The sequence below is a fragment of the Streptomyces sp. NPDC094143 genome (genome assembly GCF_040303825.1).
GTDB lineage: Bacteria > Actinomycetota > Actinomycetes > Streptomycetales > Streptomycetaceae > Streptomyces.
This window is the reverse complement of the sequence record NZ_JBEOTZ010000010.1, coordinates 57,368-115,038: the sequence shown is the minus strand read 5'-3', so window position 1 is coordinate 115,038 and position 57,671 is coordinate 57,368. Positions and strand designations below refer to the sequence as shown.

Genomic DNA, 57,671 nt, shown 5'->3' with positions numbered 1-57,671 from the left:
TCGCCACCTCAGACAGTTAACCCCGTGAGATCTCCGAAGGGGGAGGTCGGATCGTGACGACCACCAGCTCCAAGGTTGCCATCAAGCCGCTCGAGGACCGCATCGTGGTCCAGCCGCTCGACGCCGAGCAGACCACCGCCTCTGGCCTGGTCATCCCGGACACCGCCAAGGAGAAGCCCCAGGAGGGCGTCGTCCTGGCCGTGGGCCCGGGCCGCTTCGAGGACGGCAACCGTCTTCCGCTCGACGTTTCCGTCGGCGACGTCGTGCTCTACAGCAAGTACGGCGGCACCGAGGTGAAGTACAACGGCGAGGAGTACCTCGTCCTCTCGGCCCGCGACGTGCTCGCGATCATCGAGAAGTAATTCACCCCAAGCACCTTGCTTTGAACTGCGCCCCTGGCCCCCGCGATCGATAAGAAGCCGGGCGTCCAGGGGCGCAGTGCCGTTACCCCAGATTCCGGAAGAGGGCTCACGCTCCCATGGCGAAGATCCTGAAGTTCGACGAGGACGCCCGTCGCGCCCTCGAGCGCGGCGTCAACAAGCTTGCCGACACGGTCAAGGTGACGATCGGCCCCAAGGGCCGCAACGTCGTCATCGACAAGAAGTTCGGCGCCCCCACCATCACCAACGACGGTGTCACGATCGCCCGCGAGGTCGAGATCGAGGACCCGTACGAGAACCTCGGTGCCCAGCTGGTCAAGGAGGTGGCGACCAAGACCAACGACATCGCGGGTGACGGTACGACCACCGCGACCGTGCTCGCCCAGGCGCTCGTGCGCGAGGGCCTGAAGAACGTCGCCGCCGGCGCCTCCCCGGCCGCCCTGAAGAAGGGCATCGACGCCGCCGTCAAGGCCGTCTCCGAGGACCTGCTCGCCTCGGCCCGCCCGATCGACGAGAAGTCCGACATCGCCGCCGTGGCCGCGCTGTCCGCCCAGGACCAGCAGGTCGGCGAGCTCATCGCCGAGGCGATGGACAAGGTCGGCAAGGACGGTGTCATCACCGTCGAGGAGTCCAACACCTTCGGCCTGGAGCTGGACTTCACCGAGGGCATGGCCTTCGACAAGGGCTACCTGTCGCCGTACTTCGTGACGGACCAGGAGCGCATGGAAGCCGTCCTGGACGACCCCTACATCCTCATCACGCAGGGCAAGATCTCCGCCATCGCGGACCTCCTGCCGCTGCTGGAGAAGGTCATTCAGGCCAACGCCTCCAAGCCGCTGCTGATCATCGCCGAGGACGTCGAGGGCGAGGCCCTGTCGACCCTGGTCGTCAACAAGATCCGCGGCACGTTCAACGCCGTCGCGGTGAAGGCCCCCGGCTTCGGCGACCGCCGCAAGGCGATGCTGCAGGACATGGCCGTCCTCACCGGCGCCACGGTCGTCTCCGAGGAGGTCGGCCTCAAGCTCGACCAGGTCGGCCTGGACGTCCTCGGCTCCGCCCGCCGCGTCACCGTCACCAAGGACGACACCACCATCGTCGACGGCGCCGGCAACAAGGAAGACGTGCAGGGCCGCGTCGCCCAGATCAAGGCCGAGATCGAGACCACGGACTCCGACTGGGACCGCGAGAAGCTCCAGGAGCGCCTCGCGAAGCTGGCCGGCGGCGTGTGCGTCATCCGCGTGGGTGCCGCCACCGAGGTCGAGCTCAAGGAGCGCAAGCACCGTCTGGAGGACGCCATCTCCGCGACCCGCGCCGCGGTCGAGGAGGGCATCGTCTCCGGTGGTGGCTCCGCCCTGGTCCACGCCGTCAAGGTCCTCGAGGGCAACCTCGACAAGACCGGCGACGAGGCCACCGGTGTCTCCGTGGTCCGCAAGGCCGCCGTCGAGCCGCTGCGCTGGATCGCCGAGAACGCCGGCCTGGAGGGCTACGTCATCGTCTCCAAGGTCGCCGAGCTCGACAAGGGCAACGGCTACAACGCCGCCACCGGCGAGTACGGCGACCTGATCAAGGCCGGCGTCATTGACCCGGTCAAGGTCACCCGCTCCGCCCTGGAGAACGCCGCCTCCATCGCCTCCCTGCTCCTCACGACCGAGACCCTGGTCGTCGAGAAGAAGGAAGAGGAGGAGCCGGCCGCCGCGGGCCACGGCCACGGCCACGCCCACTGAGGCATGACGGCTGAGGGCTGACGGCGTCGGCCCGCCCGAGCCCGAGCGAAGGCCCGGCACCCCGCAAGAGGGGGTGCCGGGCCTTCGCCGTGCCGCCCCCCGGCCCGGGAACCGCGCCGGGGCCGGAAACTGTCTACCCCCACAGCAGTCGGATCATCAGGGGGCAGGAATGGACCAGGCGCTGTACGGGGAACGGTCCCGCAACCCGTTCGCGCGAACGGTGGGGCTCTCCGAGGACGGACTCCGCAGGGGCGGCAGAAGGACCCCGCTGGACGAGCTGAACCTCGCCGCCATGGCAGAGACGTTCCTGCGGGACCGCTGGCTCGGCGGCGGGGGCACCGAACGCCCCCTCGGGGCGCTGCCGCAGGGCCCCGGCCTCGTCCCGGTCACCCGCGTGACCGGCACCACCACCCCCCTGAGGACCCGTCACGCCGCCGACTTCGCCCAGGCCCTGGGCGAACTGGCGGTACGCCGGTGCGGAGGGCCGGACCACGTGGCCGCTCTCGCCGCGCGGGCCCAGGCGGAGGGCGTGCCGCTGTGGATCGCGCGCCGCCACGCGCCCGGCCCCGCCGGGCCGGTGACCGTCGCCGTGGACCGGCGCTCGGTACGCGTGGACGTCTGGGGTCCGCACGCCCCCGCCGTACGCCTGCGGGCACCGTACGGCTACCGCCCCGACAGCGCCGACCGGTCGGGCGGCCTGGTCATGCACGTCGGCGACCTCGGCGCACGGCTCGAACTGCGCAAGAAGGCGCGCAAGTCCAAGAGCAAGGTCGAGATCGGCCTGCCCGACCGGGTCTGGACGCTGCGCCGCGAGAAGGCCGACAGCTCGTGGCTGCTGCGCGACGAGCAGCGGGTCGCGCTGCTGACCCGCCCCTCCCGGTGGCCCGGCCCGCCGCCCGGCTCGGTGCTGCTGCCGCTGGCCGAGGTGCACCACGAGAGCCCCGACCCCCTGGACGCCGTCATGGCCCACGCGGTCGCCGTGTCCTTCGGTCTCGGCGACACCACGGGCCTGGCCAGGTTCCGCGCGGTGAGGCGCCGCCGGGAGACGGAGGAGGACCTCTGGGACCGCCCCTGGTTCAGCAACCTGGGCCGCGACCGCGACGACAACGAACCGGGCGGCGGCGACGGCTGGGGCAGTGACGGCGGCGACGGCGGCGACGGGGGCGGCGGCGACGGCGGCGGCGGCGGTGGGGACGGCGGCGGAGGGGGCGGCGGAGGCGACTAGGCGCCCGGCGACGGCCTCGGCCCCAGTACGGGTCCCGGTCCGCCGCGTCACTCCGCTCGTGTCACAGCTCGGTGGGCTCCAGCGCCCCCAGCTGCTGCATCAGCCCCAGCCGGTCGTACTGCCACCACCCCTCGGCGAGCTTGCCGTCCGGCGTGCAGCGGTGGACGGTCGTCCCGGTCATGGTGACGTCCTCGCCGGTCGGCGGGATGCCGAGGAACTCGCCCGTGTGACGCCCGTGGAAGGTCCACCGGGTGCACACCCGGTCGCCCTGCGCCATCTGGTCCTCGATCGTGAAGGAGAAGTCGAACCCGCCGCGCCAGACCTCCACCTCCCGCCGCACCGCGTCGAGCCCGATGACGTCCTGCACGTCGGCGGGGTCGTGATCGTGGTAGTCCTCGGCGAACACGTCGTTGAAGGGCGGTGCGTCACCCTGCCCGGGCGCCAGCTCGAAGAACCGGCGCGCGGTGGCCGCGTAGAGCTGCTCGTCCCGCACCACGTCGAGGTCCGTGAACGTCGGCGTCCCGTCGCAGAGCGCCACCATCTCCTGGAAGATCCGGTCGGTCTCCGGAAGCCCGGAGTTGCGCATCGCGTCCTCGTACGACGGGAACTCCACGATCTCCACGATGTGCGAGGCGTCGGACCGGTCCTTCGCCACCACACTGTGCGTCGCGGTCCGCTTCCCCTTGGTCTGCTCGACCCACCGGTCCATCAGCCGGTTCATCTCGTCGAGCCGGCTGGTCCTGCATTCGATGAGCTGTACGAAGGTCATACGCGCCCCACCTCCGGCCCCCCTGGGTCCGGCTGAACAGCACCATTGTCCCCACGTGGGCCGTCCGTCGCCTCCTGGCGCTTCGGCCGTCACCGGCGACCACAGTCCGCAGGATCGCCCCCCCGCCGAACTGGTCGGCCGCGAGCGATAACTCCCGGAGCTGACGAGCTTCTGCACCGCCGGCTCCGGCCCGGCGTACGCCTGGCGCGCCTGTGAGCTGACCCCGCGCCCCGGCTGGGAGAGCGATCAGGCGGTTCTGGTGAGGTTCCTGGTGGAAACCTGAGGTTCCTGGTGGAAACCGGCCAGCCCGCCCGGGACGAAGCCCTGGCCCGTGCACTCGGCGTGGCCGACGCCCGGCACGCGGACGCACCGTCCTCCGGCCTCGTCCGCGCGTGGGTGGCGCTCGCCCCCGTGGCCGAGCCCGCCCGCGGCCGGGCCCTGGTCGCCCGGGCCCTGCGGCACGAGACCCTGCGGGAAGTCCTCCCGGCCATCGTGCGCCTGGAGCCCGATGCCGTACCGCTCAACGTCGGCGCGTTCGGGCGGCCGGTGCCCCGGGACCGGCCTACTGCGGCCCGTACTTCCGCCCCGTCCTGGACGACACCGCCCCCAGCACCCCCCGCGGCACCAGCTTCGCCGCCCCCATCAGCGCCTTGTACCGGGGGTCCGGGATGGACAGCGTCTTGCCGCGGGCCAGGTCGTGCAGGGCCGCCGCGACCAGCTTGTCCGCGTCGAGCCACATCCAGCCCGGGATGTTGTCCGTGCCCATGCCGGCCCGCTCGTGGAACTCGGTGCGGACGAAGCCGGGGCACAGCGCCATCAGGCGTACGCCGCTGCCGGCCAGGTCGCGGGCCACGCCCTGGGTGAACTGCACGACCCACGCCTTGGACGCGCCGTAGGTGCCGCGCGGTACGAACGCGGCCACCGAGGCGACGTTGACGACACCGCCGCGGCCCCGCTCGCGCATGGCCTCCGTCGCCGCCGACGTCAGCCGCAGCACCGCCTCGCAGTGCACCTTCAGCATCCTCAGCTCGTCGGCCAGGGGGACGTCGAGGTAGCGGCCCTTGTTGGCGAAGCCGGCGTTGTTGATCAGGAGGTCGACGGGGTTCCTGCGGTCGCCCAGGCGGTCGGCCACCGCCTCGATGCCCGTGTCCTCGGCGAGGTCGGCCGTCAGCACCTCCGCCTCGATGCCGTGCCGGTCGTGCAGTTCGGTCGCCTGGTCCCGCAGCCGTTTGGTGTCACGCGCGACCAGCACCAGGTTGTGCCCGTCGGCCGCCAGTCGCCGCGCGAACGCGGCCCCGATGCCTGCCGTCGATCCCGTAATCAGAGCCGTTGTCATGGCAGAAGGGTAGTGACCTGGAGTGCGTACATCCGCTTGCCCGCGGGCCCGCCCCCGGTGAAGGGTCCGTGGAGACGGGCCCGGTGAGCGGCTGTCAGCTCCCGTACTTCTCGGCGTACTCCCGCGCCGCCCGCAGCGCCTCCGGGTGCAGTGCCTCGCCCGCCGCCAGCAGCCGGGGCAGCAGCGTCCGCTCGGTCGTCACCGCCCGGAACTGCAGGGCGACCGTCACGTCGTGGCCGGGACGGTGCACGACCTCGATCGCGTCGCCGGCCCGGATCTCGCCCGGCTCGATCACCCGCAGATACGCCCCGGGCGCGCCCCGCCGCGTGAACCTCTTCACCCAGCCCTTTTCGCCCAGATGGCCCTGGAACGTGCGGCACGGAATGCGCCCGCAGGTCACTTCCAGCACCACCTCGGGGCCGATCCGCCAGCGCTCGCCGATCCGCGCGCCGCAGACGTCGAGGCCCGCCGTGGTGAGGTTCTCGCCGAACGCGCCGTCGGCCAGGGTCCGGCCCAGCTCGCGCTCCCACTCGTCGAGGTCCTCGCGCGCCATCGCGTACACCGCCTGGTCGTCGCCGCCGTGGTGCTCCAGCTTGCACACCGCGTCCCCGGCGAGCCCGCTCCCGCCTACGCCCTTGGGCCCCGGCGCGGCCACCCGCACCGGCCCCGTCACCGGCCGCTTGTCGATCCCCGTGACCCCCTCCGGGTTGTCCGTGTACGGCACAGCCTTCGCACGTCCCAGATTCACCGACAGAAGCTTCATGCCCGCACGGTAGGGGACCCGGCCCCAAAGCGTCGACGCATTATTCGGAGGAGATCCAAAGCCTCGCTTATCGTCGCTTATCCTCGAAGGGTGATCGAAGCTCGTCATCTCCGTGTCCTGCGCGCCGTCGCGGCCACCGGTTCCTTCTCCGCGGCGGGGCGGGAGCTGGGCTGCACCCAGCCCGCCGTCAGCCAGCAGATGAAGGCGCTGGAAACGTCCGTCGGCACCCCGCTGCTGATCCGCACCGGGCGGGAGATGCGCCTGACCCAGGCCGGTGAGGCCCTGGTGCGGCACGCGGCCGGGATCCTCGCCGGGCTCACCGCCGCGGAGGAGGAGGTCGCCGCCATCGCGGGGCTGCGCGCGGGCCGGGTCCGGCTCGTCTCCTTCCCCAGCGGCAGCTCCACGCTCGTCCCCACCGCCCTCGCCGCCCTGCGCCGGGCCCACCCCGGCACCCGTGTCTCCCTGGAGGAGGCCGAGCCGCCGGCCTCCGTCGGCCTGCTGCGCGAGGGCGACTGCGACGTGGCCCTCGCCTTCCGCTACGAGGGCGCCGCGGGCGCGGAAGAGTGGGACGACCTCGTCGTACGGCCGCTGCTGTCGGACCGGCTCGTGGCGCTCGTGCCGGAACGCCACCGGCTCGCGGGCGCGGAGTCCGTCGCCATCGGCGAACTCGCCGAGGAGCCGTGGATCGCGGGCTGCCCGCGCTGTCGCGGCCAGCTGGTCGAGGTGTGCGCGGCGGCCGGCTTCACCCCGCGCATCGACTTCGCCACCGACGACTACCCGGCGGTGGTCGGCCTGGTCGGCGCCGGCCTGGGCGTGGCCGTACTGCCCCAGCTGGCCGTCGAGTCCGTACGGCCCCGGGGTGCGCGCACCGTGACGCTGGAGCCGGCGGTGCGGCGGGAGATCGTCGCGCTCACGCTGCCCGACCTCGCACAGGTCCCCGCGGTCGCGGCCACGCTCGACCAGCTGGCCCGGGCCGCCCGCCGCTAGCCACGCGTAAACCGGTGGCACGCGCGCCAAAAACCAACGGCACGCATGCGCGTGCCTATGAGCAGAAACGTTCCTTCAGTTGTTCGAGGCGGTGTGCCCGCCGGATGTCGTCGTCGACACCAGCCGGTTGCGCGCCCGCCCCATCAGCTCTTCACGCTCGTCCTCGGTCAGCCCGCCCCACACGCCGTACGGCTCTCGCACCGCCAGCGCGTGGGCGGCGCACTCGGCGCGCACCGGGCAGCGCATGCAGACCTCCTTGGCCGAGTTCTCGCGAGCACTCCGAGCCGCACCGCGTTCGCCCTCCGGATGGAAGAAGAGCGAGCTGTCCACCCCCCGACAGGCAGCCAGCAGCTGCCAGTCCCACAGGTCCGCGTTCGGTCCGGGAAGGCGGGAGAAATCTGCCATTACGTGACCCCTTGTAGCCGTTCTTGGCGGATCCGGTGTCCACGACCGTACAACTACGATCTAAGGAGATGAAAATATGACTCATTGCGAATCTAGCTCCAGACACTGCCGAAGCGGAAGAAATGGGTCTGAATGGGGCATAGGTTGTGATGAAAGTTCGAGGGTGTGGAGCGCATATCTGCACCGTGTTCGTGCCCTCACGTAGAGTGCCGAAGATGGCAGCCGGCCCCGTAACTCTTTCGAGTGACCGTCGTTGAGAGTGCGAGGCGGTTGAAGGAACAAGCGCTCGGGCAGGCGTCCGAGACGGTCGACCGCACAGGTGACGATTTCGTACCAGCCTGGAGGCTCAAGGTGACGCGCATCAGCTGCGGAGGGCGGCCATGACTTCCGTCCTCGTCTGCGACGACTCCCCGCTTGCCCGAGAGGCGCTCCGCCGCGCGGTCGCGACCGTGCCCGGCGTCGAGCGCGTGACGACGGCAGCCAACGGCGAGGAAGTCCTCCGCCGCTGGGGTGCCGACCGCTCGGACCTGATTCTGATGGACGTACGCATGCCCGGACTGGGCGGCGTCGAGACGGTCCGGCGGCTGCTGTCCGCCGACCCCGGTGCGCGCATCATCATGCTCACCGTCGCCGAGGACCTGGACGGCGTGGCCCTCGCGGTCGCGGCCGGGGCCCGCGGCTACCTGCACAAGGACGCCTCCCGCGCGGAGCTCCGGGCCACGGTGACGCAGGCCCTGGCCGACCCGACCTGGCGGCTCGCCCCGCGTCGGCTGCGCTCGGCCGAGATGGGCGCCGCTCCCACGCTCACCGCGCGCGAGATCCAGGTGCTCGAAGGCATGAGCCACGGTCGCTCGAACGCGGAGATCGGCCGCGAGCTCTTCCTCTCCGAGGACACGGTCAAGACGCACGCCCGGCGCCTGTTCAAGAAGCTGGGCGCCTCGGACCGGGCCCACGCCGTGGCGCTCGGCTTCCGATGGGGTCTGGTGCGCTAGGGCCTGTCGTTTGGATCGGGCCGGCTTCGGCACGCGGCCTCCGGCGCGCGCCGGAGAGCGGGGGCACACGGATGCCCCCGCGCGAGCCGCACCCGCGCGTGCGGGAGCCGGCGGCCGACGGCAGCGCCGATGGGGGTTTCCTTCCCCGGCCCGGGCGAGGTCGAGAGCCCGGGCGGACGCGGGCGAGGATCCACGTCCCCGGGACGATCCGAACGGCAGGTCCCGGCAGCGGCCCGGCGGGCCGCAGCGATCGCAGTGAGGGCGTGGAACGCCAGGTGGGCGGGGGTGGACCGGCGGTCCGCCGGGTGCCCGCTGCTCGTTTCGCCGCGGATGCCGCATCCTTGAGGGTGTGGAGTTCCTCGGGGACGAGTCGGTCGAGCGGAAGGGGAGGGCGCAGGGGATGAGTTCCGGCGCACCTGCTCATAACGCTTCGGTGCACAACAACGGGCGCGGTGCCGCGGACCCGGCGGCCGCAGGGCACCATGGACCGATGCGCGACGACGAGGCGGTCCATGCCCAAGGGGCGATCGGCGCGCTCGTCCACCGCGCCGTCGACGGAGACGAGCAGGCCACGCACGACCTGCTCGCCCACGTCCACCCCCTGGCGCTGCGCTACTGCCGCACCCGGTTGTCCCGCCTCCCGGGCGACGCCCGGCACTTCGTGGAGGACCTCGCCCAGGAGGTCTGCGTGGCCGTGCTCCTCGCCCTGCCGCGCTACCGGGACACCGGGCGCCCCTTCGAGGCGTTCGTCTTCGCCATCGCCGCCCACAAGGTCGCCGACCTGCAGCGCGCCGCGATGCGCCACCCCGGCTCGACGGCGGTCCCCTCCGACGAGATGCCCGAGCGGCCCGACGACTCCCTGGGGCCGGAGGAGCGCGCCCTGCTCAGCAGCGACGCGGAATGGGCCAAGAAACTCCTGGCCAACCTGCCCGAGAACCAGCGGGAGCTGCTGCTGCTGCGGATCGCGGTGGGGCTGACGGCCGAGGAGACCGGCCAGATGTTGGGAATGTCACCCGGCGCCGTCCGGGTGGCGCAGCACAGGGCGTTGAGCAGGCTGCGGGCACTGGCCGAGCAGTAGGCCTGCGACAGCCCTTCGTTGAACAGGCGGTGCGCCGCTTCCGTAGGAACATACGAAGCCCGGTGCGGGCCGGAACCGTGGAATGAGACAGCGCCGCTTCCCGTTAGCATGGACATCCGCACCGATCAAGGCCATTTGGGGAAGGTGTCATGACTGCCAACGTCGACGGAGTGCCCGGTAAATTCGCGACACTCGGGCTGACCTACGACGACGTGCTGCTGCTGCCGGGTGCATCGGAAGTGCTCCCCAACGCGGTCGACACCTCGTCCCGCATCTCCCGCAACGTCCGGGTCAACATCCCGCTGCTGTCCGCCGCCATGGACAAGGTCACCGAGTCGCGCATGGCGATCGCGATGGCCCGCCAGGGCGGCGTCGGCGTCCTGCACCGCAACCTGTCCATCGAGGACCAGGTCAACCAGGTCGACCTGGTGAAGCGGTCCGAGTCCGGCATGGTCACCGACCCGATCACGGTCCACCCGGACGCCACGCTCGGCGAGGCCGACGCGCTGTGCGCCAAGTTCCGCATCAGCGGCGTCCCCGTCACCGACGGCAACGGCAAGCTGCTCGGCATCGTCACCAACCGCGACATGGCCTTCGAGAACGACCGCACCCGTCAGGTGCGCGAGGTCATGACCCCCATGCCCCTGGTGACCGGCAAGGTCGGCATCTCCGGCCCCGACGCCATGGAGCTGCTGCGCCGCCACAAGATCGAGAAGCTGCCGCTGGTCGACGACGCGGGCATCCTCAAGGGCCTGATCACGGTCAAGGACTTCGTCAAGGCCGAGCAGTACCCGAACGCGGCCAAGGACTCCGAGGGCCGGCTGATCGTCGGCGCCGCCGTGGGCGCCAGCCCCGAGGCCCTGGAGCGCGCCCAGGCGCTGGCCGCGGCCGGTGTGGACTTCCTGGTCGTCGACACCTCGCACGGCCACAACAGCAACGCCCTCAGCTGGATGTCGAAGATCAAGTCCAGCGTGAACGTCGACGTGATCGGCGGCAACGTCGCCACGCGCGACGGCGCCCAGGCGCTGATCGACGCCGGTGTCGACGGCATCAAGGTCGGTGTCGGACCCGGCTCGATCTGCACCACCCGCGTCGTCGCCGGCATCGGTGTCCCGCAGGTCACCGCCATCTACGAGGCGTCCCTCGCGGCCCGCCCGGCCGGTGTCCCGCTGATCGGCGACGGCGGTCTGCAGTACTCCGGCGACATCGGCAAGGCCCTGGCCGCCGGCGCCGACACGGTGATGCTGGGCAGCCTCCTCGCGGGCTGCGAGGAGTCGCCGGGCGAGCTGCAGTTCATCAACGGCAAGCAGTTCAAGTCGTACCGCGGCATGGGCTCGCTGGGTGCGATGCAGTCCCGCGGCCAGGGCCGGTCGTACTCGAAGGACCGCTACTTCCAGGCCGAGGTCGCCTCGGACGACAAGCTCGTGCCGGAGGGCATCGAGGGCCAGGTGCCCTACCGCGGCCCGCTGGCCAACGTGCTGCACCAGCTCGTCGGCGGTCTGCGCCAGACCATGGGCTACGTGGGCGCGGCCACCATCGAGGAGATGGAGTCCAAGGGCCGCTTCGTCCGCATCACGTCGGCGGGCCTAAAGGAGAGCCACCCGCACGACATCCAGATGACGGTCGAGGCGCCGAACTACAGCCGCAAGTAGCGGCCAGGCCTTCCGAGGGCGGCCCCGGGGCATCCGGGGCCGCCCTCGGCGTGCCCGTCGGCGATACTGGAAGACGCTGAAACGCATCAGGGAAAGGCCACCAACGTGACTGAGATCGAGATCGGGCGCGGCAAGCGCGGCCGCCGGGCGTACGCCTTCGACGACATCGCCGTCGTCCCCAGCCGCCGTACGCGGGACCCGAAGGAGGTCTCGATCGCCTGGCAGATCGACGCCTACCGCTTCGAGCTGCCCTTCCTGGCCGCTCCCATGGACTCGGTCGTCTCCCCGGCCACCGCCATCCGCATCGGCGAGCTCGGCGGCCTGGGCGTGCTGAACCTCGAAGGCCTGTGGACCCGCTACGAGGACCCGCAGCCGCTGCTCGACGAGATCACCGGTCTCGACGCGGAGACGGCGACCCGGCGCCTGCAGGAGATCTACGCGGCCCCCATCAAGGAGGAGCTGATCGGGCAGCGCATCAAGGAGGTCCGCGACTCCGGCGTCGTCACCGCCGCCGCGCTCTCCCCGCAGCGCACCGCCCAGTTCTCCAAGGCGGTCGTGGACGCGGGCGTGGACATCTTCGTCATCCGCGGCACGACGGTCTCCGCCGAGCACGTCTCCGGTTCGCACGAGCCGCTGAACCTGAAGCAGTTCATCTACGAGCTGGACGTCCCGGTGATCGTCGGCGGCTGCGCCACGTACACCGCCGCCCTGCACCTGATGCGCACCGGCGCGGCCGGTGTGCTGGTCGGCTTCGGCGGCGGCGCCGCGCACACCACGCGCAACGTGCTCGGCATCCAGGTCCCCATGGCGACGGCGGTCGCCGACGTCGCCGCGGCCCGCCGCGACTACATGGACGAGTCCGGCGGCCGGTACGTGCACGTGATCGCGGACGGCGGTGTCGGCTGGTCCGGCGACCTGCCCAAGGCGATCGCCTGCGGCGCGGACGCGGTGATGATGGGCTCCCCGCTGGCCCGCGCGACCGACGGCCCGGGCAAGGGCCATCACTGGGGCATGGAGGCGGTGAACGAGGAGCTGCCGCGCGGCAAGAAGGTCGCCCTCGGCACGGTCGGCACGCTGGAGGAGATCCTCACGGGCCCGTCCCACACGCCGGACGGTTCGATGAACCTCTTCGGCGCCCTGCGGCGGGCCATGGCCACGACCGGCTACAGCGAGCTGAAGGAGTTCCAGCGCGTCGAGGTGACGGTGGCGGACTCGCAGCACCGGCGGTAGTCCGCGCGGCGTCCCACGTCGAGAAGGGCCTGGTCACTCGGGGGAGCGGCCGGGCCCTTGCGCATGCCCGAGTGGCTTGGCCGGGGCGCTTGTTGCCGCGAGGGGGCGCACGGTTGCCTTCGGGCCGTTCGGTCGGTGAGGGATGGTTGTGAGCCGCTGATGTCCGTGATCGGCGCCCCGGTTCTTCGGATGGTGAGCGGCCGCCCCCACGAGAACTAGGGGCGGACACTCCGTGATCCATCCAGGAGCCTGCCGCAGTGGCCTCTGCGGTGGGCTCCGCCTGTTTCCGTAAGGTGACCGGGCCGGGTGCCGCGTGCCAGCAGTCCCCCGGCTGCCGCACCTCGCGCGCCCCCCTTCACAACCGGTGCGCCGCCCCCGTCGGGGCCGCTCCCCGCGTGTCCAGCAGGAGCTGGGCCTTCACCGACAGGCCCTGGAGGTCGTACGTGCGGTGCTGCTGGAGCAGGATCGTCAGGTCCGCGTCGGCCGCTGCCTCGTAGAGGGAGTCCGCGCGGGGGACGGGGCGGTCCAGGACGCTCCAGGCGGGGACGTGGGGGTCGTGGTAGCTGACCGCGGCGCCCAGTTCCATCAGGCGCTGGGCGATCTCTCGTGCCGGGGTGCCCTGGAGGTCGGCGAGGTCGGGCTTGTAGGTGACGCCGAGGAGGAGCACGCGCGCGCCCCGGGCCGACTTGCCGTGCTCGTTGAGGAGCGTGGCGGCGCGCTGGACGACGTAGCCGGGCATGCGGCTGTTGACCTGCTGGGCCAGCTCCACCATGCGCAGGCCGCGGCCGGCCCGGCCGGTCAGGTCCTGGGGGACGGAGTGGCCGCCCACGCCCGGGCCCGGGCGGAAGGCCTGGAAGCCGAACGGTTTGGTCTCCGCGCAGCGGATGACGTCCCACAGGTCGACGCCGAGGTCATGGCAGAGGACCGCCATCTCGTTGACGAGGGCGATGTTCACGTGCCGGTAGTTCGTCTCCAGCAGCTGCACGGTCTCCGCTTCTCGGGGTGCACGCGCGCGTACCACCTTGTCCGTCAGCCTGCCGTAGAACGCGGCGGCCGACTCGGTGCAGGCCGGGGTGAGGCCGCCGATGACCTTCGGGGTGGTGGCGGGCGTGACGTCGCGGTTGCCGGGGTCGGCGCGAGTGGGGGAGTACGCCAGGTGGAAGTCGCGGCCCGCGCGCAGGCCCGAGCCCTCTTCGAGCAGCGGCCGCAGGAAGTCCTCCGTCGTCCCCGGGCGCACCGGCGACTCCAGGATCACCGTGGTGTGCGGGCGCAGGTGCGCCGCCAGGGTGCGGGCGGCGGCCTCCAGCTGGCCGAGGTCGAGCGTGCCGTCCGCGCCCGGCGGGGTCGGCGGGCAGAGCACCGCGGTGCGGACCCGGCCCAGCTCGGCCGGGTCGGTGGCAGGCCGGAAGCCCCCCGAGAGCATCCGGCGCAGCTCGGCGGGGCTCAGCGAGCCGGCCTCCGGGCCGGTCCGGTAGCCCAGGGTGGGGATGCCTGCGGCGACGGCGGCCTGGGCCAGGGGCAGGCCGTACGGGCCGAGTCCGATGACGGCGAGATCTGCGGGCATGGCGTGGCCGTCCTTCCCGATAACCGAAGTGGGACAGGTGCGCAAGCCCTGTGGACAGGACGGGCGAGCGCAATGTCAGACTAGGAGTAAATATGACCGATATGCGGGATTGGTCGGCCGAGTTTCGGTGAGTGTTCCGTGACCGTTGTCCACAGGCTGAGGGCCCGTGGTGGCTGAAGTCGGGCAACCCGGTGAGAATCTGGGCAGGGGGATACGGACGGGGCTGCGCCCGACGGGTGCGGTCGGCGCGACCGATGAGCGGGAGGCAGCGGTGAGGACAGCGACACTCGGACCGGCGCAGCGCGCCGAGTCACTCGCATCGATGGCCGAGCGCGAGCTGGACGTGCTGGTCGTGGGCGCAGGCGTGGTCGGCGCGGGCACCGCCCTCGACGCCGTCACCAGAGGTCTTTCCACCGGCCTGGTCGAGGCGCGGGACTGGGCGTCCGGCACCTCCAGCCGGTCCAGCAAGCTGATCCACGGCGGCCTGCGCTACCTGGAGATGCTCGACTTCGCCCTGGTCAGGGAGGCCCTGAAGGAGCGCGGCCTGCTGCTGGAGCGGCTCGCCCCACACCTGGTGAAGCCCGTGCCGTTCCTGTACCCCCTGCAGCACAAGGGCTGGGAGCGGCTGTACGCCGGGTCGGGTGTCGCGATGTACGACGCCATGTCCATGGCCCGCGGGCACGGCCGGGGCCTGCCGACGCACCGGCACCTGACGCGCTCTCACGCCCTGCGCGTGGCGCCCTGCTTGAAGAAGGACGCGCTGGTCGGGGCGCTGCAGTACTACGACGCCCAGATGGACGACGCCCGCTACGTCGCGACACTGGTGCGCACGGCGGTGGCCTACGGGGCGAAGGCGGCCAACCGGGCGCGGGTGACGGGCTTCCTGCGCGAGGGCGAGCGGGTCGTCGGCGCCAAGGTGCAGGACGTCGAAGGCGGCGGCGAGTACGAGATCCGCGCCAAGCAGGTCGTCAACGCCACCGGCGTGTGGACGGACGACACCCAGGCCATGGTCGGTGAGCGCGGCCAGTTCCACGTCCGGGCGTCCAAGGGCATCCACCTGGTCGTGCCGCGCGACCGGATCCACTCCACGACCGGGCTCATCCTGCGCACGGAGAAGTCCGTCCTGTTCGTCATCCCCTGGGGCCGGCACTGGATCGTCGGCACCACGGACACCGACTGGGACCTCGACAAGGCCCACCCGGCCGCCTCCAGCGCGGACATCGACTACCTGCTGGAGCATGTGAACTCAGTGCTGGCGGTGCCCCTCACCAGGGACGACGTCCAGGGCGTCTACGCCGGCCTGCGGCCCCTGCTCGCGGGTGAGTCGGACGCCACGAGCAAGCTGTCGCGCGAGCACACCGTGGCCCACCCGGTGCCGGGGCTGGTCGTCGTGGCGGGCGGAAAGTACACGACGTACCGGGTCATGGCCAAGGACGCGGTGGACGCGGCGGTGCACGGCCTCGACATGCGGGTCGCCGAGTGCGTCACCGAGGAGGTGCCGCTGCTGGGCGCCGAGGGCTACCGGGCGCTGTGGAACGCGCGGGCGCGGATCGCCGCCCGCACCGGACTCCACGTGGTGCGCGTGGAGCACCTGCTGAACCGGTACGGGGCGATGACGGAGGAACTCCTCGAACTCATCGCCCATGACCCGTCGCTCGGGGAGCCGCTGCCGGCGGCCGACGACTACCTCCGCGCCGAGATCGTCTACGCGGCGTCGCACGAGGGCGCGCGGCACTTGGACGACGTGCTGACCCGGCGGACCCGCATCTCGATCGAGACCTTCGACCGGGGCACGCGCAGCGCGCGGGACGCCGCCGAGCTGATGGCGCCCGTCCTCGGCTGGGACAGGGACCAGATCGAGCGCGAGGTCCAGCACTACGAGAAGCGGGTGGAGGCCGAGCGGGAGTCGCAGCGGCAGCCGGACGACCTGACGGCGGACGCGGCGCGGTTGGGGGCGCCGGACATCGTGCCGTTGTAGGAGCGCCGCCCGGCGGGACGGCTCCCCGGGGCGTCACAGCGGCCATGTGACGCGCACCAGGTCCCGCCGGTCCCCTCCTGTTTGAGTCCGCCTCAGATCACCCGAACGAGTGTCGGGGGGCGGGATCTCCGTTCGGAGCCCGGTCGTTTCAAGAGGTGCGGGGGCAGAACTCGGCCGCGAGCAGCGCGGGTTCGAGACCGGGATCGGCTATCCCGTCCGTGTTCACGCGGAAGGTGAGGACACGCCGGCCGTCGACGGTGGCCGCGCTGCGCACGTAGCTGCCGGATATGTGCCCGTTGTGTCCCCACACCGTCGTGCCGCACGGGAGTTTCTCGGGAAACAGCCCCAGGCCGTACGCGCCGTGTGCGGCACGGGTGTCGAGCATCTCGCGCAGCCAGCGCGGGGGCAGCAGCCGGCCGCCGAGCAGGGCCGTGAAGAAGCGGTCCAGATCGGCCAGCGTGGTCACCATCTCGCCCGCGGCTCCGGCTGCCCGCGGGTCGAGATCGGTGACGTCGGTGCCGTCGGCGGCGTAGGAGCGGCCGTGCGGGGAGGGCAGCGAGGAGCGGGATCCGGGAAAGGAGGTGCCTGTCAGGCCCAGCGGGGTGATGATGCGGCGCTCGGCCTCGGTGGCGTACGAGGCGCCGGTGACCTGCTCGACGACCATGCCGAGCAGGACGTAGTTGGTGTTCGAGTAGGAGAAGCGGCCGGGTGTGGCCGGAGGGTGGGTGAGGGCTATGCGCACGGCCTGATCGGGCGTGACGGGCACGGTTCCGTCGGTGGCAGCGGTGAAGTCGTACAGGCCGCTGGTGTGGGTGAGCAGGGAGCGCAGGGTCAGCGCGCGGCCGTCGTTGCCCGCGCCCCGCACCAGACCGGGCAGATGCTGCTCCACCGTGTCGGACAGCGACAGCCTTTCTTCCGCGGCCAGTTGCAGCACGACGGTGGCGATGAACGTCTTCGTGATGCTGCCGGCGCGGAAGTGGTCCGACCGGGCGATTCCGTGCCCGGCCCCGGCGTAGCGGGTGGTGGTCCCCTCCCGGGCCAGCGACGCGGCGGCGGGTGCCCGGCCCCGCGTCACCAGCAACGGCAGCACGGCGTCCGTGGGCGGCACCGACAACGCCGAGGAGTCGGCGGGCGGCAGCCCGAGCAGGGCCACGGACACGGGCAGGGCCAGCAACGTCCGCAACGACGGCATGCGGGCACCTCCCTGGTCGGGGTGTCGGGGCGTCGGGGTGTCGGGGTGTCGGGGTGTCGGGGTGTCGGGGCGTCGGGGCGTCGGGGCGCGAGTATGCCGGGGTGTTGGAGGGTGTTGGTGCGCCGGGGTGTTGAGGTGTCGGAGTGTCGGGGACGGGGGGCTCAGGACTGCCGGTGTGCGGGTCTCGGAACCTCCGGGTGTAGGGGACGTCAGGAAACGGGGTACTCGGGTGTCGGGGCCGAAGAGGCCCCGGGCGGCGGGTGCCGGGGGCCCATCATGCAGGGAGGTGCCGGGCGTGCCGCAGGCGGGTTCCGGTGGGGCGGGCCGGTGAGGCGTCCCGCCAGGGGCCCCCTGGGCACTGGGCACTTGTCGGGTGAGAGACAATGGAGGCTCTGTCAGGGCGGGTTGTATGAGGGGACGCATGTCGGAGGCGGAGCGGGCGGGCACATCTCGTCAGGACACTCGTCAGGACACCAAGGAGCGTCTCCTCGCGGGGCGTTACCGGCTGGGCAAAGTGCTGGGCCGCGGGGGCATGGGCACGGTCTGGCGGGCCCAGGACGAGACCCTGGGGCGGACGGTCGCCGTCAAGGAACTGCGGTTCCCGGGCAACATCGACGAGGACGAGAAGCGGCGGCTGATCACCCGGACGCTGCGCGAGGCCAAGGCCATCGCGCGGATCCGCAACAACAGCGCCGTGACGGTGTACGACGTGGTCCAGGAGGACGACCGGCCCTGGATCGTCATGGAGCTCGTCGAGGGCAAGTCGCTCGCCGAGGTCATCCGGGAGGACGGTCTCCTCGAACCGAAGCGCGCCGCGGAGGTCGGACTCGCCGTCCTGGACGTGCTGCGGTCCGCGCACCGCGAGGGCATCCTGCACCGCGACGTGAAGCCGTCCAACGTGCTGATCGCCGAGGACGGCCGGGTCGTGCTCACCGACTTCGGCATCGCCCAGGTGGAGGGCGACCCGTCCATCACCTCGACCGGCATGCTCGTCGGCGCGCCCTCCTACATCTCCCCGGAGCGGGCCCGCGGGCACAAGCCGGGCCCGGCGGCCGACCTGTGGTCCCTCGGCGGGCTGCTGTACGCGGCGGTGGAGGGCGCGCCGCCGTACGACAAGGGGTCGGCCATAGCGACGCTGACGGCCGTGATGACCGAGCCGCTGGAGGAGCCCAAGAACGCGGGTCCGCTGAAGGACGTCATCCACGGTCTGCTCACCAAGGACCCCGCCCAGCGGCTCGACGACGCGGGCGCCCGGGCGATGCTGAACGCGGTCATCCACGCGCCCGCCAAGGCGGAGCCGCTGGACGCGACGAAGGTCGTGCCGCTGCCCGCGCAGCCGGACAGGTCGTCGGACAAGGGGAGTTCGGGCGGTTCCGGCGGCAAGCGGGGCGAGGAGGCCGGGGAGCGGCTGCGCGGGGCCCTGCGCTCGGTGCGCAAGGTCGCGACGGGGTCGGCTGCCGCCGCCCCGGCCGAGTCCGGGACCGCCGAGGCTTCCAGCGGGTCGGACGGCAGGGCGAAGCAAGCCGGGGCCGCGGGCGCGGCCGCCGGGGCGGCGTCGAGTCCGGGGGCGCCGGCCTCGACGCCGTCCGCCGGAGCCGGTGCGAAGGAGACGAAGACGGGTACCGCGGCGAGGAGTTCGGGGTGGCCCGTGATGTCCCCGCCGGACCTGCCGCCGAGGCCCGCGCCCCGGGCGCCGCTCACCGACGTGGTGCCGCGGCGGACGCTGATGATCATCGCGGTGGTCGTGGTGCTCGCCGTGATCGGCACCGTGCTCGCCCTCGCGCTCAGCGGGGACGACAAGGGCTCGCAGGGTGCCGGTGAGGGCGGTGGCAAGACCGTCGCCACCGCGCCGAGCAGCGGCGACACCAAGGGTGATGAGAGTGACGGCACGCGCACGGACGGTGCGAAGAGTCCCGAGCCCTCCGCCCCGGCCTCGAACAGCACACCCGGCAGCGGGTCCGGCGCCACGGCCGGGAGCGGCTCCTCCGGCGGGGACGGCACGGCGGCCGAGTCGACGCACCAGGGGAACCAGGGGTACTCGATCGGCCTGCCGAAGGGCTGGAAGTACCAGTCCACGGGGGCGGCCGGTGACCGGTTCACCGGCCCCGACGGGCAGAAGCTGCTCATCGCCTGGACCTCCACGCCCAAGGGAGACCCGGTGGCGGACTGGGAGAACCAGGAGCGCTACATGCAGCGCGCGCAGTACAAGAAGATCCGAATAGAGAAGGTGGACTACCGCGGCTGGAACACCGCCGACTGGGAGTTCACCTACACGGACGGCGGTACCCGGTACCGGACGATCGACCGCGGGTTCGTCGTCGACGACCGGCAGGGATACGCGCTGATGTACACGGCGAAGGCGGCCGGCTGGGACGGCGGGCTGCGCAAGGAGACCTGGCGGACGCTGACGAAGACCTTCGAACCCAAGTCCTGAGCATGAGCGGCCCCGGGTTTGGGGAGGCAGATCTGGTCATCCCCACATTGCGGGTTGCCTGCGGCACGTATCGTAAATGTTTGCGGACCGTGCGCAGCCGGAACGGACCGTGGGGCGAACGGATGTGACCGACCGGGCCGACGGGGGAGGCAACGTGGACGACTATGCGGGACGGGTTCTCGCCGACCGTTACCGCCTGCCGCTGCCGCCGTCCGACGAGTACGAACTCACCGAGACCCGGGCCTTCGACACCTACAGCGGACAGGAAGTCCTCGTCCGGCAGGTGCCGTTGCCCGAGGTGGTCGAGGCGGAGGTCCTCGACGCGGAGGGACTGCCCGACGGTTTCACGGCACGTGACGGGGGAGCGCGGCGGCCCGGTGCGCGCCCGGGCGTGAGGCGGCCCACGGACCCGGTGGTGCGGCGCGCGGTCGAGGCCGCGCAGGCAGCCGCGGCCATCCCCGACCATCCCCGGCTCGACCAGGTCTTCGACGTGTTCGCCGAGGGCGGTTCCCTCTGGATCGTCAGCGAGTTGGTGGCCGCGCGACCGCTGGCGGCGCTGCTCGCCGAGAAGCCGCTGACGCCGTACCGGGCGGCCGAGGTGGCCTCGGACGTGCTCATGGCGCTGCGTGTGCTGCACGCCCATGGCTGGGTGCACCGGAACATCACCGCCCGGACGGTTCTCGTCTGCGACGACGGCCGGGTCATGCTGACCGGTCTCGCGGTGGGCGCGGCGGAGGAGGCGCTGTGCGGGTACGACCCGGTGCCGCCTGAGGCCTTCGAGGAAGCCTCACCCGGCCAGGGGCCCGGAAACGGTGGCCCCGGTGCCGGACTGGCCAACGGCGTGGGCGGCCCCGCCGGCCTGGGCGGCCCTGCTGGTCCGGGTGGTGCCGGTGGGCCGGGTGGCATCGGCGGCCCGGGTGATCCGGAGGCCGCGCGGCGCGCTGCCATAGAGGCGCGGGAGGCCAGGAGACTGCCTGCGGCCGGGGTGGACACGGCGGGTGGTGGACCGGTCGTGCCTGCGCGGCGGAGTCCGGACGACAGCGACCCCCGGGCCGCGCGTGCCGGGGCCATCGCCGCCTACCGGGCGGGTGCCCGGGCCGCCGCACGGGTCCAGGAGGCCCAGCAGAACACCCGGGCGCTGCCCGGCGCCCGGCCCGCCCCGGACGGCGGGCCGGGGCTTCACGGCAACGGCGCGGCGCACTCCCCGTACGTCCCCGGGCAGGGCACGGCGCCCGACGCGTCCCCGCCGGGGCGGATAGCCGACCCCTACGGCGTGGGCGGCAAGCCCCGCACCACCGCCTGGCACGGCGCCACGCCCCGCGGCGGAACCGTCGGCGCCCCCGCGCCGCAGGGCCAGGAGCAGGCCGCCCTCCCCCCGGCCCCGGAGACCGCCGAGCCCACCCGGTGGGACGATCTGGTCGCCGGCACCCCCGCGCCCCGGCGCGGCCCGGCCACGGCCCTGGCCGCCGAGCGGGCGCGACAGGCCCGGATGGCGGTCGTCGGGCCCGTCACCGAACGCTGGGCGCCGGAGCAGGCCGGACCCGTGCACGAGAACTGGCAGCTGGCGGCGCCCATCGGCCCCTCGACCGACCTGTGGGCGCTGGGCGCGTTGCTCTTCCGCGCGGTGCAGGGCCACGCGCCCTATCCGGAGGAGTCGACGGCCGAGCTGGTGCAGATGGTGTGCGCGGAACCGCCGGCGTACGCCGAGGAGTGCGGGCCGCTCAGGCCGGTCGTGGAGTCGCTGCTGCGGCAGGACCCCACCGAGCGCCTGGACTTCGAGGAACTTCGCGGCTGGCTGCGCTCGCTGGTGCGCTCGGCGCCGGAGCCGGAGGCCGGGCTGCACGTGGTCCCGGCGCCCCCGGCCGACGCCAGCAGGCTGCCCGTCGTACGCCGCCGGGGCGAGCTCGTGCGCAGGCGGCGGGCCGGGCTGCCCGCGCACCACGGGCGGCACAAGCGGGCCAAGGAGTCCCGTTCGCCGCACCGCCTCGGCCGCACCCTGCTCGTGCTGGTGCTGCTCGCGATGGCCGCGGCGATCGCCTACGCCATGCTCTTCATGCCCAAGTCGGACACCGGCGGCGCGCAGGGCGTGGACCGCACCGGTACGGCCGGCGAGGCGAGCCGGGCTCCCGCTGCGGACGCCAGCAGCGAGCCGAGACCCGACCAGACCTCGCCCGCACCGGAGAAGAGCCCGTCGACGTCGGCCGGTTCCTCCGAGACGCAGACCACCGGCCCCGACGTCGCCGGCGGCTTCACGCTGCGCAAGGACCCGGCCGGTTTCCAGGTCGCGGTCGCCAAGGGCTGGGACCGCACCGAGCGGGGCGGCAACGGCCAGGTCGTCTACACCCAGGGCGAATTCGAGCTCATCGTCGTACCGGGCCGGGACAAGGCGTCGGAGTACGGCAGCGACCCGATGGCCTACCAGCGGGAGCGGGAGCGCGAGTTGCAGCCGTACCGCGACTCCAGCTGGGCCACCTCCACCGGCCTGAAGACGATCGAGGTGGGCGGACGCACCATGGCCGAGGGGCAGTTCACGTGGACCGGCGACGACGGGGGCGAGCTGTACGTGCGCAACCTGGCGATGCTGGTCGACGGGCGCTACCACGTGATCCAGGTGCGCGGCCCGGAGGCCGACCGGGACGAGGTGACGCGGTTCTACGAACAGGCGGCCGCCACCTACCGGGTGACGGGTTGAGCGGAGGGCGTGCCGCCGGTTCGTCCTGGCCCCACCTCTGGTCACCTCCGTCCCGGCAGGCGACAACCGTCACAGTGCGGTCACCGTGGCACCCCGCTTGTTCCCTGGGCAGGAGCGGGTCCTTACGCTGACCCTGTCAAGACCATTGCGGGGCAACGTGAATCAGATGCAGGGCCGGCTCGTCGCGGGCCGCTACCGGCTGGCCGACGCCATCGGCAGCGGCGGGATGGGCCGGGTGTGGCGTGCGCATGACGAGGTGCTGCACCGTGCGGTGGCCATCAAGGAGTTGACGGCCGCCCTCTACGTCTCCGAGAGCGAGCAGGCGATCCTGCTGGCGCGCACCCGGGCCGAGGCCAGGGCCGCCGCGCGGATCAACCACTCGGCCGTCGTCACGGTGCACGACGTGCTGGAGCACGACGGACGCCCGTGGATCGTGATGGAGCTGGTCGAGGGCCGCTCACTGGCCGACGCGGTCAAGGAGGAGGGCCGCGTCGAGCCGCGCGAGGCGGCGCGCGTCGGACTGTGGGTGCTGCGGGCCCTGCGCGCCGCGCACACCGCCGGTGTCCTGCACCGCGACATCAAGCCGGGCAACGTCCTGCTCGGCCGCGACGGACGGGTCCTGCTCACGGACTTCGGCATCGCCCAGATCGAGGGCGACACGACCATCACCCGGACCGGCGAGGTCGTCGGCTCGGTGGACTACCTGGCACCCGAGCGGGTGCGCGGCCATGACCCCGGTCCGTCCTCCGACCTGTGGGCGCTCGGCGCGACGCTGTACACGGCCGTCGAGGGACGCTCGCCGTTCCGCCGCACCACGCCGCTGACGACCATGCAGGCCGTGGTCGAGGAGGAGGCCGCCGAGGCCCGGTACGCAGGTCCGCTCGCGCCCGTCATCACCGCGCTGCTGCGCAAGGACCCCGCCACCCGGCCCGACCCGTCCGAGGCCGAACAGATGCTGGCCGAGGCGGCGGAGGGGCGGCGGCCGAGCGGGGCGCAGGCGTATGTGCCGACGCAGTACGGGGGGCCGCAGCCGTACCGGGAGGGCCTTGGCGGTCCGGGCACGGCCGGCACGGGCATGCACCGCAGCGGCACCGGCTCGAACGGCACCGGCGGGAGCGATACGGGTCAGGGCGGCTCGGGTTCGCACACCGGGACGCCGTTGCCGCCGCCGGCCGGCACTCCGGCGAGCGGAACGCCGACGTCCGGGGCCTCCGTGACGGGCACGGCGGCGACCGGCTCCGCCGCGGCCGGCCGCCCGGGCGCGCCGACGGCGACGGACCCGCACCCGTACGGACCGCATCGGCAGCCCGGCGCAGGGCAGCCGAACGGCGGGGCCCAGCCATACGGTGGGGCTCAGCCATACAGCGCGGCCCAGACGTACGGCGCGGCCCAGACGTACGGCGCGGCCCAGACGTACGGCGCCGGACAGTCGTCGGGCCCGGGTCGGCCGGCCGGTCCGGGGCGGCGGCGCCGGCTGCGCACCCTCGCTCTGGTCGTCGCGCTCGCGGCCATCGTCGGCGGGGGCACGGCCGTGGTCCTGCGGCAGTGGGACGACTCCCGGGGCACGCCGGGTACCGCGTCCGGTTCCGTGGGTCCCTCGGCGAAGGCGGGGAGTTCGGTCCCGGACGGCTGGACCCGCCGCGACGACCCGGCCGGTTTCAGCCTGTACCTGCCCCAGGGCTGGAAGCGCAAGCCCTTCGGCCCGCAGGGCGAGCTCCGGCAGATCGACTACACACCGGACGGCGGACGGCAGTTCGTCAGGATCGCCGTCGACACCTCCCCGGACTTCGCCGACCCGTACGCCCACCAGCTCGACCTGGAGCAGCAGCTGAAGGGGCTGGCCGACTACCGGCGGGTCGTGCTGGAGCGCAACGTCTACCGCGACCGCAACGGCGCCCTGTGGGAGTACACCTGGACCGCGCGGGCGAAGGACACCCCGTTCCCCGGCCCGCGCCGGGCCGTCGAGGAGACGTACGTCGCCCGTGACGGCACCGAGTACGCGCTCTACATGTCGGCTCCAGCGGCGGACTGGGCGAAGGCGCGCAAGCAGTTCACCGCGCTGCTGCAGGGGTGGCAGGAGAAGACCTCCTGAGGCGGTCCGGTCCCCTGACCCGGAGACGTCCGGTCCCTGACCGGGGGTCGTCCGGTCCCTGAGCCGGGGGACGTCTGTTTCGGCCACCCGCGTTTCGCCGCCCCGGAGCGGTTCCGTCCGGTGGGGCATCATGGCCGCATGGGGACCGAGGGGCACAACAGGCGTGTCATCGCGGGCCGTTACCGGCTCGAGGAGAGGCTCGGGCGCGGAGGCATGGGCGTGGTCTGGCGGGCGACGGACCAGTTGCTCGGCCGGAGCGTGGCCGTCAAGGAACTCCCCTACGACGAGACGCCCTCGACGGCTCAGGCGCGCCGCCGGCGGGACCGTACGCTGCGAGAGGCCCGGGCCGTGGCCCAGCTGAGCCACCCGCACATCATCGTCGTCCACGATGTCGTCGAGGACGACGAACGCCCCTACATCGTCATGGAGTTGATCGAGGGCGGGTCGCTCGCCGACCGGATCGCCGGCCAGGGCCCGGTCGACGCCGCCGAGGCCGCGCGCATCGGCATCGACCTGCTGGGCGCCCTGCGCGCCGCGCACGCGGCCGGGGTGCTGCACCGCGACCTCAAGCCCGAGAACGTGCTGCTGGAGGAGGGCACCGACCGGGTCGTGCTCACCGACTTCGGCATCGCCCAGGTCCAGGGCGCCCCCACGCTCACCGAGAACGGCTCCTTCGTGGGTTCGCCCGAGTACACCGCGCCGGAGCGGATGGCCGGGGTCAGGACCGGGCCCGAGTCCGACCTGTGGTCGCTGGGCGCGCTGCTGTGCGCGGCCCTCAGCGGTGAGTCGCCGTTCCACCGCGACTCGCTGGGCGGCATCCTGCACGCGGTCGTCGTCGGCGACATCCAGCCACCCCCGCAGGCCGGACCGCTCCTGCCCGTCGTGCGGGGCCTGCTGGAACGGGACCCGGACCGGCGCCTGGACGCGGACCGGGCGGAGCGGATGCTGCGGACGTTCCGGGCGACGGGCCGGACGCCGCTCGCGCCACCGCCCGGGTACGTGCCGGCGGCGCGCGACGCGTCGCGCGGAGGGCCCCCGGACACCGCGGCTCCACGGCCGTCGGTGCCGCCGGTGGGCGTGGCCGGCCCGTACCGGCGGGAGGAACCCTTCACGCGGCAGCCCACCCGGCGTGTGCTCGTGGCCGCGCTGCTGGTCGCCGCCGTGGCGGGCGCGGGGGTGTCCGCGGCGGCCCTGCTCCGGGACGAGAGCAACGGCGACGGCGTCACCCCGCCCACCCGTCCGGCCCCTTCGGTCACCGGAACGCCCACGGCCCGGCCCTCCACCCCGAGCGCTCCCGCCCCCGTCCCCACCCTCACCGCGAGCCGGTCGGCGACCCCCGAAGCACCCTGAAGCGGACATAACCCTCGGCCTGAAGTCACGGGTCTGTGACCGGCTCGCGTCCGTGGTGGATACGCGGGTGCCTGGCGCGATATGGATGAACTCATGAGCAACGACGGGGGAGCCCGATCCGCGGCCGACGAGCCGACGAGTTTTGCATTGCAACCGCCTCAGCCGCAGGCGCCGGTGCCGGGGAACCCGTACGCCACGCCCACCCAGGTCGTGCCGCCCCGGGTGGCCGCCCCGGCGACGACGACCGGGGACCCCGGCGCCGGGCGGCTCATCGCCGGTCGGTACCGGCTGATCGGCAAGCTCGGTCACGGCGGCATGGGCACCGTGTGGCGGGCGCAGGACGAGACGGTGGACCGGGAAGTCGCCGTCAAGGAACCCCGCGTCCCCGATCACCTTCCCGAACGCGAACGTGCCAACGTCTTCGAGCGGATGCGCCGTGAGGCCCGTGCCGCGGCCCGGCTCGATCACCCGGCCGTCGTCGACGTCCACGACGTGGCGGTGGTGGACGGGCAGCCGTGGATCGTGATGGAGCTGGTGCGGGGCCGTTCGCTCGGCGACGCCCTCCAGGAGGGCACCCTGTCCGCTCGCGAGGCGGCCCGGATCGGCCTTGAGGTGCTCGGCGCGCTGGAGGCCGCGCACGCGGCGGGCATCCTGCACCGCGACGTGAAACCGGACAACGTGCTGCTCGGCCGGTACGGCCGGGTCGTCCTCACCGACTTCGGCATCGCCCGGATCGAGGGCGAGACCAGCCTGACCGACACCGGCGGCTTCGTCGGCTCGCCCGAGTACATCGCGCCCGAGCGCGTGCTGGGCCAGCGGCCGGGCCCGGCCAGCGACCTGTGGTCGCTGGGTGTCGTGCTGTACGCGGCGACGGAGGGCGTCTCGCCGTTCCGCCGCAGCAACACGCCGGCCACCCTCCAGTCCGTCCTCAACGCCACACCCGCGCCGCCCGCCTCCGTCCAGGGCCCGCTCGCCGAGGCCATCAACGGCCTGCTGCACAAGGACCCGGCCCGCCGCCCGGACGCCGCGCGGGTGCGGGTCCTGCTGGAGTCGGCCGCACACCCGCCCGCCGCACAGCCCACGCAGACGGTGCGGGCCACGGGCGGGGGCGGCGGTGGGAGCAGACGCCTCCGCTTCGGCCGCACGGTCTGGACCGGCCTCGGCGCGGCGGTCGTGGCGGCGGCGGTGACGGCGTACCTGGTGCTCGCCGACCCGTTCGCCGGGCCGCTGCCCGACGGCTGGCAGGTCCACCAGGAGAAGGAACTCGCCGCCGCGCTGGCGGTGCCGGCCGACTACCAGCGGACCGTGCCGGACCCGGAGGCGAACCGGGGGCACCGGGTCACGTACACCGACTACAGCGGCAGCATCTGGATCAGCCTCTCCCTCGACAGGAAGGCGGAGGACACCGGCCGGGCCATCGCGGGCTCCGCGGCCGCCGAGATGTACGACGACGACACCGGGTTCAAGGAGAGCGGCAGTTACGACCTGGACATGCCGGAGGACCCCGAGACCAACCCCAAGGTGACCACGTACCGGGGCAAGAAGGCGGCCGAGAACACCGTCAGGTACGACACCGACGACAACCAGGACCCCCGCCCGCGCGAACTCCGCGTCTTCTACTTCCAGAAGCCCGGCGGCGACATGTACAAGCTCACCGTCAGCTACCCCGGCAAGGGCGACTTCACCGACCGCGGGCGTGAGGTGGCGCGCACGGCGATCGCGAATCTGGACATCAAGGGGACCTGAACCGGCCTCGGCCCGCCCCGCGTCGACACAGAACCGCTTCGCAGGGTACTGATGGGGCATGAGCAACGACGGGGGCGGGCCGGACGCCGCCCAGGGCCGGCTGGTCGGCGGGCGGTACCGGCTGGTGGGGCGCATCGGCGCCGGCGCCTCCGGCACCGTATGGCGGGCCCACGACGAGCTCGAACGGCGTGAAGTCGCCGTCAGGCAGCCACGGTTGCCCGGCGACCCGGAGGACGAGGGCCACCGGCGGGCGGCCCACCGGCTCCATCGCGAGGCCCGCGCCGCCGCCCGGGTCGACCATCCCGCCGCCGTCACCATCCTCGACGTCGTCGTGGAGGCCGAGCAGCCGGACGAACGCCCGGGCCCGCAGGGCCCCGACGAGCTCGACGCGACGGAGATGCTCGACGGACTCCCCTGGATCGTCATGGAGTTGCTGCCCGGCGAGTCCCTGCACGAGACGCTCCGGCGCGGCCCGGTCGAGCCGCGTGAAGCCGCCCGAGTCGGCCTCGCCCTCCTCGGTGCCCTGCGCGCCGCGCACGCCGTGGGCATCGTGCACCGGGACGTGAAGCCGTCCAACGTGCTGATCGCCGAGGACGGCCGCGTCGTCCTCACCGACTTCGGCATCACCCCCGCCCAGGGTGACGAGTCGCCCCCGGACCACGGCCCGGACGGCGGGGAGTTCGCCGGTGCGCCCGCGTTCGTCGCCCCCGAGCGGCTGTCGGGCCGCATCGCCGGGCCCGCGTCCGACCTGTGGTCCCTGGGGGTGCTGCTGTACACCGCCGTGGAGGGCTCGTCCCCGTTCCGGCGGGCCACCCCCGAGGACACGTCCGCCGCGATCCTCGCCGCCGAGCCGCCCGAACCGCGACGGGCCGGACCGCTCGGGCCGCTGATCGGCCGACTGCTGGTGCCGGACCCCGAACAGCGGCCGGACGCCGAGGAGGTGGCGAGGGAACTGGAGGCGGTGGCGGGACCGGCCACGGGGGAGACCTCCGCCCAAGGCGCGACCGGGCGCGCGGAACGCTTCCCCCGGTCGGAAACGCCCGCGCGGCGGAAGGCGCGAACGGCAGCGCGCCAGGAGCCCGTACCGACCGCGGCAGCGGAGGCGGCACCGCTTGCCTCCCCGGAAGCCACACCCCCCGGGGCACCCATCCCCGCACCCTCCCGACGCCACACCCTCCTCCGCCCCGGCCCGCTCGCCCTCCTCGGCGCGCTGCTCGCCGGTGGCGTGGGGGCGGCCACCCAGTTCCCCGACACCGGCAGCGCCGACACCGGCAGCGCCGAGGCCGCCGGACGCGCCGCGGACTCCACGGACGCCTGGACCCCGCACCCCGAGCCGGACATGGCGGCCGTCCTCCACCTCCCGCGCCACTTCCACCCCCGCGACCGGACCGGCGACGGCACCGACCATCTGCCCCGCACGGTGCTCTACGGCGACGACCGGGGCGGCTCGATCCAGGTCCGCCTGCTGTTCTGGGACCGGGCCCCGGCCTCCCCGATGGAGCAGGCCCGGCAGACACCCGAGGCCGGGGGCGAGACGCGCTGCGCCCCCACCACCGTCCACGGCTACGCCTCCGCCCTCGCCGACACCACGTACGACCGGGGCGAGCACCGCAGGCGGGCCCTGCGGGTGCTGGTCCGCACCGACGACGACCGCATGTACGAACTGCGCGTCGACATGCCCGCGGGCGGGCCCGAGGAGCGGGAGGGCACCTCGCTGTTCCGGGCCGCCCGGGACCGGCTCGGTATCGTAAAAGGCTGAATCATCCCCGGCGCCACCGCACAACGCCCTGATCAGGTCGTTCGTTGCCAGTGGTCACTGGCGTCGTGTGTGCAGTCGGTGAAGCCGTATTACCGACGGGTACCCAAAGGCTGCGCCGGGGCATACCCTGCGCCTCATGACGGACGCGCAGGCCGCCGAGAAGACGGCAGAGACCGGCACGGCACAGACCGGCACGGCACGAAGCGGTACGAACCCCCTCGCCCCCGCACCGGAGGGCGCCCGCACCGCCGCCGACGTGGTGACCCCCGAGCTGGTCGCCCAGCTCACCAAGGGCGTGGTCGGCTCCGGCCGGACCGCCAACCACACGCCGTTCACCGGTGAGAAGCTGGCCGACCTCCCCGAGGCCACGCCCGAGGACGTGGCCGAGGCCTTCGAACTGGCCCGGGCCGCCCAGGCCGTGTGGGAGCGCACGCCCGTACGGCAGCGCGCCGCCGTCCTGCTCCGCTTCCACGACCTGCTGCTGGAGCGCCAGGCCGAGGTGCTCGACCTGATCCAGCTGGAGACCGGCAAGGCCCGGCTGCACGCCCACGAGGAGGTCCAGGCCGTCGCGGTCGCCGCCCGCCACTACGGCCGCAAGGCCCCGGCCTACCTCCGCCCCAAGCGGCACGCCGGCGCCGTGCCGACCCTGACCAAGGTCGTCGAACTGCGCCACGCGCGCGGTGTCGTCGGCCAGATCGCCCCCTGGAACTACCCCCTCGAACTCTCCGTCGGCGACGCGCTCCCGGCGTTCGCCGCGGGCAACGCGGTCGTCATGAAGCCCGACACGGAGACCTGCCTGACCGCGCTGTGGGCCCGTGACCTGCTCATCGAGGCCGGCCTGCCCGCCGAGGTCTTCCAGGTCGTCCTCGGCGAGGGCCCGGTCGTCGGCCCCGAGGTCGTCCGCCACGCCGACTACGTCTCCTTCACCGGCTCCACGCGCACCGGCCGCGAGGTCGCCCAGGGGGCCGCCGCCCGGCTGGTCGGCGTCTCCCTGGAACTCGGCGGCAAGAACGCCATGCTGGTGCTGGAGGACGCCGACATCGAGAAGGCCGCGGCCGGTGCCGTCCGGGCCTGCTTCTCCTCCGCGGGCCAGCTGTGCATCTCCATCGAGCGGCTCTTCGTCCACGAGTCGGTCGCGGACGCCTTCCTGGAGCGCTTCGCCGCCCGGACCAGGGCGATGCGCCTCGGCACGTCCCTGGCGTACGGCGCCGACATGGGCTCCCTGGTCGGCGAGCGCCAGCTGCAGACCGTCACGCGGCACGTGGAGGAGGCCGTCGCGAAGGGCGCGAAGGTGGTGGCCGGCGGTGTGGCCCGCCCGGACATCGGCCCCTACTTCTTCGAGCCCACGATCCTCGACGGGGTCGGCACGGACATGTCCGTCTGCGCGGAGGAGACCTTCGGCCCGGTCGTCTCGGTCTACCGCTTCAGCAGCGAGGACGAGGCGATCGAGCGGGCCAACGGCACGGCGTACGGCCTCAACGCCTCGGTCTGGACGAAGAACGGCCGCCGCGGCCAGGAGGTCGCCGCCCGCCTGCGCACCGGCACGGTCAACATCAACGAGGGCTACGCGCCCGCCTACGGGAGCGTCCAGTCCCCGATGGGCGGCATGAAGGACTCGGGCCTCGGCCGCCGCCACGGCTCCGAGGGCATCCTCAAGTACACGGAGGCCCAGACGGTCGCCCACCAGCGGGTCCTCCCGATGGCCCCGTCCCTGGGCATGGACGACGAGCAGTACGCCCGGTTCATGAGCCGCAGCCTGCGCCTGATGAAGGCGCTGCGCTTCCGCTGACGCCCCCGCCCACCACCACTGACGGCCCGCACGCGACACTCGACGAGGAGAACACGTGCCTCAGGACGCATACGACTACGACGTCATCGTGGTCGGCTCCGGCTTCGGCGGCTCCGTGACCGCCCTGCGCCTCACCGAGAAGGGCTACCGCGTGGGTGTCCTGGAGGCCGGCCGCCGCTTCACCCGCGAGACCCTCCCGAAGAACTCCTGGGACCTGAAGAACTACCTCTGGGCCCCCAGGCTCGGCATGTACGGCATCCAGCGCATCCATCTGCTCGGCAACGTCATGGTCCTGGCGGGCGCGGGCGTCGGCGGCGGCTCCCTCAACTACGCCAACACCCTTTACGTCCCGCCGAAGCCGTTCTTCGAGGACCCCCAGTGGCGTGACATCACCGACTGGCAGGACGAACTCGCGCCGTACTACGACCAGGCCCGCCGCATGCTGGGCGTCCGGACCAACCCGACCATGACCCCCTCCGACGTGCACCTGAAGGCCGCGGCGGAGCGGATGGGCTGCGGCGACACCTTCCACCTCGCTCCCGTCGGCGTCTTCTTCGGCGACGGCAGGGACGCCGACGGCTCGGTGCAGGCGAAACCGGGCCAGGAGGTGCCGGACCCGTACTTCGGCGGGGCGGGCCCGTCCCGCAAGGCCTGCGCGGAGTGCGGCGAGTGCATGACCGGCTGCCGCCACGGCGCGAAGAACACCCTCAACGAGAACTACCTGCACCTCGCCGAGAAGGCGGGCGCGGTCGTCCACCCCCTCACCACGGTCGTCTCGGTCACCGACGACTCGCGCGGCGGCTACGCGGTCGCCACCCTGCCCACCGACCGCCGCAAGGCGAGGGGCCGCACGTACCGGGCCCGCCAGGTCGTCCTCGCCGCCGGCACCTACGGCACACAGACCCTCCTGCACCGGATGAAGGCCGGCGGGCAACTGCCGTACGTCTCGGACAGGCTGGGCGAGCTGACCCGCACCAACTCCGAGGCCCTGGTCGGCGCCCTGACCGACGACCGGCGCTACCGCAAGGCCCACGGCGCGCCCAGGGCCGACTTCACCCGCGGCGTGGCCATCACGTCCTCGATCCACCCCGACGCGAACACCCACATCGAGCCGGTCCGCTACGGCAAGGGCTCCAACTCGATGGGCAGCCTGTCCATCCTCCAAGTCCCTTACGCCGACCGGGACTCGGGCACCTCACGGGTCCTGGGCTTCCTCGCGAACGCGGCCCGCCATCCCGTGCTCGTGCTGCGCTCCCTGTCCAACCGCCGCTGGTCGGAGCGGACCATCATCGGCCTGGTGATGCAGTCGCTGGACAACTCCCTGACGACGTACCTGAAACCGTCGGGTGTCGGCCGCGGCCTGCTCACCGCCCGCCAGGGCCACGGCGCCCCCAACCCCAAGCAGATCAAGGCGGCCACTGAGGGCGCCTCGGCCCTCGCCGCCGAGATCAACGGCTTCGCCGGCTCCAACGTCGGTGAGCTGATGGGCACCCCGCTCACCGCGCACTTCCTGGGCGGCTGCCCCATCGGCGACTCCCGCGAGAGCGGCGTGATCGACCCGTACCACCGCCTCTACGGTCATCCAGGCATCTCCGTCGTGGACGGGGCCGCGGTCTCCGCCAACCTGGGCGTGAACCCGTCCCTGACCATCACCGCCCAGGCCGAACGGGCCATGTCCTTCTGGCCCAACAAGGGCGAGCCCGACCCGCGCCCCCAGCAGGGCACCGCCTATGTGCGGCTGCGGCCGGTCGAGCCGAAGTCCCCTGCGGTCCCGGCGGAGGCCTTCGGGGCGCTGCGGCTGCCGTTCCTCGGGATCCCGCCCGTACCGCCGAAGAAGTAGGCGGAGCGGACAGAAGTAGGGACCTGCGCCCCCCTCCGAGCGCAGGTCCCTCTTCTGCTTGTGGCGCGACGGCCCGCGGGCCGCTGTGGCTTACGCCTCGGCGCCGGCCTTGCGGCGACGGACCACGAAGATCGCGCCGGCACCGGCGACGACCGCGGCACCGCCGACGAGGCTGATCATCGGCAGGGCGGAGCTGGAGCCGGTCTCGGCGAGGCTGCCGGTGACCTCCGGCGTGTTGCCGCTGGGCTTGTCGTCGGTGACGGGCGCCTTGCCGCCTTCCTGCGGCTTGGTGCCACCGGTGTCCGTGCCGGCGGAGACGATCTGGAACTTGTACGACACGTCACCGAAGCCGGTGCACTCGGCGTCGTTGTCGCCGTAGATCGTCGCGCCGAGCGAGAAGCCGGCGCCGACCGGGGCGGACTTGCTGACGTTGAGGCGCAGCGGGATGTTGACCTCGTAGTCGGGCTTCAGCTCGTCGGTGTAACCGACGTAACCGACCGCGTAGCCACCCTCGTTGAGGTCGACCCAGATCTTGTCCTGGGGGTCCCAGGCCTGGAGCTGGACCTGCTTGCTGGAGAACAGCTCCTCGCCGTTCTTGTCGGGGGAGGCCCCGGCGAAGAAGTCGAGGTCGTTCAGCGTGGAGTCGGAGTCGTTCAGCACGTTCAGCGAGAACTTGTGCCAGCCGCTGCCCGCCGCGATCTTGCCGGGCAGGCCGGAGATGCTGACGTCGACCTTGGTGTCCTCACAGATGGAGGGCTCGGGGTCCGGGGACTCCGACTCCTCGGGCTCCGAAGCCGAGGGCGACGGGGAGGACTCGGTCGCGGACGCGCTCGGCGAGCTCGACGTCTCGGGAGCCGACTCGCTCACCGACGTGCTCGGAGACGGCGACGTCTCGGGCGTGGTCTCGGTCGCCGACGGCGAGGCGGACGTCTCGGGAGCGGACTCGCTCACCGACGCGCTCGGCGTGGGCGTGGTTTCGTCGGTCGCGTACGCGGCCGGTGCCGCGAGCAGTGCCACCGGGGCTATGACCGCCGTGGCGGCCGCTGCTGCCATGGCGCGGCGAAGCTTCATGAAGACCTCGGAAAGTCCGGCGTACCGCGGGCTGCGGTACGAACGTTGGGGGAGGCCTCCGCGTGTGGGGCGCGGGAGTGGCCCGTGGTTCGGCAGGTTTGATCCGTGAAGCCTGTGAATGGTTGTGCCGACACTCACAGAATTCTTATGTGGGCTGCGTCACACCCGCGATCTTCTTGTGAAGGCGCTTTCCACCCGATTAGATCTATGCCTCGTGTCTGAAAAGCCGTCCGACGATGAGCCGTCGGCCCCGGAGATCCCCGACGACGTCTGGGAACACTTCACCCGCGACACCGAGCGGGACATCCGTGCCTCGGCCCCGAAGGAGCCCTCCGCGCGGGCGCGCATGGTGACCGAGCGGCTGCGCAGGCAGGAGGAGCGGGGAGAGCTGCCCCCCGGCTGGCGCACCGGCCCCGATCCCCTGGCGACGAACCGGCGCGCGGCGCGGCGCCGGAAGCTGTGGGCCGTGCTCGGGGTCCCGGTCGCCGCCGCCGTGGCGCTGGTGGCCCTGAAGCCGTCGCTGCTGCCCGGCGACCCCTTCGGCTCGGACGGACCGGAGGCCGCCGAGGCCTCCCCGCTGCCCGCCGAGACGGCGGCACCGACCGCACCGCCCGGCGGTTCGAGCCCGGAAACCCCCACCCTGGACAAGCCGTTCGCCGGCTCACCGGCCCTGCGCTGGGCCGACGGCGCCGCCGGCATCGTCCTGCCCGAGGCGAAGGCCGTCGGCCCGGTCCCCGAGGACCGCGTCGCACAGGCGCTGGAGCTGACGAAGCGGCTGCTGGTGGGCGCCAACCTCGACCCGCGGACGGTGCGCGGCGCACGCCCCGGGGCGGCCCTCGCGGTGCTCGACCCCAAGCAGCCGGAACTGCTCGACGACCTGAACACCGCCCTGCGCTCACCGAGCGAGCGGAACGACCCGCTGTCGATGTTCAGCCGGTTCGACCCCGACGAGATACGGCCGGTCGGCGACGTCGTCAAGACGCGCGGGCGCATGACGTTCGAGAAGGGCTCGCACGCGGGGGTCGTGGTGCACGCCGACTACACCTTCGTCTACGCGGTCACCCGAGCCGACGGGCCCCCGGAGGTCTCCCGCACCATCGTGCGGCGGATCATCGACGTCGAGCTCCCCGACCCCACCCGCTACCGGGTCACCCCGGGCCGGCTCAGCGTCAAGAAGTACGACGAGGAGATCGGCAACTCGGCCTGCGACGCGCACGACGGCTACCTGCATCCGCGGTTCCCGTCGGGCGACGACCAGGACCGCGATCCCGCGGGCCCGGCGATCGACCCCTACGACCGCAGCCGCGGCATCGACACGGGCGGCCCCTGCGGGACGGTGACCCGCACCTGACCGGGCGCCGGACGGCCGCCCGCGCGGAGCGAAGGGCCCCGCGGGGTGGAGCCGCGGGGCCCTCCTTCTCGTCAGCACCGACGTCAGGGCAGCGCCGGTGCCTGGGAGCGGCGCCGGGGGGTTGCGCCGCTGGTCTGTACCTTTGGCAATGGGGCGATACGGATGCCCGCGAGGGGACTTCGGGGCTGTGTACGCATCGTGCTGGATGAACGCGGCGCCCGCAACCGTTTGACCCAGCCTTGTGCGTTTCCGCAGTGTCCGCCGGTCGGCCCCGGGCGTCCCCGGAGCCGACCGTTCTCTTGGGTGACCGGGCTGCTGTCCCCTGCCGTCCGGTCACTTCCCTGGAGCGAGGTCCCACGACGCACGGCACGATCCGTACGTCTCATCGCCCCAGCGAGCCACGCGTGGTTCTCTCGGGCCCGCGCCTGGCTGGCACGGACACCGGGACCAACGAGGCGGCCCGGGGGCGGTCACGCGCCGTACGGGTGAGGAGGATGCGTACGTCTGTCCCGCGACGCGGATCCCTAGGGCGGGTCAGATCCTGCCGCGGCACAGCTCCAGCAGGGTCATCGCGAGCGTCGTGCCCGGCTTGCCCAGGGCCTCCCTGTAGTGGCCGAGAACCTCCATCTCGCGCGAGAGGTTCACCCGCCGGCCGCCGGAGGCGATCCGCGCCTCCTGGATGACGGCGGAGACGGCCGCCCGTTCCTGGATCAGCCCGATGATCCGGTCGTCGAGCGCGTCGATCCGATCGCGGGCGCCGGTGATCACGTCGGCGGCCTCGGCGGTGCGGGCACCGGTCACGTCGGTGGCGGTCATGAGGGCTCCTCGTCGTCAAGGGGTGCCCCGGTCCGGCAAGGCCCCGACGACGGCAGACGCCCCGGGCCTTGTCGGCCCGGGGCGCCTGGGAAGTCGCTTGTCAGTTGCTCAAGCAGCACGACCATGGCAGCCGGCGGGCCGGGTGCCATAGGTAAAGACGAAGGTCGTGTGCGTGTGCATGGGGCCAGTATGCCCCCGGACGGAGGGGCGTCCAAGCGGGTTCGCATGGTGAGACGCGGGGCCCGGAGCCGGGGGCGTACCGCGGGCGCGACACTCCCGGCGAGCACCTCGGTAGAATCGGGTGGCACAAGACCCCCGCCCCACCGCCGGAAGGCACCCCGTGTCATCAGCGTCTCCCGCTGCCAGCGCCACCGACACCGTCCTGGTCGTCGACTTCGGCGCGCAGTACGCCCAGCTCATCGCCCGTCGCGTCCGCGAGGCGCGGGTCTACAGCGAGATCGTGCCGAGCACGATGCCGGTCCAGGAGATCCTCGCCAAGAACCCCGCGGCGATCATCCTCTCCGGCGGCCCCTCGTCGGTCTACGAGGAGGGCGCCCCCCGCCTCGACCGCGCGCTCTTCGAGGCCGGCGTCCCCGTCTTCGGCATGTGCTACGGCTTCCAGCTGATGGCGCAGACCCTCGGCGGCACCGTCGACAACACCGGCGCCCGCGAGTACGGCCGCACCGACCTGCACGTCTCCAAGGTCTCCTCCACCCTCTTCGAGGGCACCCCGGCCGAGCAGGCCGTCTGGATGTCCCACGGCGACGCCTGCTCCGCCGCCCCCGAGGGCTTCTCCGTCACGGCCTCCACGGACGTCGTCCCGGTCGCCGCCTTCGAGAACGACGAGAAGAAGCTCTACGGCGTCCAGTACCACCCCGAGGTGATGCACTCCACGCACGGACAGCAGGTGCTGGAGCACTTCCTCTACCGGGGCGCGGGCCTGACCCCGTCCTGGACCACGGGCAACGTGATCGAGGAGCAGGTCGCCGCGATCCGCGAGCAGGTCGGCGACAAGCGCGCCATCTGCGGCCTGTCCGGCGGCGTGGACTCCGCCGTCGCCGCGGCCCTCGTGCAGAAGGCCATCGGCTCCCAGCTGACCTGCGTGTACGTCGACCACGGCCTGATGCGCAAGGGCGAGACCGAGCAGGTCGAGAAGGACTTCGTCGCCGCGACCGGTGTGCAGCTGAAGGTCGTGGACGCCGAGGAGCGGTTCCTCAAGGCGCTCGCCGGGGTCTCCGACCCCGAGGAGAAGCGGAAGATCATCGGCCGCGAGTTCATCCGCGTCTTCGAGCAGGCCCAGGCCGAGATCATCGCCGACGAGGGCCCGGCCGTGGAGTTCCTGGTCCAGGGCACGCTCTACCCGGACGTCGTCGAGTCCGGCGGCGGCACCGGCACCGCCAACATCAAGTCCCACCACAACGTGGGCGGCCTGCCCGAGGACCTCGAGTTCAAGCTCATCGAGCCGCTGCGCAAGCTGTTCAAGGACGAGGTCCGCATGGTCGGCCAGGAGCTCGGCCTGCCGGAGGAGATCGTCCAGCGCCAGCCGTTCCCCGGCCCCGGCCTGGGCATCCGCATCGTCGGCGAGGTCACCAGGGAGCGCCTGGACCTGCTGCGCGAGGCCGACGCCATCGCCCGCGAGGAGCTGACGGCGGCCGGCCTCGACCGGGACATCTGGCAGTGCCCGGTGGTCCTGCTCGCGGACGTCCGCAGCGTCGGCGTCCAGGGCGACGGCCGCACCTACGGCCACCCCATCGTGCTGCGTCCCGTCTCCTCCGAGGACGCCATGACGGCCGACTGGTCGCGCCTGCCGTACGACGTCCTCGCGCGGATCTCCACCCGCATCACCAACGAGGTGCGCGACGTCAACCGCGTCGTCCTCGACGTGACCTCGAAGCCGCCGGGCACCATCGAGTGGGAGTGAACCCGGGTGACTCCGGGTGCGCGCGGGTGACTCCTAGGTGCGCTTGATCGTGCGCAGGGGTGCGCCGGGCGTCCAGACCTGGACGACGAGGTAGGTGTCGTCCTCGACGTAGGTCCGCACGACCTCCGTCAGCTCGGTGCGGAAGAGGTGGAACGGCTCCGGCGGTTCCACCTCTTCGACGTACCCGGCCTTCGTCCCGACGTCGTCGACCTCGATCGCCCGGCCGCTGATACGGACGTCGCCGCCGCCCATGCCCGTGCCCTCCCCGGGGTTCGCCTGGAGCGCGAAGCGCGGGTCGCGGCGCAGGTCCCGCGCCTTGAGCGAGTCCGGCATCATGCCGAGCCACAGCTCGCCGTTGAGGAACCGCACCTCCAGGCCGCTCGTGCGGGGCGAGCCGTCCTTGCGGAGGGTGGCGAGGATGTGGTGGGTGTAGGCGCCGAAGCGCTTCTCGACCGTGCCGGCCAGATCCGGTTCGGCGGTGGTGAATGCCGCCCAGTTCGCTGTCATACGGAGAGTGTGGCGCCGAATTCCGACATCCTCTGTCGGCTATTCGTGGGGTGGGGGAGCCCGGGGGCACACGGGTGTGTGCAGGGTGCTCACGGGGGCGCTCGATCCATCTTTACGGAACGGCGCTGTTTTCCCGGCAGCACCGGCGGTACCTTCCGCCCCGTACGAGAGCGACGCTGGAGGACCTATGCACGGGCCCACCCCGCCCATGCCCCTGCCCACCGACCGGCTGCGGTTCGCGATGCCGCCGATGCACGAGTCGGTCGAGGACGAGCGCCGGCACCGCAAGGAACGCCTCGCGGGCGCCCTGAGGATCTTCGGCCGGCTCGGCTACGAGGACGGAGTGTCCGGGCACATCACCGCCCGCGACCCGGAGTACAGCGACTGCTTCTGGGTCAACCCCTTCGGACTGCCCTTCCGGCACGTCACCGTGAGCGACCTCGTGCTCGCCAATCAGGACGGCCAGGTCGTCGAGGGCCAGTACCACGTCAACCAGGCGGCCTTCACCGTGCACGCCCAGGTCCACGCCGCCCGCCCGGACGTGGTCGCCGTCGCCCACTGCCACTCGGTGCACGGCCGGGCGCTCGCGGCCCTCGGCGAACTCCTGGAACCGATCACCCAGGAGAGCTGCGCCTTCTACGAGGACCATGCCCTCTACGACACCTACACCGGTGTCGCCGTCGACGCCGAGGAGGGCCGGCGCATCGCGGGCGTGCTCGGCTCCCGCAAGGCGCTCGTGCTGCGCAACCACGGGCTGCTGACCGTCGGCGACTCGGTCGACGCGGCGGCCTGGTGGTTCGTGTCGATGGAGCGGTCCTGCCAGGTGCAGCTGACCGCGCAGGCGGCCGGACGGCCGGTCCGGATCGACCACCGGATGGCCGTGGCCACGCGTGAGCAGCTCGGCGGCGACCTGGTGGCGTGGATCAACTACCAGCCGATGTGGCGGGACATCAGCCGCAGCGAGCCGGATCTGCTGAATTAGACCGGAGGCGTCCTCAGAAGCCGCGCAGTACCGCCGCCTTGGTCATCGCGAACTCCTCGTCCGTGAGGATGCCGTCGCGGTGCAGCCGCCCCAACTCGCGCAGCCGGCGCAGCAGTACGTCGTGGTGGTCGGAGCCGGCCGGCGGGAGCGGCCGGCTGTGCGCGGGGTGCGTGCCGGTCCCGTCGACCGCGTCGTCACCGGGGGCAGGGCGGGTGGAAGGGTGCGGCAGGCGGGCGGTGACCGCGGCCGCGACCAGCGCGGTCAGCAGGTCACGGCGGGCGTTGCCCCACAGGTCCAGGGCGTACGGGTCCTTCTCCGGCGGCAGCTTCGAGAACACCGTCTCGCGGGTCACGAAGCGCAGGAAGCCGTCCTCGTGGCCGGTGTTCGGCAACCACTCGACCCGCACCAGCTCGCCCAGGCCGATGATCCGCGGGCCGGTGGCTCGTTTGACCCGCTCGGAGGTGTCGGACCAGTCGATCCGCACCTGGGTGCCGTCGAAGGAGGCCGTGCCGTCCGAGGAGCGCACCGAGACCGGAACGGGCGGGCCGGGCAGCAGATAGGCCTTCACCGGTTCCTTCGGTATCCCGTCCAGGAGCAGGGCCCGGCGGATCTCCTCGGCGATGTACTCGGCGACCCCCGTACGGTCGGTGTCCACCGCAAGCCGGTACGGGTCGGCCGCGTCCGGCAGCCGCCCGCCGGTCGCCTGGAGCAGGGGGTCGGCGCCCTCGCGCAGCCGCAACCGGAGCCGCCCGCGCTTGCGTTCGGGCTCCAGGACGACACCCGCGACGGCCTCCAGCGGCACGGCGATCTCGCCGTACGTCTGCCGGAACAGCGGCACGGAGCGGTGCAGACCGGGCGTGATCCGGACCGTGCCGCCGTCGAAGGCCCACGTGCCGTCGCGCTGGCTGATCTCGGCCATAGGGGGATTCTCGCAGTTAGGTCAACACGGCACGCCGAACTTCACCCGTGTCGACCGGACGGGACGGACGCGGACCGGGTGGTATAGGGCACAATTCGTCGTCGTCGCACGGGAGTTGCACAGCGGTGTTTCCGGGGTTCGGAAGACCGGCGGTGGTTGGGTCGCGGGAAGGCGGGGCGTCGGGCGTGGCGGTGCGCGAGACGGGGCAGAGCGGCGGGGACGCGGGCGGGTACGGCAGCGGGCACGCGGGTGGGTATCCGGGCGCGTCCGCGGGCGCTCACCCGGGTGTGCGGGAGGGGGCGTCCGCGGGTGCTTATCCGGGGGTGCGGGAGGGGGCGTCCGCGGGCGGGTACCGGGGTGGGTATCCGGGCGGATACCCGGGTGGTCACGCCGGTGGTCACACGGGCGGCCATGCGGGCGGGGCCGGAGCAGGGGGCGGGGCCGGGGGCGCCCACGGGGGTGGGTGCGCCTGCGGGGACTGTCCGCACGGGGCCCGGGAGGGGCATCGGCGGGCCGTCGCCGCGTTCCTGCGCCGGCGCGACGAGTTCGCGGCCGGGCACGGGCTGCCGGCCGCGGTCGCCCACTCCGCCTCGGCCTCCCGCCAATGGGTCTCGGAGGAACTGGCACAGTCCGCGGAACTCGTCGCCGAGCGGGGCCGCGCCGAGGGCCAGGCCTGGCTGGCCGGCCTGTGGCGCCGCACCGCGGGCGCGGTCTGGGCGGGCGTCGTACTGCTGCTGCTCGGGCAGGCCCTCACCGCGGTCGGCGCGGGCTGGACGTCCGCCCGTACGGCCGGGCTGGCCGCGGCGCTGGTGGTCGCCGGCGCGCTGACCGCGGCGTCGTGGTTCCACCGGGCGAAGGGAGGTGCGCTGGCGCCCCTGATCGGCGAGGACAACCGGCTGTCGACGTCCCGCACCGTCGCCGCGGTGTGGGTGCTCTTCGTCGCCTACTCGGTGCTCGTGCTGGCCGGGCGGCTCGCGGCCGCCTCCCGGCACCGGGAGCGGGACGCGCTGATCTCCGGGCTGGAACTCGCCCGGGGCGCCGGTGCGGTGACCGTGCTCGCCGTGGTGTGCGGGATCGCCGTGCTCGTGCGGCGGGTGGTCGGGCTGCGGGTGCTGGGGCAGCGGCTGCAGAAGGTACGCGCCGACCGGCCCCGCGCGGCCGACCTGCTGACCGACGACGCCGGGCGGGGCACCTTCGCCGACATCCAGTACGTCGTGATCAGCGGCGTCGCCCTGCTCTTCGCGGCGGTACGGCTGGCCAGGCGGCCGGACCAGCTGCCGGATCTGCCGTGGGGGCTGGCGGTGGTGGTACTGGTGTCGGCGGCGACGTATATGGCCGGGAAGTACGCGGAGGGCGGCCGGCCGGTGATCCTCTCCGTGGTCCGGGCCCGGGAGGCGGGGGACCTGGACGCGCCGATCCGGACGGGTGACGACATCGAGATCCGGGGCGCGGGGTTCGTGCCGCCGGGTGCGCAGGGGGCGGACCGGCTGGCGCGGATGGTCGTGCGGGTGGGGGCGGTGCATGTCCATGTGCCGCTGGTGCCGGTGCCCGGGGGGTTCCGGAATCCGACGGACACGCTGCTGACCGTGCCGGTGCCGGTGGAGGTGGAGCCGGGGCGGGTGGAGGTGCAGGTCGTCACCGCTGCGGGGGTGGAGACGAATCGGTATGCGGTGGATGTGACGGAGTAGCGCGGGGTGGGGGTGCGCGTGCTTCGCGCCTGCGCGGCGGTGGTGGGTCGGGGCCGTGCCGGGGGGGTGTCCGTCCTCGGAACGGCGCGATCGAGTTCCGTGCCGACTGACTGTCCGTTGACGCGCCGGCCGCTGCGGGCGGCCCCCCGGCACGGCCCCTCGCGCCGTCCCGCGGGTGCGGGCGCGTCGTTCTTCAGCCCTGGCTGCGGGCCGGTAGAACACCCCACGCGTCAGAAAAGCCGGACGTGCAGGATTGAGCCGGGTCTGTTTGTCGTACGTATCGTCTGTTGAGGGGGTCTCGGCACCGGCGGGCGAGAGGCGGCTACGCAGCGATGACTCACAGCATGAGAACGGACACGCACACCCCCTACCCCGACGGCAGGGGCGACTGGCGGGACACCGCCGTCCGCTACGCCCTGCTCCCTCTGCGTGTCTTCCTCGGCGTCACCTTCATCTACGCCGGCCTGGACAAACTCACCGACAGCGCCTTCATGAAGGAGGCCGGGTCCGGGTCGATCGGCGACATGATGCGTGCCGTCCGGGACTCCTCCGCCGTCCCGGCCCTGGTCGACCTGTCCCTGAAGAACCCCGTCGGCTTCGGCTACGCCATCGCCTTCGCAGAACTGGCCGTCGGCATCGGCACCCTGCTCGGCCTCCTCGCCCGGCTGGCCGCACTCGGCGGCGCGCTCATCTCCCTCAGCCTGTGGCTCACCGTGAGCTGGGCCTCCGACCCGTACTACTACGGCAACGACCTCGCCTACCTGATGGCCTGGATCCCGCTCGTCCTGGCGGGCGCCCCCCTGCTGTCCGTGGACGCCGCCTTGCGGGGGCGGCGACGGCGGCGGCGGGGTGAGTACCGGTAACGCCGTCACGTCGCGGGGTCCGGGCCGGGGCCGTCGGCGGTGGTGCGGGCCGACCGGCGCCGACGGGCACGGCCCGTCACGAACGCCACCGCGCCCGCCAGGCACAGCCCGCCCGTGACGAGGGGGATCGCCACGAACCACGGGGTCTCCCAGGCCCCGTCGGCGTCACCGGCGTAGAGGATGCCGACCAGGGTGAGAACGGCGCCGGCGATCAGCTTTCCTGGCTGGACTTCATGACGCGGCACGGGTCACCTCCGCCTGTCCCATGCCGACCTGGAGGTCCAGGTCGACGGTGCCGGACTTCTTGACGCCCTGGGCGGGGGAGAGGGTCATCTCCTTGTGCTGGCCCGGTTTCACGTCCACGTCCTTCGTGTCGTCGCCCGGTAGTTGCAGGTCGCCCATCCCCACGTCGACCCTCAGCCGCACGGTCACGTCCTCGGGCACCAGCACCCTCACCCGGCCGACGCCGACGTCCGCGCGGGTGGTCACGGTCCGGCCCGGGGCCAGGTTCAGCCGGGTCAGGTCCAGCGTGCCGACGCCGGTGCCCAGGTCGTACTGCTGCCGTACGTCCGCCACCGTCGCGGGCTGCCAGGTGGTGCGGTTCCACTGGGTGCCGATGTCCTGGGGCACCGCCGCCGAGGCGGTGAGCAGGCCGGCCGTGATGATCGCCAGGAGGATGGAGCCCGCCCCGGTCCGGCCCAGGAAGGCGCTGACCGCGATGCCCAGCCCGAAGACGGCGAGGGCGCAGGCCAGGCCGGTCTGCAGGCTGGGGCCGAGCGGGTGCGTGTCCCAGGTCCGGCTCGTGCCGAGGGCGCCCGCGAGGAGGGCCAGCAGGAAGACCGAGCCGCCGATCGAGCGGGGGCCGCGCGGCTTGGGCCCGGTGTGCGGGGCGGGTATGTCCGCACGGGCGCGTGGACGGGTGCCGAGGCCGATGTTGACGGCCGCCGCCATGTCGAGGTCGCGGGTGTCGCGGGGGCCCCAGAGGTAGCCCGTGCCCCCGATGTGCGTGCCGTCCTTGACGATGGGGTCGCGCCACCAGGAGGGGTAGGTGGCCAGGACCGGCGGCGCCTGCGGTTCCGGCGGGGCGTCGGCGGCCGCCTGGGCGGCCAGCGGATCAGGGCTGGGGGCGCCGCGCTGGCGGGACCAGTACCCGGCGCCCGCGAGCAGGAGGGAGAGGACGACGGCGAAGGTCAGCACGCCGCCGTTCCTCAGCATCGTCAGGAAGACCCCGCAGCCGACCAGCGCGAACAGCACGGCCGTCAGGGCCTGACCGTCGACACGGCCGGTGAGCAGCTTGCGCACCTCGTTCTCGTCCTCGTCGTCGTAGGGGACGAGGAGCCAGGCGAAGCCGTAGAAGAGGAGGCCGATGCCGCCGGTGGCGGAGAGCACCGCGAGAGTGATGCGGAAGATGACCGGGTCCATGTCGCACTGGCGCCCGAGCCCGGCGCACACACCCGCCAGCATCTTGTGGCCGCGGTCGCGGCGGAACCTGTGGGGCGGCCCGGGCGGGACGGCTTCCGCGGCCTGGCCCGGGTCGGGTGCACCTCCCTGGTCGTCCGCGCCCGCCTGCCCGGGCCCGCGCGGGGGCACGGATGAGCCCGCGGCGGGCGCGGCACCCTGCGGCCCGGCGCCCGGGGCGGGACGCGGGCCGGAGCCGGGTCCCGGACCCGTCGCGGCGTGCTCGTGATCGGTCATGGGTCCATGGTGACGGGCGCGGCGCCGCGGCGGCAGTCGGAACGACCCTGGCCGGACCCTGATATCGGCCCTGAGGGTCGGCCCGGGAAGCGTTCGACGGGCCGGCTGCCGAGATCAGGGGAGTCTCCGGGACGGACCCTGATGCTCCGGCCCTGCGCACGTGTGACCATCAATGGCATGTCGGAAGCCGCAGCAGCGCCACTCGCCGAGCCGCGGCCGCCGCGCAAGCTCTACCGCAGCAGCGACGGACGCTGGCTGGGAGGCGTGGCGCGGGGGCTCGCCGGGCATCTCGGGCTGCCCGTGATCTGGGTCCGGCTGGTCTTCGTCGGCCTGTTCATGGCCGACGGGCTCGGTGCGCTGCTGTACGCCGCGTTCTGGTTCTTCGTCCCGCTGGGCGTCGGCGGGGTGGACGCCCAGCGGCCGCCCTCGCTGGTCACCACGGAGACCTCGGCCGACGGCCGGCGCAAGCTGGTCACGCGCCGGCCCGACAAGGGCCAGATCGTGGCCCTGCTGCTCATGGTCGTGGTGGCCATGGTGTTCGTGGGCAATGTGAACCTCGGTGGCGGGGCCCGCGCCTATCTCTGGCCGATGGTCCTCGTCGGCGCGGGCGTCGCCCTGGTCTGGCGGCAGGCGGACAACGCCCGCCGGGCCCGCTGGGCCGAGGTCGGCCGCCGCCGGCGCACGGTCACGCTGCTGCGCTCGGTCGGCGGCGTGCTGCTGGTGACGGCCGGCGTCTCCGGCATCTTCGTCCTGCAGGGTTCCGCCGCCCACCTCGGTTCCGTCCTGCAGGCGGCCCTCGCGGTCCTCGTGGGGATAACGCTGCTGGCGGGCCCGTATCTCGTCCGCATGACGCAGGACCTCTCCGAGGAGCGGCTGATGCGCATCCGTGCCCAGGAGCGTGCGGAGGTCGCCGCCCATGTGCACGACTCGGTGCTGCACACGCTCACCCTGATCCAGCGCAACGCGGAGAACGCGGGCGAGGTGCGCCGTCTCGCCCGCGCCCAGGAGCGCGACCTGCGCACCTGGCTCTACAAGCCCGAGGGCACGGGCAAGGACGAGGCCGACGAGCCCACGACCCTCGCCGACGCGGTCCGGCGCAACGCGGCCGAGGTGGAGGACAACCACGGCGTCCCCATCGAGGTCGTGGTGGTGGGGGACTGCCCGCTCGACGAGAGAGTGGCCGCACAGATGCAGGCCGCGCGCGAAGCGATGGTGAACGCCGCCAAGTACGGTGGCGAGGGAGGAGCCGTACAGGTCTACGCCGAGGTCGAGGGGAAGACGGTCTTCGTGTCCGTCCGGGACCGCGGACCCGGCTTCGACCTCGACTCGATACCCACCGACCGGATGGGTGTCAGAGAATCGATCATCGGCCGCATGGAGCGCAACGGCGGCACGGCGCGACTGCGCGCGGTGCCGGACGGCGGCACGGAGGTCGAACTGGAGATGGAGAGGGCGGAGAAGACGTCATGAGCGACCCGACCGAGGCGAACGGTACGACGGGAGCGGCACAGGCGGCCGGGCCCGCTGAGTCGGGCGGGCGTCATGTGCGCGTGGTCCTCGTCGACGACCACCGCATGTTCCGCACGGGCGTCCAGGCCGAGATCGGGCAGACCGAGCAGACCGGCGTCGAGGTCGTCGGTGAGGCGGCGGACGTCGACCAGGCGGTCACGGTCATCACCGCGACCCGGCCCGAGGTGGTCCTCCTCGACGTGCACCTGCCGGGCGGCGGCGGGGTGGAAGTGCTGCGGCGCTGCGCCCCGTTGATGGGCGATGCCGAGCAGCCGGTGCGCTTCCTGGCGCTGTCCGTGTCGGACGCGGCGGAGGACGTGATCGGCGTGATCCGCGGCGGGGCCCGCGGATACGTCACCAAGACGATCACCGGCACGGACCTCGTGGACTCCATCTTCCGCGTCCAGGAGGGCGACGCGGTGTTCTCCCCGCGGCTGGCCGGGTTCGTCCTGGACGCCTTCGCCTCGACGGACGCGCCGCCGGTCGACGAGGACCTGGATCGCCTGACCCAGCGCGAGCGCGAGGTGCTGCGGCTGATCGCCCGGGGATACGCGTACAAGGAGATCGCCAAGCAGCTGTTCATCTCCGTGAAGACGGTCGAGTCGCATGTCTCGGCGGTCCTGCGCAAGCTGCAGCTCTCCAACCGGCACGAGCTGACGCGCTGGGCGACGGCCAGGCGACTGGTGTGACGCCGGCGCGGTCGGGCCACCCGCGCGTGGCCCGACCGGCTCAGACCACCCGGGTGGCGCCCGCGTAGGGCATCTCGTCGAGCGGGGCGACCCGGACCGGGGCGGACGGGTTGGGGGCGTGGATCATCTGCCCGTTGCCCACGTAGATGCCGACGTGGCTGATGCCGGCGTAGAAGAACACCAGGTCGCCGGGGCGGAGTTCGGAGCGGGTGACGCGGCGGCCCGCGTCGATCTGGGAGTAGGTCGTGCGGGGCAGGGAGACGCCGGCGGAGCGGTACGCGGCCTGGACCAGGCCCGAGCAGTCGAAGGCGTTCGGGCCGGTCGCGCCCCAGACGTAAGGGCTGCCGAGCTTCTGGTAGGCGTAGGAGACGGCTGCGGCCGCGCGGGAGTTGGGCGCCTGGGAGGCGGCTGACCCGGGGGCCGCCAGGGTGTCCCGCGGTCCTGGGGCTCGGGAGGCGCGGGGGGACCCGTCGAGCCGGGTGCGCTCCTCGGCGGTGAGCCGGGACAGCAGTTGCCGTGCCGTGCCGAGCTTGCCGGTGATCGTCCTCTTGTGCCGCTTCAGCTCCGTCTGCCGTGACTTCAGGGAGGTCAGCTCGATGTGGGCGGCGCCGCGCAGCTGCTCGATCTCCCGGAGCTGCTTGCGGACGCCGGCGACGGCGGACTGCCGCCGGTCGCCGGCCCGTTCGACGAACTCGGCGTTCTCCAGGTAGCGGTCGGGGTCGTCCGACAGGGCGAGCTGCAGCGCGGGATCCAGGCCGCCGCCGCGGTACTGGGCCGACGCGACCGCGCCGAGGGCCTCACGGGCCGTGTTGAGCCGTCCTTCCTTGCGGGCGGCCTGGTCCTGGAGCCCTTTCAGCCGCTGCCCGGCCGCCTCGGCCTTCTCCTTCGCGCCGTTGTGCTTCTCGGTGGCGACCTCCGCCTCCTGGTACAGCTTGTCCACCTTGGCCTTGACCTGGCCGGGGGTGAGCTCCGGTTCGGCGTGTCCGGTTCCGTCGAAGCCCGTCGCCGTCGCCGCGCCCGCCAGGGCGATCGTGGCCGCCGTGCGGGCCTTGCCGCCACCTGTCGAGCGCTGTCGGGGCTTGCGGTGCGCTGCCACTCTTCGGGCCACGTCCTTTCCTCGGCCGCCGGTGGGCGCGTACGGCCGCCGGGGGAGCGGACAGCGGCCTGCGCGCGTCCGGCGACGGCCCGCACAGGGGAAGCGGACCGCCGCCGGACCTTCTCGGCGGTGGTGTCCGACTGCCGCCCCTGGCCCGGGCGGCGGTGGGGAGCCGGTCACCTGGTGGAGGACGCTAAACCTCGGCGTGCGGGGCCGGGGGCGGGTGCGCGGAAGTGTTCCGAGAGGACCGGCGGTGACCGTATGCGACCGTGATGCCTCCTCGACGCCGTCCACTCAACTCAGCGTGATGACCGATGCGCCGATTTCCCGGGCGAGTGACGGTGATCGGGTGCTATGGAGCGCATATATGCATCGGTGGCCGGTGGCCGGTGGCCGGTGGCCGGTGGCCGGTGGCCGGTGCCGGAGGCGTCGGGGCCCCTGATTAGGCTCCGGCCCCATGGACGTACTCATCCACCTCTTCGTCGGTCTCCACATCATCGGCATCGCCGCGCTCCTGGGCGGTTTCCTCACCCAGATGAAGGCGATGGGCCAGGGCACCGCCCGCTACACCCCCGCGATGCTGCACGGCGCGCTGACGATGCTGGTCACCGGGGTGATCCTGGTCGGGCTCAACCAGGCCGACGACCAGTCCGTGAACAACGTCAAGATCGGCGTGAAGCTGGCGCTGCTGATCGTGATCCTCGGTCTGGTCTACGTGAAGCGGGACGACGAGAAGGTGGACAAGGGCCTGTTCGGCCTGGTCGGGCTGCTGACCGCGGCGAACGTCTTCATCGCCGTGCTCTGGGTCTGACCCCGGCGGGCCGGGACCCGGCGCGGGCCGCGGCGGCCGTCCAGGCGGTGCACGCGAGCCACAGCGCCACCGCGAGCCACAGCAGTGCCTCCCCGACGGCGTCGAGCCAGGGGGCGTCCAGGGCTGCGGCGACGGCCGGCGCCGCGGCCGCCGTCACGGCCGCGCCGAAGACACCGGCCCAGCGGCGCACGTCGTAGCCAGGCCGGGGCCACATGAGCTCGGCGGTGAGCAGGGCGACCCAGCACACCAGGGTGAGCACCAGCAGGGCGACGGTGACCCGGCTGAGGACGGCGTGGGCGTCGTCGTTCCACAGGGAGAGGCGGCCGCTGTCGGCGCTGAGGAGCCGCGCCCCGGCCAGTGCCGAGACGGCGAGGGCGCCGCCCGCGAGCCAGTGGTCCCCGCGCCCGTCGGTCACCTCGCGCGGGGCGAAGCGGAACAGGGCGAAGCAGTACAGGATCAGCCCCAGCCAGAACAGCACCAGGGCGGCGTGGGCCGGCCAGGCCGCCGACTCGGCCGCGGCGAGCGTGGCGCCGAGCACGGCGAGCCCCTGGGTGGCCACGCAGCGCAGGAACACGGTCCCGCCGCGGCTCGGGTCCCCGTCGGCGAGCAGCAGCGTCCACAGCAGTGCCGCGAGCGCCAGCAGGGCCGCCGCGGACGTCTGCCGGCCGGCCGCCGAGAGCCCGGCGCCGAGGAGGGCGGTCGCCGCCGTGAAGGTGTGGGCGGCCGGTGCCTGCGCCCGCCACGCCGACCGCGGCAGCCGCAGCACGGCGTACGCCACGGTCCCCAGCCAGGCCGCGCAGGCCGGGACGAGGGCGATGCGGGAGAGGACCTCGTACCCCGCCGAGTCGAGACCGACCGACAGGGTGCCGGTGGTCAGCGCGTAGGTCGCCCACAAGGTGGCAAATGGGGAGGGGCCGGGCATAGCGCCGATGCTAGAGAGCGGCGCGCGGGTTGTGAGAGGGGCACGCGCGCGTGCCCCGCAAAAACGCCGAGACCCCTCAGGCCGGCCGGACCACGCTGTGGATGGCCGACTCGCCGTCGTAGTAGACCGACTCCTCGCGCACGTACGTGCCCGGCTTCGGGGCGTGGATCATCATGCCGTTGCCGATGTAGATGCCGACGTGGGTGATGTCGTCGTAGAAGAACACCAGGTCCCCGGGTTGCGCACTGGACAGGGGGACGGTGGTGCCGGCGTCGACCTGGTCGTAGGTGGTGCGCGGCAGGCTCACCCCGGCGGCCTTCCACGCGGCCTGGGTGAGGCCGGAGCAGTCGTAGGAGCCGGGGCCGACGGCGCCCCACACGTACGGCTTGCCGATCTGGGCGCGGACGAAGGCGAGCGCCTTGCCGGCCTTGGTGGCGTACGAGGAGTCGGCCGGGGCTGTGGAGGTGGAGCCGGAGGCAGTGCCCGACGGGGTGCTGTCCTGCCGCTGGGCGGCCTCTTCCCGGGCCTTCTCCCGTGCGGCCTCCTCGCTGGCCTTTTCCTGTGCGGCCTGCTCGCGGGCCAGCTCGGCGGCCCTGCGGGCGGCCTCCTGCTGCTTCTCCTTCTCGATCGCCGCGAGCCGCGCCTTCTCCTCGGCGGTCAGCTGCGACAGCAGGTCGCGGGCGGCGGCGAGCTTCCGCTGGACGGTGGCCTTGGCCGTCTTCAGGTCGCTCTGCGACTCGGTGAGCGTCCGCAGGCTGTCGGTGGCCTCCTGGCGCTTGGTCATCGTCTCGGACTGCTGTGTGACGTAGTCGTCGACCGCGCCCTTCTGGCGGCCGGTCATCCGGTCCATCAGCTGAGCCTGGTCGAAGTAGTCCTGCGGGGTGTCCGCGAACAGGAACGTGGCGGTGTCCGGGGCGGCGGCGCCGGTGCGGTACTGGGCGGCGGCGAAGGAACCCAGCCTCTCCCGCGCCTCGTTGAGCTTCTCGGTGCGCTGGGCGACGTCGTCGAGGAGGGTGTCGACGCGCTTGCGCTGCTTCGCGGTCTTCTCCTTGACCGCGTTGTACTTGTCGGTCGCCGACTCGGCCTGGCGGTACAGGTCGTCGACCTTCTTCTCGACTTCCTCCAGGCTGGGCTTGCCGTCGGCCTCGGGGGCGGCGTTGGCCGACTGGGACAGCAGGGCCACGGAGGTGAGGGCCGCCGTTGCGAGGGCGGGGGTCCGTATGCCTGCCACGCGCGTGCCCGAAGGACGCGACTTACGGTGCGACGCCAAGGGAGGCGACTCCTTCCAAAGTTCCGCCTACCGGGTTAGCTGTCGGGTTCGGGCGGGTGGTTTCGGAAGGGTTGCCCTACGGCCTTCCCAGGGAGGGAGTCGGGCCGATTCACCCCAGGTTCTCGGTGGGTCCCCGGCTCCGGCTGCCGCTGCGGCACACCGGACTCGGCGGAGGCCGCGCGGCCCGGCGACGTTCGCCGGTGGGGGTCGTGCGGCCCGGTCGCACCGTAGCCAACTCGTGTGGTCCGTGTGAAGGTTGATGGGTGATATGCCCGATACATTTTCGTGACCTTATGCCGGAGCATCGCTGAGCGTGAGGGAGTGGAGGGCTTTGGTCACGAGTCGCCCGGGAATGCGCGAGGTGTCACACGAAGTGATCACGCCAATCCATGGAGCGACGACGGGCCGGTGGCCGGTCACGGAAGGCCCAGCTCCGCGGCGATGTTCTCAGGGCGGCGGCGGGCTGTCAGTGGGGCGTCCTAGACTCGGAGAGCGATGAGCAGCCTCTTTGACGACCACTTCCTGGCGAGTCTCCAGGCCCAGCGGGGCCCCGCGGACGAGCCCCCGCCGCCACCCGAGGACGATCACGTTCCGGAGTCGATCCCGGACGATCTGTTCGGCGGGAGGTTCGACGCGCCGCCGGAGCGGGACACCCACTACCGCGACGGCGCCCCGCGCCCGGTGATCGACTCCGCCGCGCTGCTGGACGGGCTGAACGACAACCAGCGTGCCGCGGTCGTCCACTCCGGCTCCCCGCTGCTCATCGTGGCCGGCGCCGGCTCCGGCAAGACCCGCGTGCTCACGCACCGCATCGCCCACCTGCTCGCCGAGCGGGACGTCCACCCGGGCCAGATCCTCGCGATCACGTTCACCAACAAGGCCGCGGGCGAGATGAAGGAGCGCGTCGAGCAGCTCGTCGGCCCCCGCGCGAACGCGATGTGGGTCATGACGTTCCACAGCGCCTGCGTGCGCATCCTCAGGCGCGAGAGCAAGCGCCTCGGCTTCACGTCCTCCTTCTCGATCTACGACGCCGCCGACTCCAAGCGCCTGATGGCCCTGGTCTGCCGCGACCTGGACCTCGACCCCAAGCGCTTCCCGCCCAAGTCCTTCAGCGCTAAGATCAGCAACCTGAAGAACGAGCTGATCGACGAGGAGGACTTCGCCGCCCAGGCCACCGACGGCTTCGAGAAGACCCTCGCCCAGGCCTACGCCCTCTACCAGTCGCGGCTGCGCGAGGCGAACGCCCTCGACTTCGACGACCTGATCATGACGACGGTCAACCTGCTGCGCGCCTTCCCGGACGTCGCCGAGCACTACCGCCGCCGCTTCCGGCACGTCCTGGTCGACGAGTACCAGGACACCAACCACGCGCAGTACGCCCTGGTCCGTGAGCTGGTCGGCACCTCCGAGCACCCCGTGGACGTACCGCCGGAGGCCGAGGTCCCGCCCGCCGAGCTGTGCGTCGTGGGCGACGCCGACCAGTCGATCTACGCCTTCCGCGGCGCGACGATCCGCAACATCCTCCAGTTCGAGGAGGACTACCCGAACGCGACGACGATCCTGCTGGAGCAGAACTACCGCTCCACGCAGACGATCCTCAGCGCCGCCAACGCGGTCATCGAACGCAACGAGTCCCGCCGCCCCAAGAACCTGTGGACCAACGCGGGCGCGGGCGCGCTGATCACCGGCTACGTCGCCGACACCGAGCACGACGAGGCCCAGTTCGTCGCCGACGAGATAGACCGCCTCACGGACGCCGGCGAGGCGAAGGCGGGCGACGTCGCGGTCTTCTACCGCACCAACGCCCAGTCCCGTGTCTTCGAAGAGGTCTTCATCCGCGTCGGCCTGCCCTACAAGGTCGTCGGCGGCGTCCGCTTCTACGAGCGCAAGGAGGTCCGGGACGTCCTGGCCTACCTGCGCGTCCTGGCCAACCCGGAGGACTCGGTGCCGCTGCGCCGGATCCTCAACGTGCCCAAGCGGGGCATCGGCGACCGTGCCGAGGCGATGATCGACGCCCTCGCCCAGCGCGAGAAGATCAGCTTCCCGCAGGCGCTCAAGCGCGTCGACGAGGCCTACGGCATGGCCGCGCGCTCCACCAACGCCGTCAAGCGGTTCAACACGCTGATGGAGGACCTGCGCACGATCGTCGAGTCCGGCGCCGGACCGGCCACGGTGCTTGAGGCGGTCCTGGAGCGCACCGGCTATCTCGCCGAGCTGCAGGCCTCCACCGACCCGCAGGACGAGACCCGGATCGAGAACCTCCAGGAGCTCGCCGCCGTCGCCATGGAGTTCGAGCAGGAACGCGGCGAGGGCGAGCAGAGCACGCTGGCCGACTTCCTCGAACAGGTCGCGCTGGTCGCCGACTCCGACCAGATCCCCGACGAGGAGGACGGCGACGGCGTCATCACACTCATGACGCTGCACACCGCCAAGGGCCTGGAGTTCCCGGTCGTCTTCCTCACCGGCATGGAGGACGGCGTCTTCCCGCACATGCGCGCCCTCGGCCAGACCAAGGAACTGGAGGAGGAGCGGCGCCTGGCGTACGTCGGCATCACCCGCGCGCGGGAGCGGCTGTATCTGACCCGCTCCACGCTGCGCAGCGCCTGGGGCCAGCCCTCGTACAACCCGCCCTCCCGGTTCCTGGAGGAGATCCCGCCGGCCCACGTGGAGTGGAAGCGCACGGGAGCGACCGCGCCCGCGTCCTCCGGTCCCGTCTCCGCCGTGGCGGCCTCGCTGTCGTCGTCCCGCTCGCGCTCGTCCGCCTCGGGCGCGTCCGGCTTCGCCACCCGCCGCACGGCCGAGAAGCCGGTGGTGGGGCTGGCGGTCGGGGACCGGGTCACGCACGACCAGTTCGGTCTCGGGACGGTCGTGGCGGTCAAGGGCACCGGCGCGAACGCCGAGGCGACGATCGACTTCGGCGACACGAAGCCGAAGCGGCTGCTGCTGCGCTACGCGCCGGTGGAGAAGCTGTAGTCCGGTGAGCCGGGCCGGCTCGACCGCCTCAGCCGGCCCGACCGCCTGACGGCCTCCGCCGAACCGGCCGGCGGGGGCCGGCGAGGCGTTCCGCCCGCCCCGGGGCCGGACTCGGTTACGTCGGGTCGACGCCGTGGCTGCGGAGCCACGAGAGGGGGTCGATCGCCGAGCCGCCCGCGGGACGCACCTCGAAGTGCAGGTGGGGGCCGGTCGAGTTGCCGGAGTTGCCGGAGCGCGCGATGGGGTCCCCGGCCTTGACGGTCGTCCCCGAGGGGACCGTGTACGTGGAGAGGTGGCAGTACCACGTCTCCGTGCCGTCCTTCGCGGTCACGATCATCATGTTGCCGTACGCGCTGTTCCACTGGGTGCGCACAGTGCCGTCGGTCGCGGCCATCACGGTCGTGCCGTAGGAGACGGGGAAGTCGATGCCGGTGTGCAGGGACATCCAGTTGATGCCGGACTGGCCGTAGTAGGCGCTCAGCCCGTGCTGTGCGACCGGCAGGGCGAACTTCGGGCGCAGCCGCTCCTTGCGGGCCGCTTCCTCCGCCGCACGCTTGCGCTCGGCGGCCTGCTGGGCCTTGAGGTCGATGCGCTCCTGCGTACGGCTGGCCCGGTCGGCGAAGTCGTCGGCACCGGCGGCGAGGCTCTGCAACTGGGTGTCGAGCTTGTTGTTGGCCGCGGCCGGCTTCACCGGCTGCACGTCCGCCGCGGTGGTGTGCGCCTCCGCCGCGGTGTCCTCCGTGAGACCGCCGACGGAGGCGGCCGCGATCCCGGCCACGCCCATCACACACGCCGAGGGCACCGCGATGGTCATCAGCGCCGAGCGCTTGGGCGGGGTGCGGCGGCGGGAACGGGAGCCGGCACGCGAGGCCGCCCGGGAAGCGGGGGGCTCGACCTCTTCCTGGCCGTCCAGGAGCGGGGTGACGGTGGGCAGTTCGCCGGTGGCGGCCGGCTCGTGGTAGCCGGCTTCGGGGGATTCCTCGTAGGCGACCTGCTCGAACGTCGCGGTCTCTTGCTGATCGAAGGCGACCGGCTCGTGCTGCTCGAAGGTTTCGCCATGCTGCTCGTAGGCGTCCAGGGCGGGTGCGGCGGTGCCGTCGGAGTTCCACTGCGTGGCGTCGAAGGCGCCCGTGTCGAAGGTCTGCGTGCCCCATTCCCACTGCTGGGTCCGGTCGGCCGGATTCCCGGACTGGTCCGGCTGGGCCCAACTGCCGTTCTCCCACTGGCCGGTGGCGTCGGAGGGTGCGGCCTGCGGCGGGATGGCCGACAGTGGCTGCTGCTCGGTGTGCCAGGAGGCCGTGTCGTAGCCGCCGGTGTCGTAGGCGGCCTGGTGCTGGGCCGCGTACGCGTCGTAGTGCGGGTTCTCGTGCGCACCCGTGGGCCAGTGGCCGGTGTCGTACGTGCCCGTGTCCTGGCCGCTGCCCGGCATGTCGCCGAAGAGGGGGTCGGTGGCGAAGCTCGCGGTGGTGTGGCCGGTGGCGTCGAAGCCGGTGCCGGCCGAGCCGGTGGGATCAAAACCGGTGGCGGCCGAGCCGGTGGGATCAAAACCGGTGGCGGCGTAGTCGCCGTACGTGGTGAAGTCCCCGTGCTGGGCTTCCTGGGTGCCGTACGACGCGTAGTGCGCCGAGGCGGCGTCGGAAGCCGGAGCCGGGGCCATGGTCCCCGACGGGTGACGGTCGTTCACCAACTTCTCTTTCGCCTCGACAACAGGGGCTGCCAGAGCAGTGCGGCGACTGTACCCGGCGGTACGCGGGCACGACAATCTTCGGCAGGTTTCGCGCGCGCAGGAAACGGGCATTCGGCCGTGTTTCGGCGGACTGCGGGCGCAGGCTTGGCCCTGTGTTCGAGGTTTGTTCGAGGCTGTTGGGTGATGCGGGGCCGTGTGTCATCTGTATGACGAGTCCGCGCGCCGGGTGTGACGGCCACGGGCCGACTGTCGCCCGACCGTGTGGTGGGCGGCCGTCGGGCGGGCCGGTGTCAGGCCACCGTCAGGCCGCCGGCGTGGCCGGTGGACGGCTCACCCGGGCGGGCCGTGTCGAGAACCTGCCGTATCCCGTTGGCGACCGCGGGGTGTACGGGCAGGGCGAGGTGGCCGATGCCGGTGACCCGTACGTTCTGCGCCGTCAGATCGGGATGGTCGATGCAGGCCGACTCCAGCGGATCCATCACATGGTCGAGGTCGCTCCAGAAGCTCACGAAGTGCGTACGGCAGCCCGGGGCGGGCCGAGTGAGCTCCTCGAGCACCGGCGAGCCGGGGCGCATCTGGCGCACGATGGGGTGCGCGTTGGCCAGGGGCGCCACCCTGGTGCCCGAGTGCGGCGTGCCGAGGGTCACCAGGGTCCGCACGCGCGTGTCGCCGCCGAGCCGCTGCACGTAGTAACGCGCTATCAGTCCGCCAAGGCTGTGCCCGACCACATCGACCCGCTGGGCGCCGGTGCGCTCGCAGATCTCCTCGATGTGCCGGCCGAGCAACTCGGCCGCGGTGCGTATGTCGCAGGTCAGCGGCGAGTAGTTGAGGGACTCGATCTGCTGCCTGCCGTGCTGGGCGAGGCTGCGGCGCAGCAGGACGAAGACCGAGCGGTTGTCGATGAAGCCGTGCAGCAGCACCACCGGGGACTTGGCCTCCGCCGGCAGCTGGGCCGCGCCGTCGGCGGGCAGGGCCGGGGCGGGCCCGCGCCGCTCCTGCGCGATGCCGGAGGGATACAGCAGGAGGTGCCCGGCCAGAATCGCCATCTCCAGGGCGGTGGCCTTCAGGAGCGCCATGGACAGTCCCGCCGGCCGGTTCGGCAGCAGGCGCCGGCAGAACGGAAGAAGAGGCAGAGCCGCCCCGGTGACCTTCATGGCCGTCCTCCTGTCGGCACGCGGGAGGACGGCATGGCCCCCCGTGTGCACTCGTGGAAAGCAGCGGCGAAGACGGCCGACGACGACCGCGCGAGCGGGGTGAGCCGCGTGAGCTGCGGGGAGTGAGCGCGGCGTGCGGCCTGTGTGACGCCGGTGGTGAGGCGGGGTCCCCGGTCGGTGCGGTGACCTGGCTCCCCGCTGGTGCGCCGTGCGTGCCCTGCGTGCTGTGCGTGCGGTGCTTGCCCTGTGTGCCTTCGCCGACGTGACGTACCGCCGCTGTGTGTGATGGGTGGCGCGGCGGTGCGGCGGCCTCCTTGCGGCTCCCCTTGCGCTTGTCCCATCGTGTGATTTCCCCCTCGGTCGGCACCGCGAAACTGCCGGTTGCGGGATGCTGGAGATAACGTTCGTTCACTTCCCCGGGTGGTTCGGGGTGCGTCCGTGTCAGGGTGGCGTGTACGGCGTGCCGGATGTGTGCGGTACTTGTCCGTACGGATGGATGCAGTCGCTTCATGGAGGCAGTGATGGGTGTGGCAGCCGGTCCGATCCGCGTGGTGGTGGCCAAGCCGGGGCTCGACGGCCACGATCGCGGGGCCAAGGTGATCGCGCGGGCCCTGCGCGACGCCGGTATGGAGGTCATCTACACCGGCCTCCACCAGACTCCCGAGCAGATCGTCGACACGGCGATCCAGGAGGACGCCGACGCGATCGGGCTGTCCATTCTCTCCGGCGCGCACAACACCCTCTTCGCGGCGGTGATCGACCTGCTCCGG

43 protein-coding genes, 1 pseudogene and 1 riboswitch (1 of these 45 cut by a window edge) are annotated in these 57,671 nt (G+C 72.7%); of the genes and pseudogenes, 27 read left to right on the top strand and 17 right to left on the bottom strand.

From position 1 onward, the window contains the following. Positions 1-53 precede the first annotated feature (53 nt). The 3 genes from groES to ABTZ58_RS15675 all read left to right on the top strand — a co-directional run bounded on the left by groES (position 54) and on the right by ABTZ58_RS15675 (position 3,329). A complete protein-coding gene (gene groES / locus ABTZ58_RS15685) occupies positions 54-362 on the top strand; it encodes a co-chaperone GroES (protein ID WP_053135717.1) in 309 nt (102 codons plus the stop codon). Positions 363-478: 116 nt separating this feature from the next. Next, on the top strand, positions 479-2,104 hold the full coding sequence (gene groL / locus ABTZ58_RS15680) for a chaperonin GroEL (RefSeq protein ID WP_351355879.1): 1,626 nt from the start codon (positions 479-481) through the stop codon (positions 2,102-2,104). A gap of 169 nt (positions 2,105-2,273) precedes the next feature. Further along, positions 2,274-3,329: a hypothetical protein gene (locus ABTZ58_RS15675; RefSeq protein ID WP_351355876.1), complete on the top strand. Its 1,056-nt coding sequence runs from the start codon at positions 2,274-2,276 to the stop codon at positions 3,327-3,329. 61 nt (positions 3,330-3,390) lie between these two features. On the opposite strand, the gene ABTZ58_RS15670 is transcribed toward ABTZ58_RS15675, so the two are convergent. The 3 genes from ABTZ58_RS15670 to ABTZ58_RS15660 all read right to left on the bottom strand — a co-directional run bounded on the left by ABTZ58_RS15670 (position 3,391) and on the right by ABTZ58_RS15660 (position 6,197). Beyond that, positions 3,391-4,098 carry an ester cyclase gene (locus tag ABTZ58_RS15670; protein ID WP_351355873.1) on the bottom strand — a complete coding sequence of 236 codons (708 nt, stop codon included), beginning with the start codon at positions 4,096-4,098 and terminating at the stop codon, positions 3,391-3,393. Between the two features lie 562 nt (positions 4,099-4,660). Further along, positions 4,661-5,434, bottom strand: coding sequence for an SDR family NAD(P)-dependent oxidoreductase (locus ABTZ58_RS15665; protein ID WP_351355870.1), 774 nt, complete (start codon positions 5,432-5,434; stop codon positions 4,661-4,663). Positions 5,435-5,528: 94 nt separating this feature from the next. Beyond that, on the bottom strand, positions 5,529-6,197 hold the full coding sequence (locus ABTZ58_RS15660; RefSeq protein ID WP_351355867.1) for an MOSC domain-containing protein: 669 nt from the start codon (positions 6,195-6,197) through the stop codon (positions 5,529-5,531). A gap of 90 nt (positions 6,198-6,287) precedes the next feature. On the opposite strand from ABTZ58_RS15660, the gene ABTZ58_RS15655 reads away from it, so the two are divergent. Further along, the gene (locus ABTZ58_RS15655) at positions 6,288-7,184 is read left to right on the top strand and encodes a LysR family transcriptional regulator (RefSeq protein ID WP_351355864.1); all 897 of its coding nucleotides are present in this window, start codon (positions 6,288-6,290) and stop codon (positions 7,182-7,184) included. Between the two features lie 75 nt (positions 7,185-7,259). Here the strand turns inward: ABTZ58_RS15655 and ABTZ58_RS15650 are convergent, their stop codons facing one another. Beyond that, positions 7,260-7,589, bottom strand: a complete 330-nt coding sequence (locus ABTZ58_RS15650; RefSeq protein WP_351355861.1) for a WhiB family transcriptional regulator — start codon at positions 7,587-7,589, stop codon at positions 7,260-7,262. A gap of 380 nt (positions 7,590-7,969) precedes the next feature. Between ABTZ58_RS15650 and ABTZ58_RS15645 the strand changes: the two genes are divergently transcribed. The 4 genes from ABTZ58_RS15645 to ABTZ58_RS15630 all read left to right on the top strand — a co-directional run bounded on the left by ABTZ58_RS15645 (position 7,970) and on the right by ABTZ58_RS15630 (position 12,541). Beyond that, positions 7,970-8,581 (top strand): response regulator transcription factor, encoded by a 612-nt coding sequence (locus tag ABTZ58_RS15645; RefSeq protein ID WP_003948568.1) that lies wholly within the window; start codon positions 7,970-7,972, stop codon positions 8,579-8,581. Between the two features lie 490 nt (positions 8,582-9,071). Then, complete coding sequence (locus tag ABTZ58_RS15640) at positions 9,072-9,659, top strand: sigma-70 family RNA polymerase sigma factor (protein WP_030233658.1); 588 nt, start codon at positions 9,072-9,074, stop codon at positions 9,657-9,659. A 149-nt stretch (positions 9,660-9,808) separates the two neighbouring features. Then, positions 9,809-11,311, top strand: coding sequence for an IMP dehydrogenase (guaB, locus tag ABTZ58_RS15635; RefSeq protein ID WP_351355857.1), 1,503 nt, complete (start codon positions 9,809-9,811; stop codon positions 11,309-11,311). 105 nt (positions 11,312-11,416) lie between these two features. Next, positions 11,417-12,541: a GuaB3 family IMP dehydrogenase-related protein gene (locus tag ABTZ58_RS15630; RefSeq protein ID WP_309097240.1), complete on the top strand. Its 1,125-nt coding sequence runs from the start codon at positions 11,417-11,419 to the stop codon at positions 12,539-12,541. A 355-nt stretch (positions 12,542-12,896) separates the two neighbouring features. On the opposite strand, the gene ABTZ58_RS15625 is transcribed toward ABTZ58_RS15630, so the two are convergent. After that, positions 12,897-14,105, bottom strand: coding sequence for a nucleotide sugar dehydrogenase (locus ABTZ58_RS15625; protein WP_351355854.1), 1,209 nt, complete (start codon positions 14,103-14,105; stop codon positions 12,897-12,899). Positions 14,106-14,376: 271 nt separating this feature from the next. Here ABTZ58_RS15625 and ABTZ58_RS15620 point away from each other — a divergent pair, with 271 nt between their 5' ends. Continuing rightward, positions 14,377-16,083 (top strand): glycerol-3-phosphate dehydrogenase/oxidase, encoded by a 1,707-nt coding sequence (locus ABTZ58_RS15620; protein ID WP_351355851.1) that lies wholly within the window; start codon positions 14,377-14,379, stop codon positions 16,081-16,083. Between the two features lie 148 nt (positions 16,084-16,231). On the opposite strand, the gene ABTZ58_RS15615 is transcribed toward ABTZ58_RS15620, so the two are convergent. Then, positions 16,232-17,275: a serine hydrolase domain-containing protein gene (locus ABTZ58_RS15615; RefSeq protein WP_351355848.1), complete on the bottom strand. Its 1,044-nt coding sequence runs from the start codon at positions 17,273-17,275 to the stop codon at positions 16,232-16,234. Positions 17,276-17,696: 421 nt separating this feature from the next. Here ABTZ58_RS15615 and ABTZ58_RS15610 point away from each other — a divergent pair, with 421 nt between their 5' ends. From ABTZ58_RS15610 to ABTZ58_RS15575, 8 genes and pseudogenes are all read left to right on the top strand, one after another. Then, complete coding sequence (locus ABTZ58_RS15610) at positions 17,697-19,709, top strand: serine/threonine-protein kinase (RefSeq protein ID WP_351355845.1); 2,013 nt, start codon at positions 17,697-17,699, stop codon at positions 19,707-19,709. Between the two features lie 154 nt (positions 19,710-19,863). Continuing rightward, on the top strand, positions 19,864-22,401 hold the full coding sequence (locus tag ABTZ58_RS15605) for a serine/threonine kinase C-terminal domain-containing protein (protein WP_351355842.1): 2,538 nt from the start codon (positions 19,864-19,866) through the stop codon (positions 22,399-22,401). Between the two features lie 166 nt (positions 22,402-22,567). Next, positions 22,568-24,493, top strand: coding sequence for a serine/threonine-protein kinase (locus tag ABTZ58_RS15600; RefSeq protein WP_351355839.1), 1,926 nt, complete (start codon positions 22,568-22,570; stop codon positions 24,491-24,493). 138 nt (positions 24,494-24,631) lie between these two features. Continuing rightward, positions 24,632-25,840, top strand: a pseudogene (locus ABTZ58_RS15595) (serine/threonine-protein kinase); the annotation flags it as partial. 96 nt (positions 25,841-25,936) lie between these two features. Continuing rightward, a complete protein-coding gene (locus tag ABTZ58_RS15590) occupies positions 25,937-27,589 on the top strand; it encodes a serine/threonine-protein kinase (protein ID WP_351355833.1) in 1,653 nt (550 codons plus the stop codon). A 58-nt stretch (positions 27,590-27,647) separates the two neighbouring features. Further along, complete coding sequence (locus ABTZ58_RS15585) at positions 27,648-29,348, top strand: serine/threonine-protein kinase (RefSeq protein ID WP_351355831.1); 1,701 nt, start codon at positions 27,648-27,650, stop codon at positions 29,346-29,348. Positions 29,349-29,484: 136 nt separating this feature from the next. After that, positions 29,485-31,137, top strand: a complete 1,653-nt coding sequence (locus ABTZ58_RS15580) for a succinic semialdehyde dehydrogenase (RefSeq protein ID WP_351355828.1) — start codon at positions 29,485-29,487, stop codon at positions 31,135-31,137. Positions 31,138-31,192: 55 nt separating this feature from the next. After that, positions 31,193-32,977 carry a GMC family oxidoreductase N-terminal domain-containing protein gene (locus ABTZ58_RS15575; RefSeq protein WP_351355825.1) on the top strand — a complete coding sequence of 595 codons (1,785 nt, stop codon included), beginning with the start codon at positions 31,193-31,195 and terminating at the stop codon, positions 32,975-32,977. Positions 32,978-33,067: 90 nt separating this feature from the next. On the opposite strand, the gene ABTZ58_RS15570 is transcribed toward ABTZ58_RS15575, so the two are convergent. Next, on the bottom strand, positions 33,068-34,048 hold the full coding sequence (locus tag ABTZ58_RS15570; RefSeq protein WP_351355822.1) for an LAETG motif-containing sortase-dependent surface protein: 981 nt from the start codon (positions 34,046-34,048) through the stop codon (positions 33,068-33,070). 214 nt (positions 34,049-34,262) lie between these two features. On the opposite strand from ABTZ58_RS15570, the gene ABTZ58_RS15565 reads away from it, so the two are divergent. Continuing rightward, positions 34,263-35,399, top strand: a complete 1,137-nt coding sequence (locus ABTZ58_RS15565) for a hypothetical protein (RefSeq protein ID WP_351355819.1) — start codon at positions 34,263-34,265, stop codon at positions 35,397-35,399. Positions 35,400-35,933: 534 nt separating this feature from the next. On the opposite strand, the gene ABTZ58_RS15560 is transcribed toward ABTZ58_RS15565, so the two are convergent. After that, positions 35,934-36,215: a chorismate mutase gene (locus ABTZ58_RS15560; protein WP_351355816.1), complete on the bottom strand. Its 282-nt coding sequence runs from the start codon at positions 36,213-36,215 to the stop codon at positions 35,934-35,936. 340 nt (positions 36,216-36,555) lie between these two features. Here ABTZ58_RS15560 and guaA point away from each other — a divergent pair, with 340 nt between their 5' ends. After that, the gene (gene guaA / locus ABTZ58_RS15555; RefSeq protein ID WP_351355813.1) at positions 36,556-38,136 is read left to right on the top strand and encodes a glutamine-hydrolyzing GMP synthase; all 1,581 of its coding nucleotides are present in this window, start codon (positions 36,556-36,558) and stop codon (positions 38,134-38,136) included. 33 nt (positions 38,137-38,169) lie between these two features. Here guaA and ABTZ58_RS15550 read toward each other — a convergent pair whose 3' ends face one another. Then, positions 38,170-38,643, bottom strand: a complete 474-nt coding sequence (locus ABTZ58_RS15550; RefSeq protein ID WP_351355810.1) for a pyridoxamine 5'-phosphate oxidase family protein — start codon at positions 38,641-38,643, stop codon at positions 38,170-38,172. A gap of 187 nt (positions 38,644-38,830) precedes the next feature. Between ABTZ58_RS15550 and ABTZ58_RS15545 the strand changes: the two genes are divergently transcribed. Further along, positions 38,831-39,625 (top strand): class II aldolase/adducin family protein, encoded by a 795-nt coding sequence (locus ABTZ58_RS15545; protein WP_351355807.1) that lies wholly within the window; start codon positions 38,831-38,833, stop codon positions 39,623-39,625. A gap of 13 nt (positions 39,626-39,638) precedes the next feature. Here the strand turns inward: ABTZ58_RS15545 and ABTZ58_RS15540 are convergent, their stop codons facing one another. Beyond that, the gene (locus ABTZ58_RS15540) at positions 39,639-40,544 is read right to left on the bottom strand and encodes a DUF4429 domain-containing protein (RefSeq protein WP_351355804.1); all 906 of its coding nucleotides are present in this window, start codon (positions 40,542-40,544) and stop codon (positions 39,639-39,641) included. 185 nt (positions 40,545-40,729) lie between these two features. On the opposite strand from ABTZ58_RS15540, the gene ABTZ58_RS15535 reads away from it, so the two are divergent. Then, a complete protein-coding gene (locus ABTZ58_RS15535) occupies positions 40,730-42,232 on the top strand; it encodes a hypothetical protein (protein ID WP_351355801.1) in 1,503 nt (500 codons plus the stop codon). A 332-nt stretch (positions 42,233-42,564) separates the two neighbouring features. Continuing rightward, complete coding sequence (locus tag ABTZ58_RS15530; RefSeq protein WP_351355798.1) at positions 42,565-43,095, top strand: DoxX family membrane protein; 531 nt, start codon at positions 42,565-42,567, stop codon at positions 43,093-43,095. 5 nt (positions 43,096-43,100) lie between these two features. Here the strand turns inward: ABTZ58_RS15530 and ABTZ58_RS15525 are convergent, their stop codons facing one another. Next, a complete protein-coding gene (locus ABTZ58_RS15525; protein WP_351355795.1) occupies positions 43,101-43,340 on the bottom strand; it encodes a hypothetical protein in 240 nt (79 codons plus the stop codon). Continuing rightward, positions 43,327-44,790: a PspC domain-containing protein gene (locus ABTZ58_RS15520; RefSeq protein ID WP_351355793.1), complete on the bottom strand. Its 1,464-nt coding sequence runs from the start codon at positions 44,788-44,790 to the stop codon at positions 43,327-43,329. The genes ABTZ58_RS15525 and ABTZ58_RS15520 overlap by 14 nt, the downstream gene beginning before the upstream one ends. 177 nt (positions 44,791-44,967) lie before the next feature. Here ABTZ58_RS15520 and ABTZ58_RS15515 point away from each other — a divergent pair, with 177 nt between their 5' ends. Next, positions 44,968-46,260 (top strand): ATP-binding protein, encoded by a 1,293-nt coding sequence (locus ABTZ58_RS15515; RefSeq protein ID WP_351355790.1) that lies wholly within the window; start codon positions 44,968-44,970, stop codon positions 46,258-46,260. Continuing rightward, positions 46,257-46,988: a LuxR C-terminal-related transcriptional regulator gene (locus tag ABTZ58_RS15510; protein WP_351355787.1), complete on the top strand. Its 732-nt coding sequence runs from the start codon at positions 46,257-46,259 to the stop codon at positions 46,986-46,988. The genes ABTZ58_RS15515 and ABTZ58_RS15510 overlap by 4 nt, the downstream gene beginning before the upstream one ends. Before the next feature lie 40 nt (positions 46,989-47,028). Here the strand turns inward: ABTZ58_RS15510 and ABTZ58_RS15505 are convergent, their stop codons facing one another. Next, on the bottom strand, positions 47,029-48,084 hold the full coding sequence (locus ABTZ58_RS15505; RefSeq protein ID WP_351356155.1) for a C40 family peptidase: 1,056 nt from the start codon (positions 48,082-48,084) through the stop codon (positions 47,029-47,031). 457 nt (positions 48,085-48,541) lie between these two features. Between ABTZ58_RS15505 and ABTZ58_RS15500 the strand changes: the two genes are divergently transcribed. Then, positions 48,542-48,895, top strand: a complete 354-nt coding sequence (locus tag ABTZ58_RS15500) for a hypothetical protein (protein WP_351355784.1) — start codon at positions 48,542-48,544, stop codon at positions 48,893-48,895. On the opposite strand, the gene ABTZ58_RS15495 is transcribed toward ABTZ58_RS15500, so the two are convergent. Further along, positions 48,873-49,817: an SLAC1 family transporter gene (locus ABTZ58_RS15495; protein WP_351355781.1), complete on the bottom strand. Its 945-nt coding sequence runs from the start codon at positions 49,815-49,817 to the stop codon at positions 48,873-48,875. The two genes, ABTZ58_RS15500 and ABTZ58_RS15495, sit on opposite strands and share 23 nt — an antisense overlap. Before the next feature lie 76 nt (positions 49,818-49,893). Beyond that, a complete protein-coding gene (locus ABTZ58_RS15490; RefSeq protein WP_351355778.1) occupies positions 49,894-51,087 on the bottom strand; it encodes a C40 family peptidase in 1,194 nt (397 codons plus the stop codon). Between the two features lie 7 nt (positions 51,088-51,094). Then, positions 51,095-51,268, bottom strand: a riboswitch (cyclic di-AMP (ydaO/yuaA leader). Between the two features lie 314 nt (positions 51,269-51,582). Between ABTZ58_RS15490 and pcrA the strand changes: the two genes are divergently transcribed. Then, on the top strand, positions 51,583-54,060 hold the full coding sequence (gene pcrA / locus ABTZ58_RS15485) for a DNA helicase PcrA (protein WP_351355775.1): 2,478 nt from the start codon (positions 51,583-51,585) through the stop codon (positions 54,058-54,060). Between the two features lie 115 nt (positions 54,061-54,175). Here the strand turns inward: pcrA and ABTZ58_RS15480 are convergent, their stop codons facing one another. Further along, positions 54,176-55,744 carry a M23 family metallopeptidase gene (locus tag ABTZ58_RS15480; protein WP_351355772.1) on the bottom strand — a complete coding sequence of 523 codons (1,569 nt, stop codon included), beginning with the start codon at positions 55,742-55,744 and terminating at the stop codon, positions 54,176-54,178. A gap of 293 nt (positions 55,745-56,037) precedes the next feature. Next, complete coding sequence (locus ABTZ58_RS15475) at positions 56,038-56,901, bottom strand: esterase/lipase family protein (RefSeq protein WP_351355769.1); 864 nt, start codon at positions 56,899-56,901, stop codon at positions 56,038-56,040. A 521-nt stretch (positions 56,902-57,422) separates the two neighbouring features. On the opposite strand from ABTZ58_RS15475, the gene icmB reads away from it, so the two are divergent. Beyond that, positions 57,423-57,671, top strand: partial view of a coenzyme B12-dependent isobutyryl CoA mutase small subunit gene (gene icmB, locus ABTZ58_RS15470; RefSeq protein ID WP_094054527.1) — the 5' portion only. Its footprint extends 174 nt past the window's final position; 249 of the gene's 423 nt are visible here — the first part of the coding sequence; its start codon is at positions 57,423-57,425; the stop codon falls past the right edge of the window.

Bases quoted from the DNA above. Each gene is read 5' to 3' on its own strand.
- ABTZ58_RS15560 (WP_351355816.1), bottom strand. From the start codon at position 36,215: ATGACCGCCACCGACGTGACCGGTGCCCGCACCGCCGAGGCCGCCGAC.
- ABTZ58_RS15495 (WP_351355781.1), bottom strand. From the start codon at position 49,817: ATGCCCGGCCCCTCCCCATTTGCCACCTTGTGGGCGACCTACGCGCTG.
- pcrA (WP_351355775.1), top strand. From the start codon at position 51,583: ATGAGCAGCCTCTTTGACGACCACTTCCTGGCGAGTCTCCAGGCCCAG.
- guaB (WP_351355857.1), top strand. From the start codon at position 9,809: ATGACTGCCAACGTCGACGGAGTGCCCGGTAAATTCGCGACACTCGGG.
- ABTZ58_RS15660 (WP_351355867.1), bottom strand. From the start codon at position 6,197: ATGAAGCTTCTGTCGGTGAATCTGGGACGTGCGAAGGCTGTGCCGTAC.
- groL (WP_351355879.1), top strand. From the start codon at position 479: ATGGCGAAGATCCTGAAGTTCGACGAGGACGCCCGTCGCGCCCTCGAG.
- ABTZ58_RS15610 (WP_351355845.1), top strand. From the start codon at position 17,697: ATGTCGGAGGCGGAGCGGGCGGGCACATCTCGTCAGGACACTCGTCAG.
- ABTZ58_RS15625 (WP_351355854.1), bottom strand. From the start codon at position 14,105: ATGCCCGCAGATCTCGCCGTCATCGGACTCGGCCCGTACGGCCTGCCC.
- ABTZ58_RS15640 (WP_030233658.1), top strand. From the start codon at position 9,072: ATGCGCGACGACGAGGCGGTCCATGCCCAAGGGGCGATCGGCGCGCTC.
- ABTZ58_RS15550 (WP_351355810.1), bottom strand. From the start codon at position 38,643: ATGACAGCGAACTGGGCGGCATTCACCACCGCCGAACCGGATCTGGCC.
- ABTZ58_RS15510 (WP_351355787.1), top strand. From the start codon at position 46,257: ATGAGCGACCCGACCGAGGCGAACGGTACGACGGGAGCGGCACAGGCG.
- ABTZ58_RS15475 (WP_351355769.1), bottom strand. From the start codon at position 56,901: ATGAAGGTCACCGGGGCGGCTCTGCCTCTTCTTCCGTTCTGCCGGCGC.
- ABTZ58_RS15515 (WP_351355790.1), top strand. From the start codon at position 44,968: ATGTCGGAAGCCGCAGCAGCGCCACTCGCCGAGCCGCGGCCGCCGCGC.
- ABTZ58_RS15585 (WP_351355831.1), top strand. From the start codon at position 27,648: ATGAGCAACGACGGGGGCGGGCCGGACGCCGCCCAGGGCCGGCTGGTC.
- ABTZ58_RS15665 (WP_351355870.1), bottom strand. From the start codon at position 5,434: ATGACAACGGCTCTGATTACGGGATCGACGGCAGGCATCGGGGCCGCG.
- ABTZ58_RS15645 (WP_003948568.1), top strand. From the start codon at position 7,970: ATGACTTCCGTCCTCGTCTGCGACGACTCCCCGCTTGCCCGAGAGGCG.
- ABTZ58_RS15500 (WP_351355784.1), top strand. From the start codon at position 48,542: ATGGACGTACTCATCCACCTCTTCGTCGGTCTCCACATCATCGGCATC.
- ABTZ58_RS15570 (WP_351355822.1), bottom strand. From the start codon at position 34,048: ATGAAGCTTCGCCGCGCCATGGCAGCAGCGGCCGCCACGGCGGTCATA.
- ABTZ58_RS15600 (WP_351355839.1), top strand. From the start codon at position 22,568: ATGCAGGGCCGGCTCGTCGCGGGCCGCTACCGGCTGGCCGACGCCATC.
- ABTZ58_RS15530 (WP_351355798.1), top strand. From the start codon at position 42,565: ATGACTCACAGCATGAGAACGGACACGCACACCCCCTACCCCGACGGC.
- ABTZ58_RS15545 (WP_351355807.1), top strand. From the start codon at position 38,831: ATGCACGGGCCCACCCCGCCCATGCCCCTGCCCACCGACCGGCTGCGG.
- ABTZ58_RS15590 (WP_351355833.1), top strand. From the start codon at position 25,937: ATGAGCAACGACGGGGGAGCCCGATCCGCGGCCGACGAGCCGACGAGT.
- ABTZ58_RS15540 (WP_351355804.1), bottom strand. From the start codon at position 40,544: ATGGCCGAGATCAGCCAGCGCGACGGCACGTGGGCCTTCGACGGCGGC.
- ABTZ58_RS15615 (WP_351355848.1), bottom strand. From the start codon at position 17,275: ATGCCGTCGTTGCGGACGTTGCTGGCCCTGCCCGTGTCCGTGGCCCTG.
- ABTZ58_RS15650 (WP_351355861.1), bottom strand. From the start codon at position 7,589: ATGGCAGATTTCTCCCGCCTTCCCGGACCGAACGCGGACCTGTGGGAC.
- ABTZ58_RS15670 (WP_351355873.1), bottom strand. From the start codon at position 4,098: ATGACCTTCGTACAGCTCATCGAATGCAGGACCAGCCGGCTCGACGAG.
- ABTZ58_RS15675 (WP_351355876.1), top strand. From the start codon at position 2,274: ATGGACCAGGCGCTGTACGGGGAACGGTCCCGCAACCCGTTCGCGCGA.
- ABTZ58_RS15520 (WP_351355793.1), bottom strand. From the start codon at position 44,790: ATGACCGATCACGAGCACGCCGCGACGGGTCCGGGACCCGGCTCCGGC.
- ABTZ58_RS15580 (WP_351355828.1), top strand. From the start codon at position 29,485: ATGACGGACGCGCAGGCCGCCGAGAAGACGGCAGAGACCGGCACGGCA.